We start from the raw sequence: 57,671 nt of genomic DNA on the forward strand, positions 1-57,671 counted from the left end.
GCGTTCGGTCTGGAGCTCCGCGATCGCCGCGACCGGCATGCCGCCGATCGGGGTGGCCAGCAGGTTCGGCAGCCGGCGCACGTCGTTCGACGCTACGGCGCGGAGGACGGTCAGGAGTTCGCGCGCGTCTTCCGAGTCGAAGATGTTCCCGGTCCGGGTGAACACGGCCGGAATATGCAGCGCGTGCAGCTCCGCCGCAAGCAGCTCCGCTTCGTAGCCGCGAAGGACGAGAATCGCGATGTCGCGCGGACGGATGCCGGATTCGCCGCGCCCCGGCAGAGCGAGCGAGGGGTCGCTGAGCAGCTCGAGCACGGCGCGGGCGGTCCGGCTGCGGCACTCCGCCTCGTTTGCATCGGGAAGGCGGATGATCCGCAGCGGGTGCGCTTCGGGCACTCCGTTCCGGAGCAGCGCCGGGGCCGGTTCCGGCGCGCGAACCTCCGGGAACGTGATGGACGGATCGGCGAACGGATCGGCGTGCCGGTGGAACAGCGTGTTGACGTCGGCGATCATGGCCGCGGCGGAACGGTAGTTGGCCGTCAGCGTATATTTTCTCCCTCCGGCGGCCTCGAGCTCGCGGACGGCGCGGCGGTAGACCGCGATGTCGCCGCCGCGGAACGCATAAATCGCCTGCCTCGGGTCGCCGACCATATAAAGCGTTCCCTCCGGCGGGCGGAAGATCGAGGTGAAGATTTCATACTGAACCGGATCGGTGTCCTGAAACTCGTCGACGATTCCGACCGGATAGCGTTGCCGCAGCACGGCGGGAAGCGGACTTGAAGCAGCGTGGAGCGCATGGTGCACTTCTTGAAGCAAGTCGTTGAAAGTCTGGAGGTTTTCCCGTTTGCGGCGCTGCTCGAAGCCGTGGCGGATGAAGGCGGCCGCCGCGAGTTTCAGCGCGTTGCCGTAGTCGCGGACCAGCTCCGCCAGCCGGTCCGCCAGCCGGAACGGTCCGGCGGCGAGGCGCGCTTTCACCTCCTCCGGCGTCGTTCCCTTCAGCCGTTTCTTCACTTTGGTTTCGAGAACCGACAGTCCGAGACCGGACAGGCATTTGAGGGCCTCCGCCGTATCGGGTTTCCGCAGCGCCGCCTCCGCCGCGGCGGGTGCGTCGGCCGCTGCAAAATTGCCGAGTTTGTTCAGATAAGGAGCCGCTTCGGCCAGTGCGCCCGCCAGATCGGCGTTTTGCAGCTCGGAAATGATCGATTCCGCCTCCCGCAGAATGAGTTCCGCTTCCTCTTCCGTTCCGGCGAGCGGGGTCCGGATCACGAGCTCCGGGTGTGCGGCTTTCAGTTTTGCCGGCCCGGTCAGGCTTTCCGGCGTGATCCCGGCCGCTTCGGCCATTGCGTTCCGGAGCTTCGGGCCGGGCGCGTAGAAGATGCGGCGGTAGAAGTCCATGCCGAGTTCCGCGATCATGCCGGAAGTGTCTTTCACGAGTTCGCTGCGGAAGAGGACGCCGCTCTCGAATGCGTTCTCGCCGAGCACCCGGGCGCAGAAGCCGTGGATGGTCGAGATCGCTGCATCGTCGAAGCTGCTCAGGGCGTTTTTCAGCAGCCCGGCGCACGCTTCGCGCGGCACGCCTGCTTCGGCCGCCCGCTCCAGAAGCAGCCGTTCGCGCTCCGAGGCCGGCTCCGCTCCGGTCGCGGCGTCGAGCATCGTGCCGAGCACCGCGCGGATGCGTTCCTTCAATTCGGCGGCGGCGGCCTCGGTGAAGGTCACGACCAGCAGCGAGCGGATCGGCAGCCGCCGCTCGAGCAGGAAACGGACCGCAAGATTCTGGATCGTATAGGTTTTTCCGGTTCCCGCGGCGGCTTCGATGAGGTTCCAGCCGTCGAGACGGTAATCGAGGTAATCGGGGCGCTCGTTCACGGTTCGACCTCCTTCAGTTCAAGCGAGCCGAGCAGAATCCGGGCGCACCGTTCGAGCGCCTCCGTGAAGCCGGGGTCGTCGAAGGAGTCGGGGCCGTAGCAGCGGCGGACGGCCGGGTCGTCGAGGTCGCCGGTGATGCCGCCGGCCTTGCAGGAGGAGGTGAACGCGCGCCGGGCAGCCTCGAGCCCGCGCTCGAAACAGGCCTGCGAGGCCTTTTCGAAAAACGGCAGCGGAGTCTGCTGCCCCTCCAGGAAAAGCGCAAGATAGGTATTCAGGACCGACTGCGCCTCTTCGCGGCTGACGGCATCCAGCCGATGTTCTTTCGGTTCTCCGCGTTCGAAGGTCAGAAGCCGGGTGGTCACCGGCTCCCGCTGCATCAGCGACAACAGCAGATGGCGGAGCCCGGCGCGGACCGTGTATTTGGGTTTGAGCCCCGAATAGAACAGCAGGTGCTGGCTGAGGCCGTCGGGCGCGGTTTCGATGGTTCCGGCAATGCGCAGCTGCCCCGATTCGAGGCTGACGGTCATCGGAACCCGGTTCCGCAGGGCGTCGCGCCACGATTGCGGCAGTTTCTGCACGGTCCCGTAAATTTCGTCGAACAGCAGCTCGCCGCCGTGACCGACCGGCAGGCGGTTGCCGCGCCGCAGCAGCCGGTACTGGGTGTCGCGGTCGAGTTCGTCGAGCGTAAAGGCGCCGATTTCGGTCTTGAGCAGGTACTGCTGCAGACGGTCGACGCTTTCCGGCGTCGGCTCGACGTCTCCCGAGTCCTCTTCGTCGTTGAACAGGAATATGTTGGCGCGGTTGTTCAGGAACCAGCGGCACGGATTGGTGAAAAAGCGTTCGAGCTCCTGCGGTGAAATCGCCGCAATTCCGGCCGGTTCGAGGTGCGGCACCGCCTCCGGTTCCGGCGGCCGGCCGCGACGCAGCGAGGCGAGCAGCGTCTCGGCCGCCTCAAAGTTCTCGCGGGAGCGGGAGCGCGCGTCGGGGTTCGGATTGTTGCGGTCGAAGTAGCTGAATTCGAACGGCTGCAGGCGGTGGCGCGTCTCCTCGAACGGAGCGCTTTTCTTCAGGTAGGCGATGAGTTCGCCGAGCGGGATCGCGGGCGGAAACTCGTCGTTCCCGCGCGCGGTCTGCCCCTGATAGAAGAGCAGCAGATTCCGGCGGGCCGACAGGATCGCCTCGAGGAACAGATAGCGGTCCTCGGCCTGGCGGGAACGGTCGCACGGGGCGATCTTCCGGCTGATCAGGTTGAAACCGAGCTTGAGGTCGCGGCGCGGGAACTCACCGTCGTTGAGACCGACGATCGCCACGACCTTCATCGGAATGCTCCGCATCGGCACGAGCGAGCAGAAGGTGATTTTTCCGCGCAGGAACGGGTCGTTCCGTCCCGCCGGGGAGAGCGCCGCGTCGACGGCGTCTTCGATGACGTCGACCGGTACGGGAGAATCGTAGGCGGCCGCCGCAGCCTGCCGCCCCGGTAGCTGCACGGCGCGGCGGAGTGCGGAGAATTCGTCGAACTCCTCGTCGGCGGGGAGAAAGAGCTCGTCGAGCGCCTTCAGCAGCAGCTCGCTCCACTCCTGCGGCGGCCGGCTCCCGGCGCAGTCGCGGCGGAGCGCGGAGATCCGCTCGACGGCAGAGACGAGCCTGCCGAGCAGGACGGAACTGCTTCCCTCCACCGCTTCGAGCGGCAGGAGCCCGTCCGAGTGAAGGTCCCCCGGCACCGTTTCGCGGGCGAAACCGAGCAGCAGCCGGTCGAGTCCCTGCCGCCATGAATACTCCTCGAAACCGACCGTGCAGTTTGCGAGCCGGTCGTTGCGGTCGACTCCCCAGCGGATGCCGGCGCGTTCGATCCAGTCGGCGACCGGGTCAAGGTCGGCCGCTTCGATTCCGAACCGGCTGCGGATGGCCGGAACATGGAGCAGGTCAAGCACTTTCGATGCTTCGAACCGGCTGTGGCGAAGCTTCAGCAGCTCGAAGAACGCGTCGGCGATCCGGCTCGTCCGGCGCAGGCTGCGGTCGGAGACGGCGTAGACGTTTTTGAGCGGTCCCTGGCCGAAGATCGAACGGATGTACGGCACGTAGGTGTTGATGTCGGGCGCCATGACGATGATGTCGCGCGGCTGAAGCTCCGGATCTTCCAGCAGTTCGAGCAGCTGGTCGTGAAGCACTTCGATTTCCCGGCGCGCGCTGTGGCAGTTGTGTACGCGGATGGTGCGGTCCTGCGGGGGGAAGTCGAAGCGGCGTCCGGTGATCTCGCCGTCCGGTTCCGGGCCGCGGCGGAACATGGCGTGGATGTCCTGCTGCAGCGCCGTGAGACGGGTCGGGTTCACATAATCGTCCGGACCGTCGCCGGAAGTTTCGAGGAACGGTTCGAAGAGTTCGCCGTCCTCCGGGTGGATCACCTCCGGCATTCCGGCCATATGGCGGAAGAATTCGCGCCCCTGCGCGCCGAAGGAGGCCAGCAGCGGGTTGCCGTCGTGGAACTGCTCGAGCGTCCCGCCGTCCCGCGCGACGAGGCGGGCCGCTTCGAAGTCGGAATATTGTTCGCTCCAATACTCCCGGCTCGGATTCAGGTAGAAGAAGTTGACGACGGTGAACTCCGAGAGTTTCAGGAAGAAGTCCAGGAAAAGCGGCGGCATCGTGCCTACCCCGAACACCGTGACCCGTTCCGGCAGCGCGCCGGGCGGAACCGCCCGCAGCCGGAAGAATTCGGAGAAATAGTGTTCCCGCCCCTTATGTCCGCCGCGCAGCTCCAGGTACAGCCGTTTCTGCCAGTCGGCATCATTCCATTCCGGCCGGTTTCCGGCGCGCCACTCCTCGAGCATTTTCGGGCGGTAGATCTGGTACTGGTCGAAGAGGTCGGCGATCCGGCAGCCGAGCTGCCAGCGCTTCAGTTCCGCCTGCGGTCCCGACAGGTAGGCGGCGAGCTCGGGGTAGCGCTCCGGCTCCCGTTCGAGAATCCGGCAGATTTTCCACGGCAGGAGTTCGGTCGAGAACCGCTCGAAGTCGGCCCGGAACTGAGGAAAGACCGCTTCGAGCGTCCGGTTGATGAAGTTGACCAGGAACGGCGTGTCGAAATTCGCGGCGATCCGGCCGGAGTCCCCGATGCGCAGCTTCAGCCACGCCGCCATGCCCTGCGTCTGCACCACCACTGTTTCGGGAGTGAAAACGTCGGCGGGCAGCGAGCCGCAGACGAGCGAGATGAACTTCTCCGCCAGCCGCTCGAGCTTGTTGCCCGTATAAAGGTAAAATTTCACAAAAACTCCCTCGCTGTTACCGGTGGGAATATACCGGAGCGCGGGCTCTTTTTCAATCCGGGTCGCCGGATTTTTGCAGAAAATCCCCGACGGCCCGCCATGCCGCGAGCTTCTCCTCGAACCGCAGCGCCGCCGCCGCCGGGCTGGTCGAGGGGAGCTGCACGATGGTGAGGCGCGCTTCCGCAAACAGCTCCGGCGCGCTGCGTTTGAGCTGCGCGTGGGATTTGGTGCCGTTGCAGCCGATGAAGCCGATGCTTGGGTGCTCGGCGAGCAGCCGGGCGACCGGATTCGGCTCGATGTCCCGGATATGGACGTCGAGGCTCCCCTTCCGCCGCCCGGCCCCGATCGTGTCCCAGAGCGCCACCCCGGCGGCCTTCAGGCATTCGAGCCGGTCGTCATAGGGGAGGGACGGATCGAAATCAAGCAGCTTCCCCATGATCGGCCAGAAGGCGTTGTGTTTGTAGGCGTAATACTGCTGCTGCCGCAGCGACTCCTCCCCCGGCAGCGAGCCGAGGATCAGCACCCGCGGTTTCTCGCCGACCATCGGCGGGAACGACCGTTTGAGCTCTTCCGCATTCATCGGAGCAGCTCCTTCGGCCGGGCGGCCGGTTGAGCGGTTCCGGCTTTTCCGCCGGGCTGCGGGGCGCGGACGAACTGTCTGGCGAAGGCGAACATCACAATTCTCCCGGATTCCGTTTGGATTTCTTTCTGTATTTAACATACATCGAACCGGATTTTTATGCAAATCCACACTTGTATCGCCGCGAGATCCGGTTATATTGCGGATGGGGCGTTTTTGCAAAAACACGATGAAAGGGGGACGGTATGGCTGCGTTTCTTCTGCGTTCACCGGGAGTCCTGACCGGCGGCGTGCTGTTCGGTGCGTTTGCCGCCGCCGCGATCGCGCCGCAGACCCGGCTCTTTTCCGGCGGTGCGTTTGCCGGGAAGTTCGGAGAACCGCTCTCCTTTGTGCCGGCGGGCGGGGCGGCGGGCCTGGCGGCCGCGCTGCTTCTCCGGACGGGGAAGGGAAGACGTTTTCCGCTTTCCTGGCTGGCGGCAGCCGTGTTTCCGGCCGTGACCGGCGGATGGTTCCTCGGCGGTCTGGCCGGATGGAGCCTGGTTTTCTGGAATCCGGGCCTTCTGTCTTTCGATTACCGTTCCAGTGAAGCCGTCTATGCCGGATGGGTGGCCGGGAGTCTTGCCGGTCAGCTTTGCGGCTGGGCTTTCGCCGTGTTCGGCACTCTCCTTTCGCCGGAGCCGGAGCCGGGACGTTCGTTCCTGTCGCTGGCGTTCCCGGCCCGGAGCTTCTGGACCGATCTGGCATGGGCGGCGGTTATCGGAGAAGGGCTCCTGCTGCTGACTTGTTTTCTGAGTCCCTGCTCTTCCGGGGCGCTCTGGCGTTTTCCGCACTGGCTTGTCGCCGGGCTCGGCATTCTGGCCGGTGTCTGGATATCAGCCGGCTGGATTGCCGCTTTGGTGTTTGCCTGGTTCGGGGTGACACGCGGCGAGGATGAGAAGCGATGCGGGCAAGTCAGGACTGTCGCGCTCATCCTGGGGATCGTTCTGATTCCGGGGGGGCTTCTGCCCGCCTTCTGAATATCCGGAATCTCGGGAGGCTGCCGTGAAGGATACCGGAATTCGTCTTATCGGCGGAGCCGCCTTGTTCGGAGCGGCGCTCGGGCAGGCGGCGGTCGGCGCGAATGTTTTGCCCGGGACATTGCCGGAAACCGGCTGGCCGTTGCTCCGCTTTGGTTTTTCCGGTTGTCGTCCTGCGCTTGTCTGCGTTTCTCCCGCTGTTGCTGCGTTAACCCCGATACGGCTCATTCAAGAGGTCGCGGCCAGGGTTAATGGCGCAGGCGGCGGAAGACGGCGGGGGCGCTGTGCATGAGGCGGGAAAAGACCCGGGAGAAGTGGTAACGGTCGGCAAAGCCGCAGAGTTCCGCGATCTCCTCGATCGAGCGGTTGCTGTAATGCAGCAGCCGGCAGGCGCGTTCGATGCGGAGCCGCCGGGAAAACTGCTGCGGGGATTCGCCGCACTCGTGGCGGAACAGCCGGACGAAACTCTCGCGGTTCAGCCCGGCGATTCGGGCGAGTTCGGCGTTGTCGGGCGGATCGGCGGGGCGTTCTTCGATGATCTTCCGGGCGCGGGCGATCCGCGGGTCCGATTCCGGCGCAAGGCGGAGCGCGCCCGGAGGTAGCCTGAGCAGCGCGGCCAGCAGCAGCGATTCGGCGATGAATGCGCGGCGGAACGCTGCTCCCGGTTCCGGCAGCAGCGCCCGGAACTCCTCCCAGCCCTCCCGCCATTCGCCGCAAAGCGGGATGCGGTGGATGCGCGGCTCCGGCATGCTCAGCCGGTCCGGCGGATTGAAGTGGATGTAATACTGGCTGAACGGCGCGGCGGCGCGCGTCGAGAAGACCAGATAGCCCGGAATGACCGTGACGGCTTCCGGCGTCAGCTCGATCCGTTCGGCGCCGCAGTCGAGCACGCCGCCCGGAACGGGATTCCAGTAATACCGCCAGAACGGCGTGTATAGATTCGGCTGCACCCACGGGAAAATATTTTCCAGATAATGCACCAGGTGGATCTTCAATTGCGGAAATGTCATGTCCATAAGCAGAAAAATTCCCCCTTCTGCAATAAACAGATACAAATCTTCTCTTAATATCCATTCCAAATCCGCAAAAATCAAGTATCGTATTGAAAAACAACAGGAGGAATCGATATGAGTATTTTTCATGTGACCGGTCTGCGTGCGGAGGGATTGATCGATCCGCTCGGCATCGACGTTCGGAATCCGGAACTTTCGTGGCGGCCGGGTACGGAGCAGAAGGCGTGGCGGGTCCGCGCGGCGGCCGTCGCGGCGGAGCTGGAGACAGGGCCGTATCTCTGGGATTCCGGCTGGGTCGAAGGTTCCCGCAGCCACCATCATCCGTACGGCGGCGCACCGCTGGAGAGCCGGGAGCGGGTCTTCTGGCAGGTCAGAATCCGGAACGGCCGGGATGAGCTCTCGGCTTGGAGCGAACCGGCGTTTTTCGAAGCCGGATTGCTGGAGGAGAAGGATTGGGTGTGCGTCTGGAACGGCATGCCGGGCGCCTGGTCCGGCTTCGCCCGCTATTTTCAGTCGAAATTCAACGCGCCGGAGCAGGTGAAGACCGCCCGGCTCTATATCTCCGGTCTCGGCTGGTTCGAGGCGTACCTGAACGGCCGCCGCCTCGGCGACGCGGTGCTCGATCCGGCGCCGACCGACTGCTCGAAGAGCGTGATCTACCGCGTCTTCGACCTGGCCGGCATGCTGGCGCCGGGCGAGAACGTCCTCGCCGTCCATGCCGGCGGCGGCTGGCATGTTTCGCCGATCGTGCGCTGTCAGGTCGAACTCGACGGCGAAGTCGTCGCGAAGACCCGGCCGTTCGGATTCCTCTGCGGTCCCTCCGCGATCACCCGGAACAGCATCTACGGCGGCGAGGAGTACGACGCGCGGCTCGAGCCGGATTCCGGCTGGATGCTGCCCGGCGGTCCGGCGCTTCCGCCCGGGCGGGGCAGCTGCCGTGTCGATCCTCCCGCCGGGAAGATGCGCGGCGCGATGGCCGAACCGATCCGCGAGCTTATGGAACTGCCGGTGCGGAGCTGGCAGGCGCTGCCGGACGGCCGCTTCGTTGCGGATTTCGGGCAGAATTTCGCCGGTTACTGCCGTCTGAAGGTCAAGGCTCCGGCCGGAACCCGGATCACGCTCCGTTTCGCCGAATACTGCAATGAGGACGGCAGCGTGAATCAGGACAATCTGCTCGGCGATCACGCCGTCGACGCCTACACTGCGTGCGGCGCGGAGGAAGGCGAGGCCTGGAAGCCGCGTTTCACCTATCACGGCTTCCGCTACGTCGAGGTTGCCGGGCTGCCCGCCGCGCCGGAGGCGGAGACGCTGACCGGCATTGCGGTCGGCACCGATTGCCGCCCGGTCGGTCGTTTCCGGACCGACAACGGGCTGCTGAACCGGATCGAGACGATGGTGCAGTGGACCGAGCGCAGCAACCTGCACGGCGTCCCCACCGACTGTCCGCAGCGGACCGAGCGCATGGGCTGGCTGAACGACATGATGGCCCGCTGTGAATGTGCGCTGTTCCATTTCGACGAGGCGAATCTGCTGCGCAAATGGCTGCGCGACATCGCCGAGGCGCAGGACCCCGAAACCGGTTTCGTCCCGATGACCGCGCCGTGTCACTGGACGCCGGACAAGGTCGACCCGGTCTGCTCGAGTTTCGTCGAGTCGGCCTGGAATCTGCATCTTTACTGCGGCGAGCGCATGCTGCTGCGCGAGCTGTTTCCGAACTTCCTCGCCTGGTGCCGCTGCATGGAGAACGCGGCGGAGAACCACATCCTGATCGACGGCGGCGAAATCGGCGACTGGGTTCCGCCGGTCGAGTTCTGTCCGCCCGGCCGGTGCCGCAGCGGCCTCGTGCCGCCGGAGCTCGTCTCGACGGCGCTCTACGGCTATGCGGTGTCGCTGACCGCGAAGATTGCGGCGTTCCTCGGGGAAGAGGAGAGTGAGGCGGCCCTGAAGCTGCAGTTCGCGGCGATCCGCGACGCGTTTCACCGCCGTTTTCACCGCGGGGAGGGGCGGTACGAATCCGGTTCGCAGGCCGCTTATTGCTATGCGCTTTACTGCGGCATGGTGCCGGAGGAGCTGCGAAAGTCCGCTTTCGCTCACCTCGTCGAACGCTTCGAGGCGGACGGCCGCAAGCTGACCACCGGCAACATCGGGACGAAATACCTGCTTGAGATCCTTTCGGAGTCCGGGCGCGCCGATTTGGTGTTCGGCATGGTGAATTCGACGGAGTATCCGGGCTGGGGATACATGCTGGCCAACGGTGCGACGACGCTCTGGGAGCGTTGGGAGAAGGCGACCGGCAGCGGCATGAACTCGCACAACCACCCGATGCTCGGTTCGGTCGGCGGCTGGTTCTACAAATACCTCGCCGGCATCCGTCCGCTGCCGGATTCGGACGGCTTCGACCGCTTTGGGCTCGCCCCCTGTTTCGTGGAGGGGCTGAACGAGGTGGAGGCGCAGTACGACTCCTTCGCCGGAACGATCCGTTCCCGCTGGAAGCGGGAAGGCGACCGCATCGTGTGGGAGTTCTCCGTCCCGCCGAACTCTTGTGCCGCCGTCCGGCAGTCGGACGGCACGGTGCGGCACTACGGAGCCGGAGAGCACACCCTGGTGATTTCGAGAGCATAATTGTTCCGGACTGCCGGAAAAAACAGCGAATCTTCTTGACACCCCCCTGCGGCAGGTTTATATTATATGATCTGTCGCAATGGATATTTTGATGGCGAAATTCGGGGAGACGAAAATGATTCGCTATTTTCAGAATCGGCGAGTTGTGCTCGGTGTCGCGTTTGCCATCGGGATCGTGGCGGTTTTTCTTTTTGTCCTGTTCAATTACAGCGTTTACCGCGACGTGGCGAACTGTTACGCCGTTCTGGCCCGTGAATTTGCCGCGGGCAATTACGCCGGGGCGTTTCATCCTTCGCTGCCGCCGCTGAATACGACGCTGGCCGGATTGCTGGCGGCGGCCGGAATAACGCCGCTGACGGCGCTTACGCTGGTGTCCGGCGCATTTTTCATTTTGACGATTTTTCCGCTTTACGGTTTTCTGCAGCGTTTTCTTTCGCCGCTGGCGGCGGCCTGGGGATGCGTCCTGTATGTGACTGCGCCGAAGGTGATCCGCTTCGGCGGGACCGGGCTGCTGGAGTCGGCACGGAATTTTTTCATCGTCAGCGCCCTGTATTTCTTTTCCGCTGCCGCGACGGAGCGGGGTGGAAAAGTGCGTTGCTGTTCGGCGTCTCGCTCGGCGGCATGTCGCTGGCCCGCGGGGAGGGGATCGCCCTGGCCGGGCTGCTTCTCGTGCTGTTCGTCGCGGAGCTCTGGCGGAAGCACCGCGCTTCGGGGAGGTGGCGGAAATCGCTCTTCCGCCTGACCGCGATTGCTGCATTTTCGTTTCTGGCCGTGATCGCGCCGCGGCTCTGGCAGAACTACTGCGCGGTCGGTTTTCCGAGCACGGATGACCGGCTGGTGATCGGTCTCCGCCAGCGCCTGGCGACGGGTACTCCGTACCGCGCGCCCGCCGGGAGCGCGGCTCCGCTGCGCGAACGGTTCGAGTATGCGGGCAAGGTCGCCGGGGATAACCTCCGCGGCGCATATGAACCCTATTTCGCTCTGGCCGTGCTCGGAATCATTCTGACTGCCGCCGGAGTCCGGCGCCGGACGCTTTTCGGCGCCGCCCTGCCGCCGGGGGGCTGGCGGGCCGAGTACGGCGTCCTCGCTGCGCTCATGGCCGGGGCGTTTCTGATCTTCTTCTTTTCGGTCAGCGCCTACCGGTACTACACCGTCAACCTCATCTATCTGATGATGTTCACCATGTATGCGCTGAGCTGGCTGCTGGAGCTTCTGAAAAGGCATCGGGCGGGATTTCTGGTTCCGGCCGGCGTCGCTCTTCTGATCTGCGGCAACTTCTGGAATGTCTGGACGTTTCTGGCGGAGGAGGAGCCGCGCCGGGAGTACGAGCTCGGCAGCTGGCTGCGTTCGCAGAGCGGGCTTTTCGCCCCGGACGGACGCAGGCCGGTCGCGTTTTCCGGCGATGTCGTCGTCTGGTACTTCACCGGGTTCGACCGAATCAACGAAATTGAGAAACCCAAGCCGGATTTCTTCAACCGGCGCGATTACGATCTGATTATTCTGGATGCGGAGGACGGGCGGCTTGACCGGGTCCTTTCCACGCCGGATTTTGAGGAAGTTCCGGGGCCGCATCCGGATATCGCGCGGATTTTTCGGAACAGAAACAGGAGTTTTCATGAGTGACAGCAGTTCTTCGCTCACGGTGGTGATTCCGTGCTACAACGAGGCCGACAACATTCCCCGGGTGATCCCGGAGGTGCTGGCGTTCTGTCGGGAGCATGGCTGGCGGCTGATTCTGGTGAATGACGGTTCAAAGGACAATTCGGCCGGGCTGCTTGCCCCATATGCCTCGGAGTCGTGCCGGATTCTCACGCACCGCAGCAACCGCGGCTATGGCGCCGCGCTCAAAAGCGGCCTCGCCGCCGTGGAGACGGAGTATGCCGTCACGATCGATTCCGATGGCCAGCACGACCTGAAGGATGTCGGCCGGCTGCTGGAGCTTGCCGTGGCGAAAAACGCGGATATGGTGGTCGGCTGCCGTCCGGTGAGCGATTCCAGCCGCTACCGCCGTTGCGGAAAGTGGATTATTCGCACCTTTGCGGCCTTCCTGATCGGGCGGAAATTCCGGGATCTGAATTCCGGCATGAAGCTCTACCGCACTGATACGGTTCGAGACTATCTGCAGCTCTGCCCGGACGGAATGTCGTTCAGCGACATCATTCTGCTTCTGATCGCGAGCGACCGCCATCTGGTGCTGGAGGAGTCGATTACGATTCACCCGAGAACGGCGGGACACAGCACGATCGGGCTTCATACCGCCAAGGAGACGCTGTTTGAAATTCTGAATATCGCGATGCTGATCCATCCGCAGCTGGTGTTTTCCCGCATCGGAACGGTTTTTCTGCTGGCGGGAGTCGCCTGGGGAATCCGGAGTTACTGCTACACCCGCAATCTGTCGACCGGCTCCGGCATGCTGCTGGTGACCGGGTGTCTGATTTTTATGATGGGGCTTCTGGGGGAACAGGTCGCGCAGGTCCGCCGGATGCTGGCGAAGCAGAGATGAGCGAATGAAAATTTCTGTTCTGATGCCCGCTTTCAATGCGGAAATGTTTTTGCGGGAGGCGGTCGATTCGATTCTGAATCAGACCTTCGGCGACTTTGAATTCGTGATTGTCGATGACTGTTCGACCGATGCAACCCGGCAGATTCTCGAAGAATATGCCGGCCGGGACTCCCGGGTGAAACTATTCCGGAATGAGGTGAACCGGGGAATTGCCGCAACCCGGAACCGGCTGATGGCGGAAGCCTCTCCGGAGAGCGACTACTTTGCTCTGATGGACGCCGACGACATCGCGCTCCCGGAGCGGTTCGAAAAGCAGCTGGAGTACCTTGAGGCGCACCCCGAACTCGCGGCGGCGGGCAGTTCGATCTGGATCATCGATGAAGAGAGCCGCCGGATCGGCCGGCGCGACTATCCGTCCGATCCGCGCCGGATTACGGCGGCGATGATCCGGTTCAACCCGATTTCGCAGTCGAGCGTGATGATCCGCCGCTCGGCGGTCAAGGCGACCGGCCTGTACAATCCGAAGTACCGTGCGGCGAGCGATTATGATTACTGGCTCAGGATGCAGAGCCGCTGTTCGATGGCGAATTTGCCGGAGCCGCTGATGCTGTACCGCATCAGCACGACGCAATGCAAAAGGACAAACCTGAAGCGGACGATTCTCGTTACGCTCGAGCTTCAGCGCCGTTATCTGTTCTCCCGGCGTTTTTTCTCGCCGTCGGCGGTTGTATCGCACCTGGCGAAGTATCCGCTGCTTCTGCTGCCGTCCGGGCTGATTTTCCGGCTGTTTCAGCGTCTGGCCTATAAACCGGCGGATTCCCCGCGGAAATGAACCGCGATTACAAAAGCTTTTTCGGCGGTTCCGCCGCCGCGCTGGGAGGCGTCGTCGTTATCGGCGGCTGCAACTATCTGACACGCCGGATTCTGGCCGGATCGCTTTCTCTGGACCATTACGGCTTTTTTTACGGCATGTTTTCTTTCGTCGTTTTTGCGGTTTTCGTCGCCCGGCTCGGGACTACGGAGGCGACGGCTTACCTCCTGCCGCGGGCGATGGCGGAAAATAAGGAATGCGAAGCCCGTTCCCTGTTCAGCTGGATCGGCCGCTTCACGCTGGCCGCGACCTTTTGCCTGGTTTTGGCGGGGGCTCTGTTTTCGCCGTGGATCGCCCGGCATCTGCTCGATTATCCGCCCGGAACCTTCTACTGGTGCCTGTTTCTGCCGTACGCGGTCATTACGGGAATCGACATGTTCACGATCGGCTGTTTGAACGGCATGCGTGAATTTCTGGTCAACAACCTGATTCAGAGCGGGAAGGCGGTGCTGCTTTTTCTGGCGGTCTGGCTGACTGCCGGAAGCTGGGGAATCCTCTCTCCGATCCTGTTCTACAATTTGCTGTTCCTGATTTCGGCGCTGTCCGGTTTGCTGCATCTGCGGCGCAGGCGGGGATGGTCGCTGACCGTTCCGCCTGGGCCGGGAATGGCCGGGCGGGTTTTCCCGGTATCCGTATGGCTGGCGATGTTCGCGTTCGGAGATACGGTCGTCACGCACCTGAGCACGGTCAGCCTGGCCGTATTCTCGTCGCTGGAGGAGGTGGCGCTCTACAATATCGCGATGCCGGTCGCGCAGATCGTGAAGTCGCTGGTCGCGCTGTCGGTCGTGTTCGCTCCGGTGGCCACCGGGATGTTTGTGCGGGGGCAGTACCGCGATGTGCGGCGGCTCTGTCTGCTCGTCACCGGCCTGGAATTGCTGGCTTTCCCGTTTCTGGCACTGGTGCTTTGGCTGTTCGGCGATCAGATCATCACGCTCATGTTCGGCAGCCGCTTCATTCCGGCCCGGAATGCGATGGCCGTCATCACTTCGGCAATGATATTCTGGGCGATCGCCCAGTTCAATATGACGGCGCTCAACGCGATGGGCAAGCAGCACTGGTCGGCGTGGATCACGCTGGCGGGTGCGTTGGCGGCCATATCCGGATTCTGCCTCTTCCTGCCGCGCGGCGGAGCTCTGGCCGCAGCCGTTGTTTCGGGCGGCGCCTGTGTCCTGTGGGCGGCGGTAAGCGGAGTCGTTCTCTTCCGTCACCTGGCCGGGAAGATCCGTCAGGCCTGAGGCGCGCTGCGGCGCAGCGCTTCGGTGAGGGCGATTTCAAGGACTTTGACGGTCCACTCCACGTCGGCTCCGGCGCGGTGGGCGTTCATCCCCTTTTCGGACGGCAGCTGAAAATAGGCGCGCAGGCTCTGGAGGCTGTACGAGGGCAGCCCTGGATGAGTTTTGCGCAGCAGGCGCAGCGAGTCGAGCGTCTTGCCGCTCCAGAGCGGCAGCCCGGTCCGGGCAAGGCTCTCCTGAAGAAAGCCGAGGTCGAAAAGCGCGTTGTGCGCGACGAGCGTGCTCTCCTCGGCCAGCTTCAGGAAACCGCGGACCGCTTCCTTGAAGCGCGGCGCGGTGCTGACCATCTCGTCTGAAATATGGTGCACCGCAGTCGCGGCGGCCGGAATCGGCCGCCCGGGGTGGATCAGCGTCTGAAACCGCTGAAGCGTCCCGTCGGCTTCCACCCGGATCGCGGCAAGTTCCACGATCCGGTCGTTGGCGGGGCTCATTCCGGTGGTTTCGACGTCGAATACCGTGAACGGCCCGAGTTCGTGCCAGATCAATTGCTGTACCCGTTCGGATGCTTGAGCTGCCACTTCCACGCCGATTCGATGATCTGCTCGGCGGATTCGTATTTCGGCTGCCACTTCAGCATCGATTTGATGCGGTCGCTGCAGGCGATGAGTTTGGCCGGGTCTCCGGGACGGCGCGGGGCGATCTCGAAGTTGACTTTCTTTCCGGTCACCTTTTCGGCCGCGTCGATGATCTCCTTCACCGAGAGACCGTTGCCGGTTCCGAGGTTGTAGTGGCCGCTCTCCGGGGCCGAGAGCGCGAGTTCGTGCGCCTGGGCGAGGTCGAGGATATGGATGTAATCGCGGATGCAGGTGCCGTCCGCCGTCTCGTAGTCGTCGCCGTAGACCATGAGTTTCTCGCGCTTGCCGCGGATCGTCTGCAGGATGATCGGGATCAGGTGGCTTTCGGGACGGTGGTCCTCGCCGTATTTCTCCGACGCGCCGGCCGCGTTGAAGTAGCGCAGCGCGGCGTACTTCATGCCGTGGATTTCGCTGTACCATTTCAGGACCTTCTCGAAACAGAGCTTCGATTCGCCGTACGGATTGATCGGAATCTGCCGGTCGTTTTCGCGGATCGGAATCGACTCCGGCTGGCCGAAGGTCGCCGCGGTGCTCGAGAACACGAAATTCTTGACTCCGCCTTCGACCGCCGCGTCGGCGAGGTTGATGCCGGAGGCGAGGTTGTTGCGGAAGTATTTGGACGGATTCTGCATTGATTCGCCGACCAGGCTGAAAGCCGCGAAGTGCATGACCGCGTCGAATTCGCCTTCGCGGCAGACCTTCTTGATGAGCTCGCGGTCGGCCAGGTTGCCGAGGATGAATTTCGCGCGCGGATCGACCGCCTCGCGGTGGCCCGTGATGAGCGCGTCGAAAATCGTGACTTCATAACCGCGGTCGAGCAGATATTCGGAGCAGGCGCTGCCGATGTAACCCGCGCCGCCGGTGACCAGAACCTTTTTCATGATCTCGCCTTTCTGAATGGAATGATGTAAGAAAAAGCTCAGTCTTAAAAATACAGCAAAACAGCCGGAATTTCAAGTCGTTCGGGTGAAAAGGAGCGAAAGTGTCCGGTTTGTCCGCCCGGAAATCCGGTCCGGACAGCGGCTGTGCTGCCGGATTCGCCGTTTTTTTCGTTTTTTTGTTGCTGCCGCCCTTGACAAAGCGGTGCGGATCGGCCATAATATATACGTATAAGCAAAAGAGAGGCCCATGACCCAGAAGGAAATCGCAAAACTGCTGAACGTGTCGCAGCCGACCGTTTCGATGGCCCTGAATGGGTCGGAACGGATCAGCCGGGAGCTGCGTGACGCGGTGCGGAAACTCGCCGACCGTTCGGGCTACCGGCCGAACCTGGCCGGGCAGCTGCTGCGGCAGGGGCGCAGCAATGTGGTCGGCGCGGTGTTTCCTTCGCTGACCAACAATTTTTTTGCGGAACTGTTTCAGGAGCTTCAGAATCAGTTGATTCCGCACGGTTATCTGCTCTATCTGGTTCAGCCCGGCGCGGATGGGGAGCTTCCGGCAGCCGCGGAGTGTCTGCGGCGGATGCAGGCCGCCGGCGTTATTGCGATCGGGAGCGCCGCGGAGTCGCTGCTCCGATTGAAGGAGGACGGAATCGCGCTCGTGCTCTATGGCGGCGACTCCCGGCTGGAACTCGGCGTGAGTCAGGTGCTGCCGGACCGCTACGCTGCCGGGCGGGAGGCCGTCCGCCACCTGCTTGCCGCCGGGCGGCGGCGGATCGCGTTTCTCGGCATGAAGAATCCGCAGGAGCCCCGCTGCCGGGCCTATCTCGACGTTCTTGCGGAGGCCGGGCTTGAGCCGTTGACGCTCCGGGCCGGGGAGGACGGCGATTCGCCTGAAGCCGGCTGCCGGCTCATGCGGGAGCTGCTGTTCTCCCGCCCCGATACGGATGCGGTCTTCATGCACAACGACGAGCTGGCGGTCGGGGCGCTCCGGGCTGCGCTGCAGCTGGGGCGGAAGGTGCCGGAGGAGCTGGCGGTTTTCGGGTTCGACAGCATCGGGACCGGCCGTTATCTGAGTCCCGCGCTGACTTCGGTCGAACAGCCGCGGCGGGAGATCGCCGCCGCTCTGGTGGCGGAACTGCTCGCCACGCTGGCCGATCCGGCGCACTGCCGCTTTGTCCCGGTCGCCTGCCGTCTGGTGATCCGGGAGTCGGCATGATTTTTTTGAACTTTTATCTATACGTATCAGCAAAAAAGAATGAGGGAGCGGCATGGGCATTCACGCGAATTACGAATGGAGGAAGATTTCCCCGGACGGCGTCAGTTGTTTTTTCGGCTATTACGACCGCAACCCGTGGAATCTGGCGCAGTCGCTGCACCTTGCGATGCGGATTCCGCAGGAGGAGCGCCTGCCGTTCCCCGGCGAGACGGCTGAAATCGGCGTGATCGGCGAAGACGGCTACGAGCCGCTCGTGACGACGCGCGCCTGGTGCCATCAGCAGGGATGCATGGAGCTTTTTCTGCCGCGCCGCCCGGACTGCTTCATCTACAACGACTACGACCTGGACGACCGGAAGCTGGTCGCCCGGATCTTCCGTCTCGGCTCCGGCGTGGTCGGCCGTTATGAACTGCCGATCTATGCGATCACGCCGGACGGCCGTTACGGCGTGTCGCTGAATTTCAACCGGATTCCGCGCCGGGGCTACAGCTATGCCGATGCGGCGCTTCCGGAGGAGCCGCACCCGGCCGATCCCGATGCCGACGGTCTCCGGCTCATCGATCTCGACAGCGGGGAGGAGAAGCTCATCGTCAGCTACCGGACCATGATCGAGCGTCATCCGTACGCTTACAGCATCGGGAACCGGCACATCTGGCTGAATCACGCGATTTTCAACTGCGATTCGAGCCGGGTGCTCTGGCTTTTCCGCCAGTGCGACGATCCGCACGACATGCGCAAAGGGTGGATGACCTTCCTGTATACGAGCTCGCTTTCCGGCGGGGACGCGGCGTGCATCCTGCCCGAAGTCTACTGGAAGGGCCGGATTTCGCACCAGATCTGGGGACGGACGCCGCATGAGATCCTGGTCGATGCGAACTGGTCCGGCGACGGCAGCGGCGCAGTCGTATTCGACGAAAGCCGCTGCCCGTTCCATGCGGAGCGGCTGTCGCGCGGACACGGCAGGGCCTCCCACATGGTCTGTTCGCCGGACGGGCGGTATATCCTCTCCGACAGCTATCCGCAGGACGGCCTTCAGACGCTGATCCTGATCGATGCGGAGAGCGGCCGCTTCGAAACGCTCGGAACCTTCCGCCACCGGCAGCCGGAAAGCGCGCCGGACGATGTCCGCTGCGACCTGCATCCGCGCTGGAGTCCGGACGGACGGGTCGTCACGGTCGACTCGATCCACGACGGCCGCCGCGGCATCTGGCTTCTCGAACTCGCTCCGGCTCTGGAGAAGCTCTCCGGACAGTGAAAAATCGCATTTTTTCAGGCGGCGGACTTGAAAAATCGCAAACTTGGGGTATTTTAGTTTACTCATGCTCAGTAAGATTATGCATTCATTTACAATAGGCTTTAAAACCAAGTAGAGAGAACAGAAAAATGGCTCACACCAAATCCGCCGTCAAGCGTCTGCGCACCAGTCAGCAGGCCAATCTCCGCAACCGTATGCGCACCAGTGAACTCAAGACGATCGAAAAGAAGCTGCGCGCCGCCGTCGCCGAAGGCAATGCCGCCGCCGCCGCCGAGCTCGGCAAGACCTTTGCGAGCCGTCTCGACAAGGCCGCGAAGGTCGGCACGATCCACGCGAACCGCGTCGCGAACAAGAAGTCGCAGCTCGACAAGCTCCTGAACTCGCTGGCCAAATAAGCGCGGTTTCCGGGAGGAAGGGCGTTCCGCTCCGACAAGGGCAGCGGGACGCCTTTTCGTTTTCAGGGAGGTTTTCCGGCCATGATGTATCAGGTTTTTCTCTCGATTCTCGAAACGTTCATCGTCTTCGGCTTCGGCGCGCTGGCCTGGAAGCTCAGGATGATCGAAACCGGTGATCTGGACAAGCTGTCGCGGCTCACGCTCGACATGTTCTTTCCGATGCTGACCTTTTCGACCATCACGCGCACGTTCGACCCGAACCGGCTGACCGAGCTCTGGGTCATGCCGCTGCTCGGCATTGCGCTCATGCTGTTCGGCGCCGGCGCCGGCTGGGTGTTCAAGCGGCTCATGAAGTCGAAGGGACACGGGCGCGAGGGGACGTTCCATCACATCTGCGCCATCAACAACTATGTGTTCCTGCCGATCATCGTGCTGCAGAACATCTACGGCGAACGGCACGTCGCGCTGCTGCTCCTGATGAATGTCGGCTCGACCATCGGCTTCTGGACGATCGGGGTACTGACGCTGACCGGAGGCGGTTCGCTCTCCAAAACCATGAAGAGCATTTTTTCGATCAACGTCGCGGCGGTGGCCGCGGCGCTCCTTGTGTCGTTCCTGCACATTCCGCTGCCGGAGGCGCTGAATTACACATTCCAGTATCTCGGCAACATCACCGTGCCGCTGATGCTCGTCGTCATCGGCGTGGCGCTGGTCGGCTGCTTCCGGGGAATGCTCGAGAACTGGTACGACATGCTGCTGCTGTCGGTTGTGCGCCTGGTGCTGATCCCGGTTGCGCTGCTTCTGCTGCTCCGGCTCCTGCCGCTGCCGGAGGAGGCGTATCAGGTCGCGGCGGTCGTTGCATTGATGCCGGCTGCGTCGAGCTCGGTGCTGATCGCCAAGCGCTACGGCGGCGACCCGGATTTCGCCGGGCGGGCGATCATCCTGACCACACTTTTCTCGCTCGGAACGATCCCGCTCCTGATGGCGCTGTTTCTGCCGGCGTGAATTCCGCCGACGGGTGAGCGAAGGAGTGCCGGAAGAGGCGCTTTCCCCTCTTCGGCACTTGCGGGATTGCAGCTTACAGCGTGACCCCGTCCTTGAAAATCGCGATTTCGCGGTAGCCGTGGGTTTCGTTGCGCGCTTCAACCTCGCCTGAGGCGAGACGGACCACGTAATCGAACAGTTCCAGGCCGAGTTCATCGAGGGTTCCGTGCCCCTTGACCAGACGGCCCGCGTCGAAATCGATCCAGTTCGGCTTGCGCTCGGCCAGCTCCGTGTTGGTCGAGATCTTGACGGTCGGGACCGGTCCGCCGAACGGCGTGCCGCGCCCGGTGCTGAACAGCACGAGCTGCGCGCCGGCCGCCGCGAGAACCGTCACGGCGACCATGTCGTTGCCGGGGCCGGTCAGCAGATTCAGCCCCGGCGTGTGGAGCGCTTCGCCGTAATCGAGCACGTCCGTGACCTGCGACGTGCCGCCTTTCTGGGTGCAGCCGAGCGATTTTTCCTCCAGCGTCGAGATGCCGCCCGCCTTGTTGCCGGGGGAGGGGTTCTCGTAGACGACCTGATTGTGCCGGATGAAGTAGTCCTTGAAACCGTTCACCATCGCCGCCGCGCGGCGGAAGGTCTCCTCATCCCGGCAGCGGTTGAAGAGCAGCGTTTCGGCGCCGAACATTTCGGGGACTTCGGTCAGCACGGTCGTGCCGCCCGCCGCGACGAGCAGGTCCGAGAAACGGCCGATGAGCGGGTTCGCCGTGATGCCGGAGAGCCCGTCCGAGCCGCCGCACTTGAGCCCGACCTTCAGCTCCGAAACCGGAACCGCTTCGCGCCGGAAGCGCTTCGCGTTTTCCGCGAGTTCGGATAAATGCGCGAGCCCCTGTTCATATTCGCTGCCGTCGTCCTGCGCTTTGAGGAAACGGACGCGGGTTTCGTCATAGCTGCCGAGCCGTTCGCGGAAGCTTTCGAGCGTGTTGTTCTCGCACCCGAGCGCGACTACCAGCACGCCGCCCGCGTTCGGATGCTTCACGAGCGCGGCCAGCAGATTCGCGGTCGTTTCATGGTCGCCGCCGAGCTGCGAGCAGCCGTACGGGTGCGGGAAGGCGCAGCAGCGCGTTCCGTTCTGCCGCTCGAAATCTCGCGCGAGGTTTTCGGCGAGCTTGTTCACGCAGCCGACCGTCGGGATGATCCAGAGGTCGTTGCGGATTCCGACCGTGCCGTCGGCGCGGCGGTAGCCGAAGAAGGTGCGCCCTTTTTCCGCCTCCGGCAGAGGCGAGGGCGGCAGCGGGCGGTAGGCGTATTCGAGTTCGCCCGAGAGGTTCGTCCTGAGGTTATGGGTGTGAACGAAGCTCCCGGGAGGAATGTCGGCTGTCGCGTGCCCGATCGGCATGTCGTATTTGACGACCGCTTCGCCTGCCCGGATCGGACGGAGGGCGAATTTGTGTCCGCGCCCGACCGGTTCCCGGAGCGTGACCGCCGCGCCGTCGACGGCCGGACTCTCCCCGGCGGCGAGGTCGGCAAGCGCGACGGCGACGTTGTCGGTCCGCCCGATCTTCAGATAGCGCGGGAGTTCGCTCATGTCACGCCTCCAGCAGCTGTTTGACCGCGGCGGCTGCGCCGTTGTTCCGGATCGCGGCGAGATCGGCCGCGACCGCGTCCGGGAGTCCCGGAACCGCATTCAGGTCCTGTCCCCAGAAATCGGTCCGCGCGAGGATGCTCCGGACGAATTTCGCATAATCCCCGTCCGCATCGAGTACCTTGTAGCACTCGTTGATGAATTTGATTTTATCCGCATCGTCGCTGATCGGATAGGCGCCTTTGTCGCGCTGCCCCGCCCATTTGCCGTCGGCGCCTTCGGTCCCGCGGTAGAAAGCGAGCAGCGCCGCGAGCGAGAAGGTCAGCACCTTCGGCAGCTTGCCGGCGGCTGCGCGATAGTCGAGCAGCGACGGCAGCACGCGGACCTGCCACTTCGAGATCGAGTTCAGCGAGATCGAGATCAGCTGGTGGTTGGCGAACGGGTTCAGGAAGCGGTCGATGATCGACTCCGCGAAGGCCCTCTTTTCATCGTCCGGCAGCTGCACGGTCGGGAAAACTTCTTCGAAGAGCGCGGTGCGGAGGTAGCGTCCGAAAAGCGGGTCGGCGGTCATCCGGTCCACGAAGTCGAAGCCGGCCAGGTAGGCGGCGAGCACGCTCGACGTGTGGCCGCCGTTCAGGAACCGGACCTTGCGGCTGCGGTACGGCGTCTGGTTCGCGGTCCAGACGAGGTTCAGCCCCGCCTCGGCGAACGGGATGGCGGAGCGGTATTTCTCGTCACCCTCGATCACGAAGAGGTGGAAAATTTCGCCGCAGTCGAGCAGCTTGTCCTCGTAGCCGAGCTTTTTGCAGTACGCTTCGGCTTCGGCGCGCGGATAGCCGGCGACGATCCGGTCGACGAGCGTGTTCAGGAAAGCGCAGTCGTTTTCGACATAGGCGGTGAAGCCGTCGCCGAGTTTCCAGTCCGCCGCATAGCGGAGGATGCACTCTTTCAGCTTCTGGCCGTTCCGGTCGATGAGTTCGCACGGAACGAAGACAAGCCCCTTCCGCCCCGCTTTGAAGCGCTCGTAAAGCAGGCTGGTCACCTTCGCCGGAAAGGTGCTCTGAGCTTCGCCCGGCGTGTAGAGCTCCGGCCTGTATTCGATTCCGGCTTCGGTCGTGTTCGAAAAGACGAGCTCGAGTGTCGGCAGGCAGGCGCATTCGACGACTTTGTTCCACTCGGTCGCGGTCTTGAGGCACCCCTTGACGCAGGTGATGACCCGTTTGTATTCGGCCGGGCTGCCGTTTTCCATGCCGCGCAGGATCAGCGTGTAGAGCCCGTCCTGCTCGTTGATCAGGTCCGCAGTGCCCTGCGGCAGCGGCTGGACGAGCTGGACCATGCCGTTGAATTTGCCTGCCTCATTCGATTTGTCGATCATCCAGTCGATGAATGCGCGAAGGAAGTTGCCTTCGCCGAACTGCATGACCCTGACCGGATATTCCTGCCGGGGGCCGATTTCAAGTCCCGGCACATGCAGAGCCGGCAGCAGCGAACGGTTCAATCTGTCCATGATATGTCTCCTTTGTGCCATCGATGGCATTGCTTTTTCTATAAAATAGCACACGGTCCGGGGGAATGCAAATTTCCGGATCGCCGGAACAAGTTATTCCATGAAGAGGTTGCGGCTCGTGAAGCACGGTTCGCTCGTGATGCGGATTCCGAGCCGGCGCAGCGCGAGTTCGTCACCCGGGGTCGGCAGGTGGCTGATGTGCATCTCGCACCCGGCCAGCCGGGAGAGCTTCTTCATGGCGAGCTGGGCGGCCGGATTGTTCGGCACGCTGACCGAAAGCGCGGTCAGCGTCTCGCCGAGATCGAGGCTGAGCCCCTTGTTCTTGTAGATTTTCTTCTTGAGCTGGCTTACTGAGTCGATGACCTGCGGAGAGAGCAGATAGAGATCGTCCGGCAGTTTGGCTAGGACCTTGATCGCGTTCAGGATGCAGCTCGACGCCGCGTGCAGCAGCGGTGAATTCTTGCCGGTCACGATCGTGCCGTCCGGAAGCTCGAGCGCCGCGCCGCAGAAGACGTTCCCGCTGCCCTTGCCGGGCTGCTGCTCGGCCTCTTCGGCGGCGGCCCGCGCCGGAGCGACGACCTTGCGGTCGAATTCGGTGATGCCGAGGTCGTCCATCAGGAGCTTGACCCGGTCGGCGGCGATCTTGTCGGCGTTTCCGAGTGCATGGGCGCACATGTACTGAAAATAGCGGCGGATGATCTCCTGCGTCGAGGCCTGGCAGCAGACCTTGTCGTCGGTGATGGCGAAGCCGACCCGGTTCACGCCCATGTCGGTCGGCGACTTGTAGAGCTGCTCCGGCGGCATGATGCGCGCGCAGATGCGCTTCACGACCGGGAAGATTTCAAGGTCGCGGTTGTAGTTGATTACGGTCTCATTGTAGGCTTCGAGGTGGAAGGAATCGACCATATTGATGTCGCCGAGGTCGGCGGTCGCGGCTTCGTAGGCGATGTTGACCGGGTGTTTCAGCGGCAGGTTCCAGACCGGAAAGGTTTCGAACTTCGCGTAGCCGGCCTTCACACCGCGCTGGAACTCATGGTAGACCTGCGAAAGGCAGGTCGCCATTTTCCCGGAGTTCGCGCCGGGGCCGGTGACCACCACGATCGGCCTGTCGGTCTCGATATAATCGTTCGCGCCGTATCCCTGCGGGCTCACGATCGTGTCGAGATCGGTCGGATATCCTTCGATCGGGTGGTGGGTGTAGACGCGGATGCCGCGACGGGACAGCTTGTTGATGAAGCCTTTGACCGCAGGCTGCTCCTGGTAGCGGGTGACGACCACGGCCTTCACGTCGAGTCCCCAGTCACGCAGGTCGTCGATCGTGCGCATCGTGTCGGTGTCGTAGGCGAGCCCGAAGTCGGCGCGCATCTTCTTCTGCTCGATGTCGCCGGCGTAGATGCAGATCACGATGTCGATCTTGTCCTTCATGCGCTGCAGGAGTTTGATCTTGGTATCCGGATCGAACCCCGGCAGGACGCGCGCGGCATGGAAGTCGCAGAGGAGTTTGCCGCCGAATTCGAGGTAAAGCTTGTCGTCGAACTTACCGGCCCGCTCGAGGATGGCCTGGGATTGTTCACTTAAATACTTTTCACTGTCGAATCCGGTTTTCATAAAACTCCTTTACAGCCAACTGCTTCTGTCTTTTTGTCGTCAAGGGAGCCGCCGCCTGAGGCAAACACCGGAATGTAATATACCACTTCGCAAAATGTAAAGCAAGGCTCCGGCCGGGGAATCTTCCGCAAAAAATCATATGGCTTCACCGTTCGTGTCGGAATGCGCCCGAAGGGAAACGTAAAAGGCGGGTTCGCGTTTTACGGAAATTTCATAATTTGGAAACCCGGGTAAAATAGTTACAAAAAATACACGCTTCCGGGTTGAAAAAAACAGAAAACAGGTGTAATCTACACGCATGATTACAATATTGCTTAAAGAAACCTAACCAAAAGCGAGAGTGCCGTTGTAAAATGAAAAAATTGTTTGTGACGATTTTGCTGGCGCTCGTGGCTGCATCGTTTTTCACGATGTACACCAGCCGCGATCAGAGTTCGGATGTCCCGGTAATCACCTGGCGTACCGACGCAAATCCGCAGCGCGAGGAGCAGATCATGCTGTTCCGCGAATGGCTGGTTGCCAATGGGCATGTGCGGAAGGATAAAAACGGCAATGTCGTCAATTACACCCAGAAGGAGGCCGACGCGCTGAACAAGGCGTACGGTACGGCCGGCAAGCCGCTCGACCCGTCCAGTCCGCACTACGTGAAGGCCGGTACGCCGAAGCCGAACGGCGACGTCGCGCTCGAAACCGCGAATAACCAGAGCACGCTCATCCAGGCGGTTTCCGGCATGGCCGGCGATATTTTCGACACCTTCGACGTCCTGGGCTACCAGCAGCTCGGCGTCGCGCTCGACATCACCGAAGACGCCGAAAAGAATGGATACGGCCTCGATACGACCTATCCCGGCATGGCCGGGCTGCTGACCGGCATGGACGGGAGGCAGTATGCGTATCCCTGCAACGGCGCGAGCGTTTCGATGTGGATCAACCTTTCGACGCTCGAGAAATACGGTTTCAAGCGGCCGCCGCTCGAGTGGACGCCGGAAGAGTTCGAAGCGATGGGCAAGGAGTACGTCAAGCGGGCCAACGAAGGGCTGCCGCGGCAGGAATACTTTTTCATCCAGGCGCTGGACAGCGGCTGGGGCGTCAATATGGCGATGTGCATCGCGCGCAGCAAGGGGTGGGACATCTACAATGAAACCCTGACCCGCAGCGTTGCGGACAACGAGCCGCTGAAGCATGCGATCAAGCTCTTCCATAAATGGACCTATGTCGACCGCATCGCTCCGACTGCGGCGGACGTCGCTTCGATGAATACCGACGCCGGCTACGGCGGCGCCGACTTCTCGAATTTCATCTCCGGCAAGTACGCGATGATCGTCATGGGCCGCTACTGCCTGATCCGCTTCCGTGAAGTTCAGCAGCAGAAGGATATGACGATTCAGTTCGCGGTGAGCCAGCTGCCGATGTACGACTATAAGAACCACCCGATTACGGTCCGCGCGGCGATGCCGTACCGCGGCAGCAAGCATCCGGAGCTCGCGAAGCTCTTCCTGCAGTTCCTCGCCAGCAAGCCGTACAACCAGTACATCGTCGACGGCGCGGACGGCCTGCCGCCGAACCCCGAGATCGTCGAGCAGGAGATGAAGGACATCCGGATTCAGCGTCCGAACGAACGCGACTGCAGCGAACTTGAATCCTCCTGGGCCCGCACGATCGCGCTGCCCTCCTTCTACAGCCCGTATGTGAAGGCCGGTTCGACGAACTGGCTGCAGAACGGCATCAACCGCTTCTTCAACAACCGCAGTTCGCTCGACGATGCGCTGAAGTACATCCAGGATCGCTACAATCAGGAGATCGAAATCTCCAAGAACGCGAATCCGGCCATGATGGAAGCCTGGAAGAAGGACTGGGCCCTTCAGGAAAAGATCGACGCCTGCAAGAAGGAAGGAAAGAAGATCCCCGTCGAATGGATCAAGAATCCTTTCTATGTCAAGTATTATCGTGATAGGGGAATGCTGGATGAAACCGGAACGGCTGGAGGAGTCAAGTAAAAAATGGCTATGACAAAGAAAGATATCAAGGAACTTGCGATCGGAGTCGGTTTCCTGCTTCCGAATATTCTCGGTTTTCTCGCCTTCACGGTGATTCCGCTGGTGATGAGCATCTATATGGCCTTCACCGACTGGAATCTGGAAATGCACAACTATTTCCGTTCCGAGCCGATCACCTTCGTCTGGTTTGAAAACTTCACCCGGCTCTTTTCCGACCCGGACTTCCCGCAGTATTTCGGCAACACCTTCTTCATGATGATCGGCATTCCGTTCGGCGTGGCCGGCAGTCTGGTCGCCGCGCTCCTGCTGAACATGGAATTCGTGAAGGGCGACGGCAAGAAGAAGCTCATGATCACGATGATCCTGACCGCCGTCATGGTCGCCTGCTTCGGACTGCTCGCCGTGCTCGGTCTCGGCGGCACCGGTATGACGATCCTGATGGTTTCGCTGCTCGGCGGCGTTTTCATCATCGGCTCGATCGGCGGCAAGACCGTCTACCGCACGCTGTTTTACTTCCCGTACTTCACGGCGGGCGTAGCGACCTTCATCCTCTGGAAAAAGCTTTACAATCCGCTGAACGGCCCGATCAACAATGCGCTGCGCCCGCTGCTTGACGCACTGACTCCGGTGGCCGTCATGATCAGTCCGGCCTGCCAGACGATCGGCATCGTGATCCTCGTGCTGGTCGGCCTTCTCTATCTCCACATGGTGCGCCGCAAGCTGCGGCTCTGGCGGGACGGCGAGTCCGGCACCGTCAGCTGCTATCTGGCGATGATTCTGCTTTCGCTGCCGCTGATTTTCTGCTGGAGCTGGGTCTCGCCGACCTGGATGCACGTGGTGATGAATACGCCGGAGATGAAGGAGATTGCGAATGCATCGCAGGAGTTGTCGTTCCTGAGCCGCGACGCGAAATGGACGCTGCTGCTGATGCTGGTCTTCCTCGGCATCGGGTGGGGGCGTTTCCTCTACACGGTTTACATTGCGAAGCGCAAATACAAGTGCATCGCCGACCGGGGGATCGGCGACTCGGCGATCGTCGACGGTTCGGCGATGGTGCTGAATATGGCGCTGGTCGGCCTCTGCTGCGTCTTCTGGCTGCTGCCGGAAATGGCCGCCGCCGAGGAGGGGCTTCAGCCGCCGCAGTGGATCTCGGATTACTACTGGGCCAAGCCTTCGCTGCTGATCATGGGCTTCTGGGGGGCGATCGGTTCGAACAACATGCTGCTTTACCTCGCCGGTCTCTCCGGCGTGCCGCAGGAGCTTTATGAAGCGGCGGACATCGACGGCGCGAGTCCGTGGCAGCGTTTCTGGAACATCACCTGGCCGCAGCTGGCCAACGTGACCTTCTTCATCATGGTCATGGCGGTGATCGGCGGCCTGCAGGGCGGCTTCGACATGGCGCGCGTGATGACGGAGGGCGGGCCGGCCGGTTCGACCACGACGCTGGCCTACTACATCTACACGCAGGGCTTCAATACCGGCCGCCTCGGCTATGCGTCGGCAGTTTCCTGGCTGCTGTTCGTGATGGTCTTTGTGGTGACCATGTTCAACTGGAAGTTCGGCAACCGTTATACGAACGAGTAAGGAAGGCTACTCTATCATGCAGGAAAAAAATAAATTCTGGGGCGGTTTCGCCAAACTGGTTTCGTTGAATGTCGTTTTGACTCTGATGGCGGTGCTGCTGGTACTGCCGTTCACCTGGATGGTTCTCGCGAGTCTGAAGGTGCTGGACGAGATCGGCTACGATTCGTGGCTGCCGGAGGTCTGTCAGTGGCACAACTACCACGACGTGTTCACCATGAAGGGCATCTTCTTCGGCCGCTGGTACTGGAACACGGTGTTCACCTCGTGCTGGATCACCTTCCTTCAGGTGTTCACCAGCAGTCTGGCCGCCTTCAGTTTCTCCCGGCTCCGCTGGAAGGGGCGCGATCAGGTCTTCTTCCTTTATCTGGCCACGATGATGCTGCCGGGCCTCGTGATGATGATTCCGAACTATCAGAACATGATTCTGCTCGGTCTGGTCGACTCCTATACGGGGCTGATCCTGCCGGCCGCGTTCTCGGCCTTCGGCACCTTCCTGATGCGCCAGTTCATGATGAACATTCCGAAGTCGCTCGACGAGGCGGCGGAGATCGACGGCGCGACGAAGTGGCAGCTTTACTGGGATGTCGTGCTTCCGCTGGCGCGTCCGGCGCTGGTCACGCTGACCATCTTCACCTTCATCGGCAGCTACAACAACCTGTTCTGGCCGCTGGTGCTGATGAAGACGCCGGACAAATACACGCTGCCGATCGGCATGCTGGCCTTCCAGTCTTCGCAGGGGCAGCAGACCAACCTGCTGATGGCCGCGGTCGCCATGAGCGTGATCCCGATGATCATCATCTTCGTGCTGATGCAGAAGCAGCTGGTCAAGGGCATCATGCTGGGCGGCGTCAAGGGCTGAAAAGGGACGCTTTCCGAAAGCGGGGGAATGCTCCTCCGCTTTTTTTGTGCCGTTTTTCGGGAGAGAATGGGTTGCGGATTTGCAAAAGCGGATTCCGGGCGTTATGGTTATGCCGTATCATGTCATGGCCGGTTCGGGAAAAGGGGGGACGATGCGCATTCGAATGGGAATTCTGGCTGCCTGCTTTTGCTGGCTTGGCGCTCTTTCCGCGGCAGCGGAATTGAGCCGTTATGTGCCGGAAGAGGCTTTTCTTGCGGTGAAGGCCGACGGCCCGCGCATCTGGCGGCTGCCGCAGGCGCGGCGGCTGCTCGGCCTGGTCGAGGCGGCGAATCCGAAAGTGGAGCAGGTCCTGATGGGGGATTTCGCTTCGGCCGCAACTGCGGATTACCTGGCTTTTGCGGTTTCCGGCGAGGTGCGGATTTTGATCCGTCCGGCGGATGGGGAACCGGAAAAGCTGTTCCGGAGCAGGTGCGAGTGGATCCGGTCGAATTACGGCGACCGGATCAGGGACGAGGGCGAGGCGCCGTTTCCGTATATCGGCGTGGACGGCGGGAGGCTGATGCTTGCCGGCGATCATCTGGAGTGGGTATTCCGGGAGTTCCCGGAAGATGCCGAACCGGCACTGCCGGTGAAGGATTCGCCGCTCGGAAAACGGCTCGCCGCCGGAGCCGAACCGCTGAAACTGATCGTGACCGACCGGGTCAGGAGTGCGGCCGGGGATAAGTTGCGTCTGCCGCCGTTCCTGGCCCAGGTAAAGCAGCTTGAGTTTGTACTCGATGACTCCGGGAAAGTGCCGGTTCTCCGGCTTTCGGGCCTCTATCCGGATGAAGCCGGGGCGCGCGCCGCGAAAGGGGCGCTTGCCGGCATGTCAGCTCTGGCCCGGCAGAAGGTGTCCGGTGCGGAGCTGGAGCTGTTGAACGCGCTGGCGGTTGAAACGGCGGGGAGGGAACTGACGGTGTCCGCGGCAGTCGCGGAGTCCCTGGTCGGGAAGATCGAAGAGCGGGTCATGATGGCTCCGGCGGAGGATAAGCTTCGGCAGATCGGGGTGGCGATTGCACTTTTCGTCAGCGAGGAGAAGCGCATGCCGGACTCCTTCGACGAACTTTACCGGAAGAATTTCCTGACACGGGCCGACGTGTTCCGCCTTCCGGGCGACGGCGGTTCGCGGCCGCCGGCGGACGGGCAGCCGGTCGGGGAGGAGAATTGCAGCTTCTATTACTGGGGGCGCGGAATTCCGGCCGGGACGGCGGTGCCGTCCCGGATTCCGGTCGCCGCCATGAAGAGACGGCTGGCTCCGAAAGGGCGGTTCGCGGTTCTTTTCCTCGACGGACATGTCGAGGTGAGGCAGACGGACAGCCCGGACGAAGCGGGGCTGATTCGCGGGCTGCTGAAGGACGAGGCATTCGACGGGCGGCGGGAGATCGAATCGCTTCTGCTGAAGAACCGTATGGAAGAATGACATTTGAATCACAAGGAGGAGGTTTTCATGAGATCGAAGCTGTTGGCGGTACTGGCCGCCGGATTGGCGGCCGTGTCGCTTCGTGCGGCGGATGTGGATATGGTCATCGCGGTGAACGGAGCGGCGCTGAATGCGCATCCGCAGGTAATGCAGCTTCGGGAGAAGTTCGACCGGGAGGCGAAGAGTTCCGGCGGAAAATCGTTCGCCGAGCAGCTCGGCGCGCTGAAGCTGACGGAGGAGATGCTCGAAAACCGGCTGACCGCTTATATCAGTCTCGATACCCGCGAGGGAGCGGTCGTGATCGACACGAAAGAGGGGAAAGCGCCGGAACTCTTTGAAAAGCTTCGGGATATCCTGAATTTCCGGGACGGCGGCACGAAGACCGAGGTTGCCGGCTGTCCGGTCTACACCGGCGTCACGGCCGACGGGAGCAGGGGGACGATCCTCCTGAAGTCGCCGTCGCAGATCCAGATTCAGGCCGGTGAATCGCTGCCGCTGCCGCTGAATTTCGGCAGGATCAGCAAGAACCTGATGCTGGAGGCGAAGAGCGGCCGGCTGGTCAACATCGCCCTGGTGCCGACGGAGGAGATGCTCGCCGCTCCGGATGCGATGCCCCAGATGAAGTCACTCCGCATGATCACGCTCGGGCTTACCGATACGAAGCCCGAAGCGGCGATCGTCTTCGAGGGGCTGTTCAAAAACGACGAGGCGGCCATGGAGGTGAAGGGGCTGGTGGATGTCGTGCTGTTCGGTTTCGAGCAGAACCAGGCGCTTGACAACCGTTTCTTCCGGAAGATCGAGAGCAATGTCGCGGGCGGCAAACTCACCTATCGCCGGGTCGTCGATGACGGATTGCTCGAAGCGATCCTCCAGACCGTGGGCGGCCGGTTCGGCCGGCTGCCGAAGGCGGCGGGCCCGGCGGCGGTTCCCGAAACGCAGGGCGAATAGCTCCGGGGCGCGATGAGACGGTCTGGCGGCTGGAAGCAGGCGGCGGAAGGAGCCGGATATCTGCATGCGGGAATCCGGGCCTTTTACCGCGATCCCGGGTTGTGGGGATATGCGCTCATTCCGATGGGTATCCTGTTCGCGTTTTACGCGCTGATGATGCTCCTGCTGTTCTGGTTCGCGGCGCCGTGGGCGGCGGGGCTGCTGCCGGACCCGGCGCAGTGGAGCGCCTGGTTCCGCTGGCTGCTCTATGCTGCGAGGGTGCTGATTTACGTGTCGGTATTCGGCATGGCGGTACTGACGGGGGCGTTTTTCCTCTGTTCGTTGTATGAGGCGTTCGGCGCGTTTTTTTTCGACAGTCTCGTTCAGAAGTTCGAGCGGGAGCGGTACGGGGTTGAAGCCGCTCCGGTGCCGTTCCGGGAGAATCTGCGTTATCTGCTGCAGTCGGCAGGGTTCTCCTTCGTGACGATGATCTGGAGCTTTCTGCTGTTCTGGCCCGGAATTTTCATCCCGGTGGCCGGGATTCTGCCGGCGGTGCTGGTGGTCGGCTACCGTTTCGGGCTCACGTACGTTTTCTCCAGTGCGTTTGCGGACCGTGTTGACGTGCGCGAGGTCAGGCGTCTGGCGGCCCGGAACCGGGCGCTCATGCTCGGCTTCGGCGCGGCCGGCTACCTCTGGCTTCTGATTCCGTTTTCCGCGGTGTTTCTGCTGCCGGGATTCGCGCTTGGCGGCGCGATGATCTACCGGGAGCGTCTGATATGTTCCACCAAACAGGGAGGTGTGTCTTGAAAAAATGGAGACGATGGATGGTGTGGGCGGCGGCATTGGCCGTGCTGCCGCTGCGGGCGGCGCAGCCGGAACTGCTCTACGCGGTGAATTTTGACGATCCGGACGTCCGGGCGGCGGTCGACAAGTGTCCGTTCGCGAAGGTCGAGAAGGATTTCGAAGGGACTTCCGTCCTGACCGTGACGGTCCCGCCCGACAAGATGTCGGACGGGAACCCGGTTGCGGTGGTCATTCCGATCGACATCGAGAAGATCGGCGCGGCCGGCGGGAATCTTTACGGAGAGGGCGATCTGAAGTTCACCGGCGTCACCAGGCCGATGTACAGCTGGAACGGCGTGAAATTCATGCTGGTGTTCAAGAGCGAAGGGAAAGAGCAGTATCCGGACTTCAACCCCGGCTGGCAGACCAATTGCGGGACGAAGGACTGGTACCGCGCCAGCTCGAGCACCGTGATCCCGAAGGATGTGAAGAAAGCGTACCTGAATCTCGGACTCCAGCAGTCGTCGGGTACGGTTTCGTACCGCAACATCCGGTTTTACCGCGGCGATGCGTCTCCGGAGTCGACGCTCGCGAAGCAGCCGGTTCCGCAGGCGAAGTACACGGTCGATCTGCCGGTCCATCGCGGGGTCATGTCGCCGAACCGGTTTGACGAAAAGGATTTCGCGGACCTTGCGAAGTGGAATGCAAACCTGATCCGCTGGCAGTTGAACCGGCCGCTGGACCGGCCGTACACGCTCGACGAGTACAAGGCGATCACCGCGAAGAAGATCGACGAACTCGGCAAAGTGCTCGACGCGGCGCGGAAACACGGAATCAAGGTCGTGATCGACCTGCATCCGTTCGAGGGCGGCAAGCTGATTTTAAGCACGCCGGAGGGACGGCAGTACCTGGTCGACGTCTGGAAGGAGATCGCAACCCGGTACAAGGGGCATCCGGCCATTTTCGGCTACGATATCCTGAACGAGCCCCATTCGCGAAATCTGCGTCCCGGCGACCCGACATGGCCGGAGCTGGCGGAGCGGACGATCAAGGCGATCCGGGCGATCGACCCGGTAACTCCGATCATCGTCGAGCCGGACCAGATGGCGCACTACGAACTGCTCGAGTACCTGCCGGTCTTCGAGGAGCCGAACATCATTTACAGCATCCACTTCTATGCGCCGGGGCAGCTGACCCACCAGCTCGATCCGAAGGTGAAGCCGATTCTCGGCTATCCGGATGAAACGCGCGGCTGGAACAGGGAGTACCTGCGGAAGAATCTGGAGAAGGCGCGTGAATTCCAGCAGAAGACCGGGGCGCGGATCTACGTCGGCGAATTCAGCTGCATCCGCTGGGCGCCGGGCGCGGACCGGTATGTCAAAGACCTGATCGATCTGTTCGAAGAGTACGGCTGGGATTGGAGCTATCACGCCTTTCGCGAATGGCAGGGTTGGAGCGCCGAGCACAGCGACGATCCGGCCGTCATGGACCCGGTGCCGACCACCGGCCGCAAGGAGGTTCTGCTGAAAGCCTTCGAAAAGAACGGAAAATAAGAATATGTGCTTGCGGGGAGCGCAGGTGCTGTCAGCACTCCCCGCCGCAGGCGACTCAAGCCGGAAGAGGGATTATGGTTCGATCATCTCCGGCAATTCGAAGGTGAGGAGGGCGATTTCGCCCGGAGCCAGGCTGATCCCGGCATCGGCGGAATACCGGAACCGGCGCGGATGCGAAGCTGACTCCAGCTGCGACAGTTCGGCAACGGACGCAAATTCCGGCGCTCCCTGCCGGAGCCAGGATTCGTAGGCGCTCCCGTTTTCCGGCATGACCTGTTCGCAGACGGCGCCGCTTTTCAGGCCGTCGATCCGGATTTCGAAGGTCTCATTCTCCTTTTCCGGGTCGAGATAGTTCCAGAGGAGGAGCCGCACCGTCTTTTGCTCCCGGGCGGCCAGGGCGCCGAGGCACTTCGCGGGGCGGCTCCACACTGCGGACAGTTCCTCTCCTGATACGGCGCGGAGAAAGCGGAACGCATGGAACGACGCCTTCGGAATGCCGTTGACGTTCAGCAGCCCGTAGCCGCCGTGGAACGGGGCGGAATGGAAACCGCACTCCTCATAAATGTCGGAACCGTTCCAGAATAAACTGCCCGTGCAGACGGAGCGGAGTTCGGCCATGGTTTTGACAATGAATGCCGCGTTCGCGCATTCGTCGTGATTGAATGCGAGCGGGCCGGCAGAGGAGTTCCACTCTCCGAGGAACAGCGGAACCGGTTCCGGCAGCAGCTTCATGGTCTGCCGCACCCGCGTGAGGAGCCGCGGCAAAAGATCGGCGCTCTGCAGCCTGACTTCTCCTTCGGCTCCGTCCAGGAAGGCGATGTCGCTCGGATAGGCGTGCGTGGAGACAAAATCGCACCGGCACCCCGGCGACGGGTCTTCCGGCGATGGTGCGGAGACATGGCGGCAGAAGTCGGCAATCCACGCGGTTTTGCTGGTCGCCGGCCCGCCGACGCGAAACCGGGAATCCTGACGCTTGATTGCAGCGCGGGAAAGGTCGTACAGCTTGAAATACTCCTCTTGCGTGCCGGTCCAGAAAGGGAGGTCCGGTTCGTTCCAGACCTCGAAATACCACCTGCAAAGCTCTTCGCGGCTGAACCGTTCGATGAGAACATGCAGGAATTGTTCCACGAGTTCCTCCCAGCGCCGCCAATCGCGCGGCGGAGCCGAGCGGAAACGGTAATGACAGACCGATTCCTCCGTCCGGGCCAGTGCGCCCGGCATGCCCGACAGTTCGAGAAAGGGGATCTGCCCGTTGTCCAGGATGCGCTCGAGAACCGTCAGGGGCTTTTCGAAGTGGAAAGAGCCGTCCGGCGCAACCGCTTCGAGCTGGTCATTGAAGATTCCGTGACAGCGCACATAGCGCATGCCGAGCTCTTCCCGCAGCCGCCGGAAGTGGCGGGGCAGATCCTCCCGCAGCCAGAGGGCCGCATGACAGCTGTTGATGCCGAACGAGCCGATGTTGCGTACATTTTCTCCGGTGGCGCTGCCGATCGACAGACCGATTTTTTCCTGATTTTTCATGATTGCTCCTGAAGGTGTCGGGGCGCGCGGACGAATCTCACGCGACGCTCCGGAAAACAGTTCAAACGGAACCTACCAACGATAGTAGCGGTACGGGTCGTCTTCCTCCTCCGGCGTTTGAAGATAATAACTGTTCAGCCACGGACCGTCTGCAAATAATCGCGGGCTTCCGGCCATGCCTCCGTCCCGGAAGATGTTTTTCACGCGAACCGCGATCACATTTCGTCCCGGCAGGAGCTCCGACCGCCGGATGGCGAAGTCGCGCGGACGACACCAGTAATCCATCGGAGCGTTGGCTTTGGTCACTTCCCCGAGAAATTTCCCGTTGAGCCAGATCTGCGATTCGTCATCTACCGGCCCGAGCGAGAGTGTGAGTTCTTCCGGCAGCAGCGGTGAGGGTTCGAATTCGAGCCGATACCAGCCGTATCCGAGGTCGTCGTAGTAGTGCGGCAGCGTGACCTGCTGCCAGCCCGAGTCGTCGAAATCGGGTTTCCAGGCATTCTCCGTTGCATTCACGATCTTTTCCTCCGGCATCATGCACCAGTTGCGGGAGAGGTCCTGCCGGAGCAGCGGCGCCGGAGTCGTGAAGAAGTTCCGCAGCGGCGTCGTCATCTCCGCCCCGTCGGTTGCGAGAAAACGCGAGAGCAGGAACACATTGCGGCGGTAGCTGCTCCGCAGCGCCGGCTCCTTCGTGTAATCAAAATTCCACGGTGCAGCCTGGAGAATCGTCACCGTCCCCCGCCCGACCCGGTAACGCCGGAACCAGGAATTCTTCCCCTCCTTTGATGGTGGCAACGGCGCGAGCTTCGGAAAACGCCGCCAGTAAGTGTCAGCGTGAGAGATCCCCGCAACACCCAGCGTCTTCCACTGATCCGGTTCGTAGTACGGAATCGCATCCACGGCTTCCCCTGCGTTCATGCCCAGTGCGGCGAGAGTTTGGTTGTCCGCGCCCAGCGCGAGAACCCGCAAGCCTGCGTTGATCCGGCGGCGCAGATCGGCGGGAGGCGTTGCTTCCGGACCGAGCACGAGCAGCGTTTCTTCCGGTTCCGCCGCGGGTGGCAACTGCCGGTTCACGGCGACGCCGAGCCGGGTCAGCAGTTCGACCCCGGCATCGTTCCCCGCGTAATAGAGCGTCCTGCCCGGAGCAGGCGCGGGAGCTCTCTGTATGTAATCGGCGATCCGGCGCAGCAGCGCTGCCGCCGCGGGATCGTTCTCCGTCCGCCCGGAGAGATCCATCTGGCAGAACAGTATGCGCTGTCCCGCTTCCTGATGCTCGAGCAGCGGCGTGTATTGCAGGTCAAAGCCGCAGTCCACGAGCGGCAGCCAGTTGCCCCGGGAGGGTTTTTCAATCAGCACCGAAGCCACGGCGTTGCGGTTCCCGCGCCGCCACACCCGCGGCAGGTCGAAGCCGTTCCAGACCGACCGCGGAAACGCACTGTCGAAGGCGTTCGCGGGAGAGGAACCCGGCGTGAGCGTTGCGTCTCCGCGCCAGTTCGCCAGAAGCTCCTGCGGAAAACCCGCCATGACCGGATGCTCCGGCGTTCTGACAAATCCCTCGCGGGCGCCCCATTCGGTCACCCGGAACCCGAAACGGTTGTTCAATGCGTTCGAGCTCTGTTCGAATACAACGATCCCCCGGAGTTTCGCGAGCGTTTCCGGCGGCAGCGCCCACGACGGCTTCGCATCAAACGCCTCGCGGCCGATCAGGAGTGCGTCTCCATCGGCGAGTTCACCCGGATTCGTCACCGGCGTGAATTCCACACCGGCGGCGCGGAGCGCCGAGGCGCTCATCCCCTTCGGGTCGAAAAGCCGGAGTTGCGCCCGGGCCTCCGCGGCGTTTCCCCCGGGCGGCAGATGCAGCAGGATTCGTTCGACCCGTTCCCTGCCGTCCGCGGAAATCCGCGCCTCGAGCCGGCATGTGCCGGAAGCGCTTTCCGGCATGATGCCTTCGAGCGGAATTGCGACGGTTTCGCCGGGATCCACCCGAACCGTCTCCCGGGACGACCATTCGCCGTCACCGATTCGCCAGAGGTACGCGACATCGCGGGCAGAATGGTGGTCATTGATGATGATCAACTGTTTATGAATCGGTTCGCCGGGTTTGTAAATATGGGTCTTATCCGTGAAGACCGGAGCGCCGCCGAGAAACGCGAGCAGTGGCTGGTTGTCGCGCAGCAGCACTTCTCCGGTCGGGGTCGGACGGAAATTCTTCTTCTCGGGATCGTTCAGATAATTACGGTTTGCAGTGAAGTGGTCCGGGACGATTCCGGGCTGATGCAGATTCTGCCGCGCTGCCGGATTCGGCCGTTTCGCCGTCGGACGGATCCGCTGCCAGAAATCGACCTGATCCCACGGCAGTACGGCGGAGATTCCCCAGCCGCGCATGGCGCGCCAGTTGTCCTGCATATACCACGCTTGTACTCCGCTGTAAAGATCGGTAAGAGCCTGGATGCGGGAGGTCAATTCCCAGCCTCCGAAATTTTCGCCGCTCGCGAGCAGCTTCCGTTCGCGTTCCAGCAGCGCGAGCTTGGCATCGTCGAGCCGGTACGCGGCATCCCCGAGACAGGCGGCGGCAAACTCGGACGCCCACGCCCAGGTTCGAACCGGCGTCGTCCAGATGAAGGCCGGTCCCCGGTAATGCAGCCAGCTCGCGAGGTGCGGCATGCCCCACTCCACGAAGAAGAGCGGTTTGCTCCCCTCCGCTGCCCAGTGTTCGAGCCAGTCGCTGCGCTCCTGGCGCGGACTCCAGTTCAGATAGATGTTGACCGTGTGCATGTTCCCGAAGTTGCCCGACTCGTGATGGTAGACGGGGCGCGACGGGTCGAATTCCGTTGCCACGGCCTCCGCGAGTCGCCCCTGCTTCCGGATCGCGAGGAACGAACCGGTCGCTCCTTCCTGTTTGGCCGGGTCGAGCAGCCCGTCCATCCGGTCCGGATTCTGATCGCCGCCGTAGCCCAGCGCGTTGTGGTTCATGGTGTACAGGATTGCCGCCGGACGATTCTGCACCTGCCGCACCAGATAGTGTGTCAGGGTGCGGTAGCGGGCCGCCGTTTCCGGATCGTCCAGCTTCATGCCGAAGTCGCCGATGTGGGGAAGGCTGAGCGCGTACAGCGTTCCGCTCTCGTCGGCGGCGTCGAGCACCCCCCGCAGATAACCGACCTGGCCGGGGGTGAATCCGTAGTTGCCGGTGATGAAGAAGTTGAAGCCGAACTCTTTCATCCGGTGCATCGACCGTAACGCGCTTTCGCGGGCGGCCTGGTCGGCGTATTCGGTCGGGTTGGTCAGCAGCGCGGCCCGCAGGTGGACCTTGTGGCCGTTCAGCCGGAAATCCCGCCCGTCGATCCAGAACTCCCGGAATCCAAACGAAATCGGCAGGCTTTGCGAGAGAAGCCGGCCATTTGCGGCGTTTTTCAGCGTGACGGTTGCCTCGTAAACATTTTGCGGATGTTCCGGGTCCCACAGTTCCGCATCGCTCCACGGCGCAGAGAAACGCAACGGGCCTCCGGCGGCCGGAACCGTCATCGGCTCAGACGAAAAATGCTTCACGCTGCTGCCGTTTTTCCGTATCTCGGCTTCCAGAAGCACCCCGTGCGTCCGAACATCGGCAAGAGTCACGAAAAAGGCGATTTCGCCGCGGCGTACCGAGGTCTCCACCCGGATGTCCACAATGCGGTCCTGCATCGGGGCGGAGGTCAGAAACACATCTCCGGTCAGCCCCTTCAGATTGATTGCGCTGCTGCCCGCCACGAGCCGGTCGGGAGCCATGAACCGCTCCGCTCCGGCTTCCACGGGCTTGGCAGAAACGAAGACGGCCAGCTCCTGCGGTTTGCCGAATTTCACCAGAGGGGTAAGCTCTACGGGTCCGCCGGGAAACCAGGCTTCCCCGGCCGGGCGGCCGTCGAGAAATACGCGGGCATGGGTCTGGAGCAGCGTAAAATCCACCTCAATTCTGCGGCCGCGCCATGTTTCCGGCACCGTCACGGTGCGGCGATACCATGCCTGATCAAGTTTGTCGGCGGTTTCCGTCTGCGAATGCGCATATCCCGGCGGCAGATGAATATCCTGCGCCGGGACTGCATGGGGGAGCCCCTGCGGATTGGGCCAGATGCCCGGTACCTTGAACCAGCCCCATTCGCCCTGCGGCACTGCGGCAGTTCCGGCATTGTCTGCGGGAAGAAAATTCCAGTAACCGTTAAGACAGATTTTTCCGTTGGTTGAAGAACTTCGAGACCAGGCGCCATCCAGCGACCAGGAAACTTCAGCTCCGGAGGGAGGGCGCCACGCCTGCTCCATGTTCCGCACTTCGTCGGAATGGACCAGACGGATATCGGCGAACTGCAACACGCATTCTCCCTTTTGCTGCGTTCCCGGCATGACTCCGAAATTCAGGGTGGAAACGCGCGTGCGGTCGTAATCGCCATCGAACAACGGCAGCGGAATCAGGACTGTCTGGAATTCGCCGGTGATTTCAGAAAGCAGCCCTGAAGCCAGCAATCGGACCTGACCGGAGCTTTTTCTGTCCGCATCGCCGAGCTGGAACCAGAAGTCGGCAAGCTCTCCCGACACTTTGCGAAACTTGAGCGAGAGTGCATTATAAGGGCGCAGGTCGTCGCCGCCCGGTTGCCAGTTGTGCCAGTTCCAGCCTCCGCCGGCCCAGTAGTTGGTCCAGCCGGCCCGGAACTCCAACCCCTTGCGATTCTGGAGCACAGGTAGGGAGGTGATCGCCAGCGAAGTGGTCTCCTTTGGATCGGACCAGCCGGAGCCGTGGAGCCGGCTGATTCCGTCGAAAATGATTCCGGGCTCAATGCCGCTGACTGCCGCAATGGAAAAGACGGATAAGAAAACGGCTTGAAAAAAAATCCGTATGTGACGCATGTGTTCTCCTGGGAAAAATCAAAGTGCAATCAGTTTATTGGGATCGTAAAAAGCGGCTCCGAACGTGACCATCCGGTATCGTTGTCCTTCCCCGACGTGAAGATCATAGAAGAGCAGGTTGATACGGTTGCCGTGCCGGTCGAAATCCACAACACTGTCATCCACATTGATTCCATTGGCGAAATCACCCTGCCACTCTGCGCCGCTGATTCCGAATCCGTAAGGCCAGCCGTGTTCCTCATTTTCGTTCGCCGTCTCCGAAACCAGGCCGCGCCGGGAGGGATGGGTGATGGAATGAACGCGGAACCACTTGAAATTACTGTCATAATACTGATTCGTGGCAAAGAAATTGGTTTCCCGCTCCGGATACTGATTCATGCCGTAGCAGGAAAAATTCAGTTCGCTGACGTTGTCCGGCACTTTGGGGACGACGCTTTTGCACCCGGTGTAGAACATGCTTTTCGAATTCCACAAGTCGGCGAGCGTCGGATAGCCGTCACCCGACCGGGGAGCGCCTTCCAGATAGATCGAGAGATTCTGAATCCACATCCGCTGGTAATCCCGGGCGGTATAGGTTCCGTTCCAGTCGTCCGCATAAAACTGATGGGCCGCGCCGATATTTTTGAGCGTTATTCTTACAGGTCGTCTTGTGGGCCGCCATGCGCGCCTGCTGCAGCGCGGGCAACAGCAGCCCCGCCAGAATTACGATGATCGCAATAACGATCAGCAATTCAATCAGCGTAAAAGGACGAAATCGAAACAAGCCGGTGGACACAGGGGCAAACCGATATCGAAGAGTCATGACGATATTCCTCCATGTTGGACTCCTGATGTTTCAGTCGGTACTCCGAATCGCTCACTTCCCGTTATCGCGGAAGTGGAAAAGAGGAAAGGTCAATCTTTGCCGTCGAACTGAATCCGGCTGATCTCCACCGCACCCCTGCCGTCGGCACTGCCGGGTACGAGACCGATATTCAACGAACAGACGGTCTTGAAGTCAGCTCCGCCCGTCAGCAGTTTCAGAGGAATCGATACCGTCATGAATTCGGCCGGAAGCTCTTTTACTATTTCGGCTCCGACCAGCTTGACCTGCGGGCTGGTTTTATTCGCGGCATCGGCAAGCTGTACCCACACGTCCTTCAGCTGTTCTCCTTCCGCCTTGCGGATTGTGACCGTCAGGAAGTCAAAAGAGGTGATATCGCTGCCCGGCCCCTGCCAGTTCGTCCAGTTCCAGCCGCCGCCGGCCCAGTAGTTTTTCCACCCGCCTTCAAACCGCAGAATTTTTGCTCCGCCGGTTTGGGCCGCATCAATCAGGACGAATTTCGTGATATCCTTCGGGTCGGACCAGGAGGAGCCGCCCGCGTGCTTCTCCCCGTCGAATACAACCAGCGGCGCACCGGCTGCAAAAAGATTCATAACGCAGGCAGACAGCAGACAGGCAACCGGGAAAACATACTTTACCAACATGACTTCTCTCCTTGTGTGATGAAAATTCAGGGGGGATAGCTATTTCAGGAATTTCACGGAATCACGCGGAATCAATTGATTGTCCACAAGAATGCGCATCGGATGCTCCGTTTCGTCGTCCAGGAGCCGGGCGGCGATATCGATTGCGTTCGTCACAAGCTGGATATGGTTCTGCTTCAGCGTCGTATGCGCCGGCCAGAGGTAAGGGGAAATGCTCGGGTGTTCATAGGAAATCAGCGACAGGTCGTCAGGAATCCGCACACCCAGCCGGTGAAGCTCTCGAATGACTTTCAAAACGGCACTTTCAGAGGAAATGACAAGCGCGGTGAATTTCCGAGAGAGAACATGTTCCAGTACGTCGGAAATCGTGTTGCCGGTGATGTCGAAACTCCGTTCCGCTTCGCTGTCGACGCCGTGCTGTTCGAGCGATTCCAGAAAACCCAGGCGCCGTTCACTGTTGCCCCAGCCGCCGAGATGGTCCTGGAGCAAGCCGATTTTACGGTGACCGTTTTCGTACAGATGCTCGTACGCCAGCCGGATTCCCTGCCGATGGTTGACGCCGACGCTGGAAACGCCGTCGGCGATTTCATTGATCAGCACGAACCGCGTATGCTTCTGCCGGAGCAGCAGCTTCTTGCTTTCCTCAAAGTAAGGAATGGCGATGGCGGAGTGAATGAAATGCTCCTGCAATTTTTCGATCCGGCCGATGGAAATCAGCTCCAGGCCCAGATTCCGCGCGGAAAGCTGTTGGGCGACATAAGCGAGCATGGTGGCAAGGTAAAAGTCGCTGTGAATTTCATCGAGGCTCTCGATCACCAGTCCGATGCTGCGCTCTCCGGCGGTGATCCGCGGGGAATATTTTAGCTGATGGGCCGTATTCAGAATTTTTTCCCGCATTTTCCGGCTGACATTGGGATGATTTCTGAAAACACGCGATACCGTAGCGAGGGAAACTCCGGCCCGCTCCGCTATCTCGGTTATGTTTTTTTTATCCATGATCAAACTCCTTTCCGATGGCCATTCCACAAAGCAAAAGGATGTTTATGAAAAAACTTTCAATTCATACTTGGCCTGTCTTAATATATTATGTGATAATTTTCCATCGATGTCAAGTTTATTTGCGAGAAATATTGAAAAATTTTTCAATTTCTGCGGCGGCCGGGTTCCGAAATCGGGAGCAGCTCTGCAACTCCGCCGGGATCGGGGGGATTCGAAAACGGGTTCGGCGTCAGGGGCGGAGGGGGAGCCGGTATGCCCTGCCGGGCATATCGGACGCGAGAATCAGCAGAAGCCGTTCAAGTCCGTGTGCGAGCGCTTCGTCCGCTGGAATCGGTTCCGCCGGGAAATCGTCGAAGGAGAGAGGCGGCTCCAGAAGCCGTTTCCGGGCGGGCACGCCCGGCGTGCCCGCCTGTAACGCGGATATGTCAGGCTGCTGAGTGTTCGAGTTGCCGCGGGAATAGCAGGAGCGGAACCCCGAAAAAACTTTATTTGCGCTGAAGTTTCTTCGGAGTTCCGCTCCTGTTTGAATTCAATCACGCAGGACCTGCCGCTTACTGCCGCCTCCGTGCCGATCCGCCCGATGCGGGGAAGATGGTCTGGTCATACCCTCATCATGCTGCCGGGTCTGCTGAACGTATGCTTTGTCCGTGATTACTTTTTGTCATCTGTATTGTCCACGATCTCCTGGAAGACCTGTCCGTTGTCGGAGGTGTCCACGGTACGCGCGGCCAGATCCTTGAAGAGGCGTATGATATCGACCGTTCCGCCGATCGAGAACCACACCGTGGAAATAACTCCGACAATACCGGGCACGAGCAGATAGGCAATGTAGTAGTAGTTGCTCCACCACTCATTCGGCCACGGCGAAATGGCGTTCCAGATTACGACCGCGATAAACGTCAGTCCCAGCTGGTAGATGAAACTATAAGTGAATACGCTCCAGGCAATGACCTTGTCGCCGCGCGTGTAGTCCGGCGTGATGCTCAGCAGCTTGGCGAAAATATTGCGGAGAGTCCAGCTCTGGCGTTCCACGATGTGGCCGTCACTGTATTCGCCGCGATGCAGAAGCTTGTCCAGATTATACGGCTTGTAGGTGAGGTACGAGCCGATGATATAACTGCCGATCGCCAGCATCATCGAAATGAAGAAGATTTCGTAGCTGTTGATCGGAAACTTCACTGCATCCATCTGCCACTCGATCCAGGGATTGAAAGGATCGCTGACGGCTCGCAGGAAGTTGTCCAGCGACTCGACCCAGCCCTTGTCCGCCAGGAACGGATAGATGTGCAGCGCCCAGTTGCGCTGGAAAATCAGTCCGAGCAGCGACGTGCCGCTGCCGAAGATCAGGGCGCACCACGCACCGGTCAGGTTGCCGAAACGGGTGTACAGACCGAACACCATGATCGGACCGGCTCCGCCCAGCCAGAAGGCGCACATGATCGTCGTGAACATGTTGATATAATCCATCTGAGAGAAGAACAGGGCTACGACCAGGAAGAAGAGCGATACCCCCACCGTGCACCAGCGCAGCAGGATCATGTGCGTTTTGGGGTCAAGCGGTTTTTTGAGAAAAGGCAGGACCATATCCTGAATGATGCATCCGGCGGCGTTGAAGATTCGGCTGTCGTCGGTGGAAACCAGCAGCATCACCATCAGTACGCAGAACAGCCCCATCACGCCGACCGGAAGGATTTTTCCCATCATCGTCGGCATCATCATCTGGTTGTAGAGCGAACGGAATTTCTGGAAGGAGTGGCGTCCCTCGGGCGTGTCGCCTAATTCATTGCGCACGATATTAAGATACCGGGTATCGAGGTTGTCGTTCTGCGACAGCAGGATGTTGCTGTCGTGGGTGTCGTGCGCCTTGTCCGGGATCGCCCGCACCGTTTCGATGACCTTGGAACGGACTTCCGGATCCGTGATCGCCTCGCCGGCGACCCGCTCGGACAGGATCTTGCGCATTTCGTTATTGGTCACGCCGAACCGGTCTTTGTTGAACGCGAATTCCGGGCTGTTCATAAAGACCACGGTGATGATGCCGATCAGGATCATCATGATCATGGAGAATCCATTGCGGAAACTGCCGAGAATACCCGCCATTTTCTGTTCATGCGGGGTTCGGCCGGAGTTGCTCGTATCGTTGCCGATCCAGCTTGCGCGGTTGATGACGGATGAAATCAGATTGACGATCAGGGCAAATAAATTGAAATCGCGGAGCTTGGCGATGTCATAGGGATTGAGGAAGCTTTCGCCGTCGACACGGTCGAGAAGAATCGGCGCAAGATCCACGTCCCAGGAGAATTTCAGGATCACGAAGCCGATGATGACAACGAAGATCGGGTAGCTCATCAACCCCTGGATCGAGTCGGTCACCAGCAGGGAGACGCGGCCGCCCGGCCAGATCACGAGTGTCGCCAGCGTCAGGCACATTACCACGATAATGGCGTAACACGGCAGGTTGATTCCGCAGATCATCACCTCATGCGGCAGGCCGAGGAAGTAGATGAAGAAGTTGGTTGCGATGGCGGGCCCGATCGCGTTGGTCACCATCTCCGCCGTCGTGCTGACGAAAGCGGTGATGAAGCGGAAACTCCTGCTGCCGTAACGCAATTCGATGAACTGCCCTTTGGAAAGACACTTGGTTTCGCGCCAGCGGTAGGTGCAGAAACCGGTCAGCGCCAGTACGATACCGATCGGCGCGGTAATATTTGCCCAGAATGCCACGCCGAATCCGGTCTGGTAATATTGTTCCGCATTGGCAACGAGGGTAATGACGGAAAGTCCGGCCATCAGGTCGCCTACCGAGATCACATAACGGCCGGCTACGCGGCCGGCCGCCAGATAATCCACCACTCCTTTGACGTATCGTTTGGAGAAGAAAGCGATCCAAACGACAAATGCAATCGGCAGGATAACGATCAGCCAATCAATCCACGACATAATTTTATGTCCCCCCAATTCTTTCTTGGTTTACTGTTTATTGTATTTCGTAAAATAAAAAAACGGAATAATATACCATGAGATTTCCAAAAGTAAAGACCAAATTGGTCCGGTAGGCTTAAATAAATGCCATAAATTTCCCGAAGGACCTATAAAACTATTGATAATACATGATAGTTGATTATATAAAATCTCTTTGGAAAGTTTTTTTCTTATCTTCGAATCTTCTCGCATGGCATTGATCGGTGACGAATATCGGAGTAATGGATTGCAATTTTGCTTCGATGCGTTCGATGGCTGCCTATGTCAACGTGATCCGGCAGTTTTCAGGCGCCGGCTGTGCCGCTGATCTTCCTGCGCGGAGAGGCAGATCGCGGCAAAGTTGAAAATTTTGCCCTGAGCGGTCCCGGATGAACCTGGCTGTAAACGGAGTTTTCCCGACCTGCATACGGTGTGCTTTCATCATTCCAGCAGGCACGGGAGGTTCTTTCCGTCAGAGCGGGTTTCGCGTATGGCGGTGTGCGGTTCCGGATAGCGGGGTCAGCGGACGGCGGTGAGCCGGTATGCCCTGCCGGGTACGTCGGACGCGAGAATCAGCAGAAGCCGTTCAAGTCCGTGTGCGGGCGTTCCGTCCGGCGGAATCGGCTCCTCCGGGAAATCGTCGAAGGAGAGCGGCAGCTCCAGAAGCCGTTTCAGGGCCTCCGAGCGCGCCCAGAACATGCTGCCGTGCGGAAAATCGACAACCGGAAATTGCCGGATATCCAGATCCGTGTACCGGTTGAGCAGCCGTTCCGCTTCATCGTAATTGCAGCTCCAGCCGGTCGCCGGGTCCGGCGTCACATCGGCGGGCGGCGCGGGATAAACGAACTTGCCGTCCCGGGAGAGCAGCTCCCGGATGCCTGCAACCCGTTCGGGGCTCCCGAGCAGAGAATCAAGGGTGCTGCCGAGCCAGCCGGAGAGGCGCCGGTCGTGCGGACTCTTCTTGCTGTGGATATGGCAGATGAAATCGTATTCCAGCAGCCTTCGCCCGAACCGGACGATGAACGGGGCCAGGTCCCGGCCGCGGTTCGGAACCGTCTCCACCGCTGTCGGAAGGCCCGGAAACGCGGCGGCCAGCCGGGCCGCCGTCGTTTTCCGGACGGAGTCGGAACTGACCGACACGAACAGGTCGAAGCTTCCGGGAATATTCCTCAGCCTGCCGATGAAGCCGTCGAGCATCTCCGGGTAGAACAAATGCAGATGCACCGCCGTGCGCCGGGCGGCCGTTTCCCGGTCCGGAACCGTATGCAGCTCCGTGACTCCGAGGCGCGCAAACGACTCGCGCCGCACCTCGCTGAGTTGTGCGGGCGGCAGCGCGATCCGGCCGAAGCCGGAGGCGTTTCCGCCGCTGCGGATGCAGTGCCAGAGCGGATTGATCGTTGTCTGCACGATCTCCGGATGGGCGGCGAGGTAGCGGGCGGTATCGAAGAATATGCAGGGATTGCGCAGTTCCGCCGCGCCGCGCCGGACATAATGGGTAATCGGGTGGGTCGCCAGGCGGCCGAATTTGGAAATGACCGGGAGACGCTTTTGGCCGAGCCGGTACAGACGGCTGCGCCTGACCGGAAGGAACGCATCCGGGTTTTCATTCCAATACCAGAGCGGACAGAAAAGCTCGCGCTTTCTCAGGGCGCGGATGACGTAAAAATCGTACAGCAGCCGGGCGGCTTTCCCTCCGCCGCCCGCAAGAATCCATGATTCCAGATTGCGTGTTTTCGAAGACGTCACTTGATCTTTCCGCATTGCTCCTGGGAAATCATGTGTTTTTCAAGTACCAGTTCCCGGGCATTCCGGGCGATCTGTTCCCGCTTTCCGCGGTCGCGGATCAGGTCCGCCAGGGCTGCATACCACGCTTCCGGATCGTCGCCGTCGACAACGACAGCCGTGACGCCGTTCTCGACGAGCTTGCCGTAAACGACTTTGCTGCACACCGTCGGCAGACCGCAGATGCTGTTTTCAAGGAACTTCAGGGGACTCTTGAAAGCGTTCATCGGCTTCTGCGAAGAGAGGGGAGCCACTGCGATATTCATCCATTCCGACACGCTGCGCAGCCAGGAGATGAATGCGTAATATTCCGAATTCGGAACCGGCAGTGTAATCCACTCTTCACAGCCTGTTTTCTGGCGTGTTCCGCCGATCATGAAGAACTGAACCGGAAATTCCTTCTTCAGGCGGGCCACGACCGGATTGATCAGCGCCAGGTCATCATCGTGCGTCCGCGAACCGAAATAGATCACATTGACTTCACGGCGTTTATTCTGGATAATCTCCAGCGTTTCGATATCCAGAGGGGCTTTGATCCCATCGATCCACGCCTGCCGGTTCAGCGCATTCGGCTTGACTGAAATATTCGAGGCATAAGGCGCGATCGCCTCCGCCAGCTCCGGTACCGAAACAACGACTCCCGCCGCATGCCGCATCAGCCGTTTCAGGACAGGCAAATACAGCACATGTTCCTGCGTCAGCAGCGGATTATCGTCAAGTTCAATATAAAACGGCAGCTTCAGAAGGGCGCATTTCAGCAGAAAAGACGATACCAGTTCCTCAGGAATCGCGTCGCGGCAGATGACCAGCGCATCATACCGGTCGAAGGCGGTTCGATCCAATGCCAGTGCATTGAGCACATCGACTCTGGCTCCCGTTTCCTCGTATGCTTTGCGCCAGTCGAGCAGACGGACACAGCTGCTGGCAAAGAAACCGTTGCGGGAAGGACGTGGAATCAGCCCGAGACGCGGCGCGGTTTCAAGCAGTTCGCCGAACGTTTTTCCCGGTACCGGTTTCCCCGCATGATCGGGCTGAAGCAGCCCGGAATAGATGTCCATGTACATGGAAGCCATCCGTTCGATGGTATTGTTCCTGCCGAAGCCGGACTGCCATTCGGCAATCGCCTCAAGCCGTTGCAGATAGCCCGGCTTGTCGGCTTTGATGTCCAAAAGCTGCCGATACAGAATCTGGGGATCACGGTCAAGCAGCCAGCCTCCGCGGCATTCCCGCTGCAGTCGTCGGCCGACCGCTCCAAGGTCGAATGCCGCCACGGGAAGGCCTGCGCTCCAGCTCTCCGTCAGCGTGTGGCACCAGGTTTCCGGCCAGATTGAAAAAATAACGGAAATGACCGGATTGATACGGGCGACACGTGCGGCAAACTGATCCCGCTCGTATCCGCCGTGGATGATGATTGATTTTGCAAATCGTTTGGACCGGAGTTCATTGACGGCTTCGCCGAGAATATGGAACTCCAGGCGATTTTCCACATCAAGCTCCTTCAGCCGCAGGATGATGGCCGCACCTTTCTCCCGGGAGATGTTGCCGGGGACGAGGATACGGAGGCGCTCGCCGCTTTCCGGGAAACGGTCTTCCGGCTGAAGGAATTTTGTGAAGTTCCGGCCGTGCGGAATCACATGAAAATCTTCCGGCCGCCGGCTGATTTCGGAAAAGTTCTCGAGCAGCAGATCGCGGGCGAAGGACTCTGTCGTTACGAAGCGGTCGCAATATGGGAACACCGCCGTGTTGAACGTGTTTTTCCAGCGTTTCGAAAATGCCTCGTTCAATTCGGGCAGGAAAGCCGCAGGCAGCTTGCCCAGACCGATGTTTGCCCGGTTGTTGGTGATTCCGTGCGGCCAGAAGGTTCCATCCCGGTCCACCAGCTTCACGCTGGGGCAAATGGTGTAAAAATCATGGAAGGAAAACACCACCGGGATGGCGAGGCGCTTCGCCAGCGGAAACAGCCCGATGCTGTTGAAGCCGATGTGACGGACGTGAATCAGCTCAATTTTGTATTCGAGCAGGATCGATTCGGCAATCCGGTCGTATTCGCCGGAGCGCAGCGAAAAGAAATTCACCGGGTTTTCCAGGCGGTACTCCTCCAGCAGCTTTTCCGAGCGCCGGCAGTCGAACAACTGCAGAGTGCGATCCTGGCAGAACAGGAGAAACGGTTCGTAGTGCTCCCGGATCGCCGACATCAGATCGCGGTTGGTCTGCGGCGTTCCGCCGGTACGGACACAGATGACGTAGAGCACCCGCGGCTTTGCCGTACGCCGGGCGTACATCCACTGTTCCAGCTTTGCCGCCTGCTCGCGGATCGGCTGGAATGCGCTTTCCAGCAGAGAACGGTTCAGCTGCGGAAGTTCCGGATAGCGGGAGTGAAGAATTTCCCGGGCTTTCTGGACCCGTTCTTCTTTTTGTGGACCGAACGACTGGGCGTTGACGTGATAGACCAGAACGGCATCGGCGATGGAATGCGTCCAGCCGCGATAAAATGCCCGCATGCAGAAATCGTTCTCTTCACCGTAGCCGAGTCCGAACGTCTCGGCGTCGAACATTCCGACGTCGTCCAGAAGCGCACGTTTGATATACATGCAGAAACCGTGTCCATTATGGATTTCCGGGCCCCAGTTCCGCGCATGCTGGAAATACATCCGGGAAATCTGAGGCAGAGTCTGATGCGGCGGAAGCGGATTTTCTCCTTTGATCGGGACGGAAAAAGCGTTCGAATTATTTGAAACCGCCGACACGGTTCCGATGGCATCAGAACGATAAGCCGCCAATTTCAGCAGCGTGCTCCAGCGGTGGGAAACAACCGTGTCGCTGTTGAGGATAATGACATCGCAGCCAGCGGCAAGTTCAAAACCGCGGTTGACGGTTCGGACAAAACCGAGATTGGTTTCATTCCGACAGGTTTCGAGCCGGGGCGCAAACCGTTCCTTCAGTTGTCCGAACAGCTCCCCGATACGCGGATCCGGGCTGCAGTCATCAATCAGGAGAAGCCTCACCTCTTTCGGAGTGTATTCCAGAAGAGAAGTCACGCAGTCCAGCAGAACGGAAAAACCGTTGTATACCGGAACGACCACGGCGATTTTCGGCTCTGCGGCAACTGCGGCCGAATGTGTGTAATTCACTCCGGAGGGATGTTTCTCCTCCGGAATCGGCAGGCATACCGGCAGCTCGCTTTTCTTCTTCCGCATCAGGGGCTGCCGGGATTCGTACCGGCCGCGGGTAATGAAATGAAGCAGCGGATTCTGCCCGGAATCGCGGACATCATCATTATTCCGCAAATAGAATAAAACATCGAAATCCGGTGAAGGATTGCGTCCTTCCAGCCAGCCGTTCCGGCAGAAATGCACGATGGGCGAAAACAGGAACCTGCCTCTCAGATCCCTGTTGTTCTGCAGATAGAAAATCTCGTCGAACATTCCGCTGCGGCGGATGGTCTGAATTTCGCGCAGCAGGTGCAGCCCCCGGCGCGGGTGAAGGAGACCGCATTTTCCCACCGACAGCAACAGCCCGCCGAATCGCCCCAGACGGACAAAGAAGCTTTTTTCTCTGATTTGAAGCTGAAGATATTCTTGATGTTTTTGCAGAAAACGGAGCTTTTGTTCCATTTCTGCCGTATTCTGCCGCAAAGAGGCTGCATTCCGCACCAGCATTTCCCGCACAGCGGAAAACTGTTCCGATACGAATTGCTCCGTCAAGATACTTTCATCCGTTTTGTTCATAATGCTATCTGTTTTTTCTGTCGATTTCGGAATTTGCGCCAGACAATCCGCAGCTTTCTCGGGAAATATGTAATGCACTGGCCGGCCCGATAACTACGGGAGTTCCGGATTTGCATCAACTGCTCCGTCAAAAGCCGCAGCTCCACGCATTTGTCGTCAATGATCCGCCGATTCTGCGCCAGCCATCCGTCCCGTTTGGCAATTGCCGCCTGATGCCGCAGCAAAGCTTCATCCCGTTTCGCGATTACGGCCTTATGCTTCACGAGGGCGGCGTCCCGTTTATCAATTGCCGCCCTGTGCTTTTCCAGTGAAATGGATAATTCCTCAATACGTCGTTTCTGTTTTTCCAGTGCCTCATCGCGCCATATGACGGCTGTGCGGCATTTTTCGATCTCCATTTTTCCTGCCGCAATCTCGGCGTTCCGTTTGTCTATCACACTGTTGCGTTCTTCCAGCAAGCGGTGCATGCATTCCGTTTTTTGAACCAGCGCTTCTCGTTCGAGCTTCAGCTTCTCAAGCGATGCATCGCGGCGTGAGACGGTATCGCGGAGTGCCGCCAGCAGCTCCTTCTGCTGCCGGTATTCCGTTTCGCGCCGGTCGATCACACTCTTTTGTTCCGCCAGCAACTGCTGCAGGTGTTCCGTTTTGCGGACTGTCGTTTCACGTTCGAGCTTCAGCTTCTCAAGCGATGCATCGCGGCGTGAGACGGTATCGCGGAGTGCCGCCAGCAGCTCCTTCTGCTGCCGGTATTCCGTTTCGCGCCGGTCGATCACACTCTTTTGTTCCGCCAGCAGCTGCTGCAGGTGTTCCGTTTTGCGGACTGTCGTTTCACGTTCGAGTTTCAGTTTTTCAAGCGATGCATCGCGGCGTGCGACGGTATCGCGGAGTGCCGCCAGCAGCTCCTTCTGCCGTACGCATTCGGCACGCCATTTCTCCAGTGCCTGCTTCGTTTCGTTGAACTGAAGTAATGCCTGATCGCGGCGGACAATCGTTTCCCGATGTTTTTTCAGCGCAGCCTGCAGCTCGCGTATCGTCTCCGCGCTTTTTTCACATTCTGCCTGGAGTTTTCCGGAAAACTCTTTCTGGACATCATACCGGAGCGTCTGCATCTGCGCCTGGAATTCCTGCGTTGGTCTCCCCAGGATTCCGGCCAGGAAGCGGGAAAGTTCCTCGTTCGAATTTTCCCGGATGCAAAGAAGGCTGTCCCGGTTCGGCGCGATCGTGGAATATTCAATATCCATGAATCGGTTTACAATTTCGCTTCTGCGGTCGCTCAGCACGGTTGAAGCGGGGTTCAGATTTCCGACGAAACAGAGGCCCGAAGGACCGATGTTGAGATTGTATATCTTTAGATCCGGGCGGAACTCTTTCAGGCAGAGGACGAATTTATAAACATCGCCCGTCCAGAATCGTGTCTGCCGTTCGCGTTTTACCGATAATGCGTCTGCCGGAACCGTATCGTGGATCAGGACGATCGTGTGCGGCCCGGCCCAGCGCTCAACATGGATGAAATCATCCAGGACGGATTCAAACAGATGCATTCCGTCGATGAATGCAAGATCGATCACTCCATTGCCCAAAACATCTTCTTTTTTTCTGGCGGCAAAAAAATCATCGCTTTTTTCAGGAAAAACGGTTGTATTTGCCGTCAGCTCATGTCGGATTTCAGGTTCCGGATCGATGCCGATCGTTTGCGTTTCCGGTTCTGCCAGGCAGAGGGATTCGCCGTATTGCACGCCGATTTCGAGATAATGAGCCGGTCGAAGCAGCAGATGAAGCTCCCGCAGCAGATAGTAATATTCCGGAATCGCCCGCATGGTTTACTTTTCCTCCATTCGTCCCAGTCTGGTCATTTTTATCTCATGCATGGGAATTCCGGCCAGACCGACCGCAACGGAAGAGGCATGAGATTCGAATAGAAGCGCCTCATACATCCACTCATGCTGAACATTTTCCTTCTGTGTTCCCTCGGCGGCGGAAAGCAGGACGGAATAGTGTCCTTTCGGCAACAGCGGCATGACAAATGTGAAATCCGCGGAAAACATTTCACCGGCCCTGATTGTCAGCGGATTATCCAGATAAGTGAGGCAGGTGTTGTCGCCGAACAATTTCTGGCCGAGCTTGTCGTTGACATAAAAACCGACAATCGGGGAGTGAATATCCTGCTTCGCCAGGCATTCTACGTGCAATTTCACGATTTCCCCGCCGACAATCCAATTTACCGGCTTATTCTTTTCGTCGGTGAAACAGACGTTTTTGATTTTGATCCCTCCGGCACCGAAGCTTCTGGAGTCCTCCTTGAAGGTGAATACCTCCAAATCATTGCGCAGATTCGTCCGGTTCAGGAAATCGGTTCTCATATCCCGCCATTTGGCCGGACCGCCCGGAACCGGCTTTGCCGCCGGCGCTTTCCGGGTCCCGTCGATTTTCTGATTTTCCGCATACAGCTCTTTCAGGTAAAGGTCCGCCACTTGCTTGGGTTCCCCGCTCGTGACCATTCGCCCCTTTTTCAGGTAGATGGCATGGGAGCACAGGCTTTTCACGGAAGAGATATTGTGGCTGACGAACAGTACAGTGTGGTCTTCCATGAATTTACGGAGATAGCGCATGCATTTTTGCTGAAAAGCCGTATCTCCGACCGACAGGGCTTCGTCGATAATGAGAATATCCGGGGCGGTCACGATCTGCACTGCGAACGCCAGGCGCATCCTCATGCCGCTGGAATAAGTTTTTACCGGCTGGTCGATAAAGTCGCCGATGTCGGCAAAGTCGATGATTTCGTCATACTTCGCCAGTATTTCCCGGCGTTTCAGGCCGAGAATCGTTCCATTGAGGAATACGTTTTCCCGGCCGGTGAATTCCGGATTGAATCCGCTGCCCAATTCCAGAAGCGCGCCGATTCTTCCCCGGCGTTCGACTTCGCCGGTCGTGGGCTGAAGTGTGCCTGCGATGATCTGGAGCAGTGTGCTTTTGCCCGCCCCGTTCCGTCCGAGAATGCCGATGCACTCTCCGCGGCCGACCTCGAATGAGATGTCGCGCAGCGCCCAGAATTCCCGGAAAAAATTCCGGTGTCCCATGCAGAGCGTCTGATAGAGACGGTGGACCGGTTTCTGGTAGATCTCGTAACACTTCGATATGTGAGAAACCCGTAATACGGCTCCTTCAGATGACATCGGCAAACCCCTTTTTGGTTTTGATAAACCAGACCAGCCCCAGGTGGGCACACAGAGCGCAGGCTGCGATCGTGGTCAGCATAATCGTCCAGTTTGGCGTCATGCCATACCAGAATACCTTGCGGGTTTCTTCAATAATATATGCCAGCGGATTGAAGCGGATGATGAAACGGAAGCCCGGCGGAACGGCATTGATCGGATAAAAAATCGGCGTAATGAAAAAAAGAACGCGGATGATTACAGCCACGCATTGCTGGATATCTCTGATATATACTCCGATTGACGCCATGAACAATCCTACTCCCAGCGACAGAAGTACAACTGCCAGAATGGGCAGCGGCAAAAGCAGCATTGTCCAGTAAACCGTCCCTTTTGCCAGCACGACGGCGATAAACAGCAGGACGAACCAGGCCAAGCCGAGCACAAGGCTGGAAAACACGCGGGCTATCGGCAGAATTTCCAGCGGAAAAACGACTTTTTTCACATAATTCTGTTGTTTGGTGATCTCTCCGCAGCATGTACCGAGACTTTCACTGAAAATATTGAATGTGGCCAGGCCGCAGAGCATGATGATGGCGTAAGCGCTGCGCGAATTTTCTTCTCCGCCCCAGCGGGATTGGAAAATCACGGTGAAGACAAACGTATACACGGCAAGCATCAGCAGCGGCAGAATGAAACTCCAGAGGATTCCGAAAAGAGATCCGCGGTATTTGGCGTGAATGTTGCGCCGGACCAGTTGCTCAAGCAGATCCCGGTTTTTCCAGATGATCCGGATACCCAGTGCAGGATCGAATAAAGGTTTTATTTTGCTCCAGAAAGATCTGTTCATTGCCATATTGTTCCGGCTTCGGCACATGTGGACCGAAGCCGCTGTTTCCTGTGATTACCGAATAAAAACAGCTCGCAAGCCGGCAGGAAACCGCAATATCCAATTCAATATCCAGAAGTCCCGCTATTCTTTTTACTATACACTCTCCGCTTTCCATTTTCAATATGCAGCCGCCAATTAAAATCCCGTATTTGAAAAAAATGCCGCTTCCTGTCGAACCGGTCTTGCCGGAATGGTCTTGCCGTGCTATTTTAACTGTTTGAAAAAACACATTCAGCCGAATGGCGCGAAGGCGTGTTCCGGAGTTTCATGAAAACCGGCTGCGGCCGTTGTCCGGCTGAAATCATCAGGGATTGAAAGCAATGAATGTCATCGACATTGCGGTTGCCGTCCGGCCGGCGGCGCCCGGCGGCGCAGGCCGTTTTTTCGGGCCGCGGAACAGGGCGAAGTCCGCTGGGACGGGCCTCGGCGCCGGTCTCGGGCATAGGCAGGCGAATCCCGTGCGCGGCGCCTTCCGTGAATTTTCGGCCGAAAAAATCCGGGAATCCGCATGACGATCGATATTCTTCTGGCAACCTTCAATTCGGAGCGGTTTCTGGCGGATCAGCTGGATTCCATTCTGGCGCAGGAGGATCGCGACTGGCGGCTCCTGATCCGGGACGGAGGCTCCTCGGACGGGACCGTTCCGATTCTGGAGGAGTACCGCCGGCGGAATCCGGACCGGATTTTCCTGCTGCCGGGCGGACGGGCTTCGGCCAAAGAGAATTTCGCGGCGCTTATGGCGGCTGCCGATGCGGAGCTGATCATGTTCTGCGACCACGACGACCGGTGGCTGCCGGTCAAGGTGGGGCACAGCCGCGCCGCATTCGAAAAACGGGCGGCGAAGCTGCCGGCCGGAACTCCGCTGCTCCTGTTCACCGATCTGCTGGTCGCCGATGAGACGCTGGAAAACGTTTCCGGGTCGTTTTTCCGGCACGAGCACATTGATCCCCTGCGCCTGGAGCTGCGGGAGCTTCTGCTGCAGAATGCCGCGTCCGGCTGCACGATGCTGTTCAACCGTCCGCTGCGGGAGCTGGCGCAGCCGGTTCCGCCGGAGGCGTTCATGCACGATCACTGGCTGATGCTGACGGCCGCCTGTTTCGGGGAGATCGAACCGCTGTCGGAGCCGACGCTGCTTTACCGCCAGCACGGCGGCAATGTATTCGGCGCTTCCGGGTACGGGGCTGCCTATTTCTGCCGCAAGCTGTCGCTGGGCGTGAGGGAGATCAGGGAGCGCCTGTTCCGGCAGTGCCGCCAGGCGGGGGCGTTCCGGGACCGCTTTCACGACCGGCTCGCGCCGGAAACGCTGGCGCTGCTGGAGGACTTCGCCCGGCTTCCCGAGGCGGGATTTCTGGAGCGCCGCCGGATTCTCTGCCGGCACCGGATCTTCAAGAGCGGCTGCCTGCGCAATTTCGGCATGTTCCTGATCGTCTGACGGATCGGCAGCCGTGCCGCTCCCGCCGGGCCGGAACCGATTTTCTCCCTGAAAAAAAACAGGTCGGAGCTTGAGAAAAGCGCTTCGAGAGAGTATAATATCTGCATGTGATTATGCTTTCAGGAAAAGGAGTTTTTCAATGCCCTCGGATTTCGTACACCTGCACCTCCACACCCATTACAGTCTGCTCGACGGCGCCTGCACCGTCAAGGGGCTGGTCCAGCTCGCCAAGGAAAACGACATGACGGCCATGGCCATCACCGACCACGGCTATATGGGCGGCGTCGAGGAGTTTCATCAGGTCCTCTCCGGCGCGGGAATCAACCCGATCGTCGGCGTCGAAGCGTATGTCGCCCCCGGCGACCGGCGCGATTTCGATTCGAACAAGCCGTTCAACCGCGGCGGCTTTCACCTGATTCTGCTCAGCGAGAACGAGCAGGGCTACCGGAACCTCTGCAAGATGATGTCCGCCGCCAACAAGGACGGCTTCCATTACAAGCCGAGGATCGACAAGGAGCTGCTCAGGCAGTACCACGAGGGGCTGATCTGCTCGAGCGCCTGCATCGGCAGCGAAATTTCGCAGTATTATCTGCAGGGCGACGAAAAGCGGGCCGAACAGGCGCTGCACGAATATCTCGACATCTTCGGCCCCGACAACTTCTTCATCGAGCTGATGG

Annotated in this window: 41 protein-coding genes (2 of these 41 cut by a window edge); 19 read left to right on the forward strand and 22 right to left on the reverse strand. The window is 60.3% G+C overall.

Annotation, left to right across the window (positions count from 1 at the left end; genetic code table 11):
- The 3 genes in view from FYJ85_RS24280 to FYJ85_RS07525 are tightly spaced (at most 52 nt apart) and all read right to left on the reverse strand, a layout consistent with a single transcriptional unit that may run on beyond the window.
- Window positions 1-1,863 carry the 5' portion of a UvrD-helicase domain-containing protein gene (locus FYJ85_RS24280; RefSeq protein ID WP_154417668.1) on the reverse strand. The gene continues 1,653 nt to the left of window position 1, outside the view, so the window shows 1,863 of its 3,516 coding nt (coding positions 1-1,863); its start codon is at window positions 1,861-1,863; the stop codon falls past the left edge of the window.
- Window positions 1,860-5,120, reverse strand: a complete 3,261-nt coding sequence (gene recC / locus FYJ85_RS07520; protein WP_158703854.1) for an exodeoxyribonuclease V subunit gamma — start codon at window positions 5,118-5,120, stop codon at window positions 1,860-1,862. The genes FYJ85_RS24280 and recC overlap by 4 nt, the downstream gene beginning before the upstream one ends.
- Window positions 5,121-5,172: 52 nt before the next feature.
- Complete coding sequence (locus FYJ85_RS07525) at window positions 5,173-5,700, reverse strand: DNA-deoxyinosine glycosylase (RefSeq protein ID WP_206213029.1); 528 nt, start codon at window positions 5,698-5,700, stop codon at window positions 5,173-5,175.
- Between the two features lie 245 nt (window positions 5,701-5,945).
- Here FYJ85_RS07525 and FYJ85_RS07530 point away from each other — a divergent pair, with 245 nt between their 5' ends.
- Complete coding sequence (locus FYJ85_RS07530; protein WP_154417672.1) at window positions 5,946-6,716, forward strand: hypothetical protein; 771 nt, start codon at window positions 5,946-5,948, stop codon at window positions 6,714-6,716.
- 248 nt (window positions 6,717-6,964) lie between these two features.
- Here FYJ85_RS07530 and FYJ85_RS07535 read toward each other — a convergent pair whose 3' ends face one another.
- Entirely contained in the window at window positions 6,965-7,732 is a 768-nt protein-coding gene (locus FYJ85_RS07535) for an AraC family transcriptional regulator (protein WP_158703853.1), read from the reverse strand.
- A gap of 111 nt (window positions 7,733-7,843) precedes the next feature.
- On the opposite strand from FYJ85_RS07535, the gene FYJ85_RS07540 reads away from it, so the two are divergent.
- The 5 genes from FYJ85_RS07540 to FYJ85_RS07560 all read left to right on the forward strand — a co-directional run bounded on the left by FYJ85_RS07540 (window position 7,844) and on the right by FYJ85_RS07560 (window position 14,960).
- Complete coding sequence (locus FYJ85_RS07540; RefSeq protein ID WP_154417674.1) at window positions 7,844-10,351, forward strand: alpha-L-rhamnosidase; 2,508 nt, start codon at window positions 7,844-7,846, stop codon at window positions 10,349-10,351.
- A gap of 594 nt (window positions 10,352-10,945) precedes the next feature.
- Window positions 10,946-11,974 (forward strand): hypothetical protein, encoded by a 1,029-nt coding sequence (locus FYJ85_RS23650; RefSeq protein WP_235903141.1) that lies wholly within the window; start codon window positions 10,946-10,948, stop codon window positions 11,972-11,974.
- Complete coding sequence (locus tag FYJ85_RS07550; protein ID WP_177994871.1) at window positions 11,967-12,854, forward strand: glycosyltransferase family 2 protein; 888 nt, start codon at window positions 11,967-11,969, stop codon at window positions 12,852-12,854. The genes FYJ85_RS23650 and FYJ85_RS07550 overlap by 8 nt, the downstream gene beginning before the upstream one ends.
- 4 nt (window positions 12,855-12,858) lie before the next feature.
- Window positions 12,859-13,686 carry a glycosyltransferase family 2 protein gene (locus FYJ85_RS07555; protein WP_154417680.1) on the forward strand — a complete coding sequence of 276 codons (828 nt, stop codon included), beginning with the start codon at window positions 12,859-12,861 and terminating at the stop codon, window positions 13,684-13,686.
- On the forward strand, window positions 13,683-14,960 hold the full coding sequence (locus tag FYJ85_RS07560) for a lipopolysaccharide biosynthesis protein (RefSeq protein ID WP_154417682.1): 1,278 nt from the start codon (window positions 13,683-13,685) through the stop codon (window positions 14,958-14,960). The genes FYJ85_RS07555 and FYJ85_RS07560 overlap by 4 nt, the downstream gene beginning before the upstream one ends.
- Here FYJ85_RS07560 and FYJ85_RS07565 read toward each other — a convergent pair.
- Both FYJ85_RS07565 and galE read right to left on the reverse strand, forming a co-directional pair.
- Window positions 14,951-15,535 (reverse strand): exonuclease domain-containing protein, encoded by a 585-nt coding sequence (locus FYJ85_RS07565; protein WP_154417684.1) that lies wholly within the window; start codon window positions 15,533-15,535, stop codon window positions 14,951-14,953. The two genes, FYJ85_RS07560 and FYJ85_RS07565, sit on opposite strands and share 10 nt — an antisense overlap.
- Window positions 15,499-16,473: a UDP-glucose 4-epimerase GalE gene (gene galE, locus FYJ85_RS07570; RefSeq protein WP_106052830.1), complete on the reverse strand. Its 975-nt coding sequence runs from the start codon at window positions 16,471-16,473 to the stop codon at window positions 15,499-15,501. The genes FYJ85_RS07565 and galE overlap by 37 nt, the downstream gene beginning before the upstream one ends.
- Before the next feature lie 247 nt (window positions 16,474-16,720).
- Between galE and FYJ85_RS07575 the strand changes: the two genes are divergently transcribed.
- The 4 genes from FYJ85_RS07575 to FYJ85_RS07590 all read left to right on the forward strand — a co-directional run bounded on the left by FYJ85_RS07575 (window position 16,721) and on the right by FYJ85_RS07590 (window position 20,344).
- A complete protein-coding gene (locus FYJ85_RS07575) occupies window positions 16,721-17,689 on the forward strand; it encodes a LacI family DNA-binding transcriptional regulator (RefSeq protein WP_154417686.1) in 969 nt (322 codons plus the stop codon).
- Between the two features lie 52 nt (window positions 17,690-17,741).
- On the forward strand, window positions 17,742-18,944 hold the full coding sequence (locus FYJ85_RS07580; RefSeq protein WP_154417688.1) for a TolB family protein: 1,203 nt from the start codon (window positions 17,742-17,744) through the stop codon (window positions 18,942-18,944).
- Window positions 18,945-19,072: 128 nt separating this feature from the next.
- Window positions 19,073-19,339: a 30S ribosomal protein S20 gene (rpsT, locus tag FYJ85_RS07585; protein WP_106052827.1), complete on the forward strand. Its 267-nt coding sequence runs from the start codon at window positions 19,073-19,075 to the stop codon at window positions 19,337-19,339.
- Between the two features lie 81 nt (window positions 19,340-19,420).
- Window positions 19,421-20,344: an AEC family transporter gene (locus FYJ85_RS07590; protein ID WP_106052826.1), complete on the forward strand. Its 924-nt coding sequence runs from the start codon at window positions 19,421-19,423 to the stop codon at window positions 20,342-20,344.
- Between the two features lie 73 nt (window positions 20,345-20,417).
- Here the strand turns inward: FYJ85_RS07590 and FYJ85_RS07595 are convergent, their stop codons facing one another.
- The 3 genes from FYJ85_RS07595 to FYJ85_RS07605 all read right to left on the reverse strand — a co-directional run bounded on the left by FYJ85_RS07595 (window position 20,418) and on the right by FYJ85_RS07605 (window position 25,023).
- Window positions 20,418-21,911 carry a UxaA family hydrolase gene (locus FYJ85_RS07595; RefSeq protein WP_106052825.1) on the reverse strand — a complete coding sequence of 498 codons (1,494 nt, stop codon included), beginning with the start codon at window positions 21,909-21,911 and terminating at the stop codon, window positions 20,418-20,420.
- 1 nt (window position 21,912) lies between these two features.
- Complete coding sequence (locus tag FYJ85_RS07600; RefSeq protein ID WP_206213031.1) at window positions 21,913-23,415, reverse strand: tagaturonate reductase; 1,503 nt, start codon at window positions 23,413-23,415, stop codon at window positions 21,913-21,915.
- Between the two features lie 93 nt (window positions 23,416-23,508).
- Window positions 23,509-25,023 carry a DUF1846 domain-containing protein gene (locus tag FYJ85_RS07605; RefSeq protein WP_106052823.1) on the reverse strand — a complete coding sequence of 505 codons (1,515 nt, stop codon included), beginning with the start codon at window positions 25,021-25,023 and terminating at the stop codon, window positions 23,509-23,511.
- 353 nt (window positions 25,024-25,376) lie between these two features.
- On the opposite strand from FYJ85_RS07605, the gene FYJ85_RS07610 reads away from it, so the two are divergent.
- The 7 genes from FYJ85_RS07610 (at window position 25,377) to FYJ85_RS07640 (ending at window position 34,185) form a co-directional block, all read left to right on the forward strand.
- Window positions 25,377-27,020 carry an ABC transporter substrate-binding protein gene (locus FYJ85_RS07610; protein ID WP_154417692.1) on the forward strand — a complete coding sequence of 548 codons (1,644 nt, stop codon included), beginning with the start codon at window positions 25,377-25,379 and terminating at the stop codon, window positions 27,018-27,020.
- A 3-nt stretch (window positions 27,021-27,023) separates the two neighbouring features.
- A complete protein-coding gene (locus tag FYJ85_RS07615; RefSeq protein ID WP_106052821.1) occupies window positions 27,024-28,604 on the forward strand; it encodes a carbohydrate ABC transporter permease in 1,581 nt (526 codons plus the stop codon).
- 16 nt (window positions 28,605-28,620) lie between these two features.
- On the forward strand, window positions 28,621-29,463 hold the full coding sequence (locus FYJ85_RS07620) for a carbohydrate ABC transporter permease (RefSeq protein ID WP_154417694.1): 843 nt from the start codon (window positions 28,621-28,623) through the stop codon (window positions 29,461-29,463).
- Between the two features lie 151 nt (window positions 29,464-29,614).
- Window positions 29,615-30,922, forward strand: coding sequence for a hypothetical protein (locus FYJ85_RS07625; RefSeq protein ID WP_154417696.1), 1,308 nt, complete (start codon window positions 29,615-29,617; stop codon window positions 30,920-30,922).
- Window positions 30,923-30,949: 27 nt separating this feature from the next.
- Window positions 30,950-31,870, forward strand: coding sequence for a hypothetical protein (locus tag FYJ85_RS07630; RefSeq protein WP_154417698.1), 921 nt, complete (start codon window positions 30,950-30,952; stop codon window positions 31,868-31,870).
- 12 nt (window positions 31,871-31,882) lie between these two features.
- The gene (locus FYJ85_RS07635; RefSeq protein WP_106052817.1) at window positions 31,883-32,656 is read left to right on the forward strand and encodes an EI24 domain-containing protein; all 774 of its coding nucleotides are present in this window, start codon (window positions 31,883-31,885) and stop codon (window positions 32,654-32,656) included.
- The gene (locus FYJ85_RS07640; RefSeq protein ID WP_206213032.1) at window positions 32,653-34,185 is read left to right on the forward strand and encodes a glycoside hydrolase family 5 protein; all 1,533 of its coding nucleotides are present in this window, start codon (window positions 32,653-32,655) and stop codon (window positions 34,183-34,185) included. Before FYJ85_RS07635 ends, FYJ85_RS07640 begins: the two co-directional genes overlap by 4 nt.
- 72 nt (window positions 34,186-34,257) lie before the next feature.
- Here FYJ85_RS07640 and FYJ85_RS07645 read toward each other — a convergent pair whose 3' ends face one another.
- The 13 genes from FYJ85_RS07645 to FYJ85_RS07700 form a co-directional block, all read right to left on the reverse strand.
- Window positions 34,258-35,706, reverse strand: a complete 1,449-nt coding sequence (locus FYJ85_RS07645; protein WP_154417702.1) for a GH39 family glycosyl hydrolase — start codon at window positions 35,704-35,706, stop codon at window positions 34,258-34,260.
- A gap of 72 nt (window positions 35,707-35,778) precedes the next feature.
- Entirely contained in the window at window positions 35,779-40,581 is a 4,803-nt protein-coding gene (locus FYJ85_RS07650) for a glycoside hydrolase family 2 protein (RefSeq protein ID WP_154417704.1), read from the reverse strand.
- A gap of 18 nt (window positions 40,582-40,599) precedes the next feature.
- Complete coding sequence (locus FYJ85_RS07655) at window positions 40,600-41,130, reverse strand: hypothetical protein (RefSeq protein WP_206213033.1); 531 nt, start codon at window positions 41,128-41,130, stop codon at window positions 40,600-40,602.
- Entirely contained in the window at window positions 41,078-41,383 is a 306-nt protein-coding gene (locus FYJ85_RS23025; RefSeq protein ID WP_206213034.1) for a prepilin-type N-terminal cleavage/methylation domain-containing protein, read from the reverse strand. The genes FYJ85_RS07655 and FYJ85_RS23025 overlap by 53 nt, the downstream gene beginning before the upstream one ends.
- 92 nt (window positions 41,384-41,475) lie before the next feature.
- Window positions 41,476-42,048 (reverse strand): hypothetical protein, encoded by a 573-nt coding sequence (locus FYJ85_RS07660; protein WP_154417706.1) that lies wholly within the window; start codon window positions 42,046-42,048, stop codon window positions 41,476-41,478.
- Between the two features lie 39 nt (window positions 42,049-42,087).
- The gene (locus FYJ85_RS07665; RefSeq protein WP_154417707.1) at window positions 42,088-43,044 is read right to left on the reverse strand and encodes a LacI family DNA-binding transcriptional regulator; all 957 of its coding nucleotides are present in this window, start codon (window positions 43,042-43,044) and stop codon (window positions 42,088-42,090) included.
- Between the two features lie 232 nt (window positions 43,045-43,276).
- A complete protein-coding gene (locus FYJ85_RS07670; RefSeq protein ID WP_154417708.1) occupies window positions 43,277-43,441 on the reverse strand; it encodes a hypothetical protein in 165 nt (54 codons plus the stop codon).
- Between the two features lie 257 nt (window positions 43,442-43,698).
- The gene (locus FYJ85_RS07675) at window positions 43,699-45,987 is read right to left on the reverse strand and encodes a sodium:solute symporter family transporter (protein ID WP_106052810.1); all 2,289 of its coding nucleotides are present in this window, start codon (window positions 45,985-45,987) and stop codon (window positions 43,699-43,701) included.
- A 540-nt stretch (window positions 45,988-46,527) separates the two neighbouring features.
- Window positions 46,528-47,754, reverse strand: coding sequence for a rhamnan synthesis F family protein (locus tag FYJ85_RS07680; RefSeq protein ID WP_206213035.1), 1,227 nt, complete (start codon window positions 47,752-47,754; stop codon window positions 46,528-46,530).
- Window positions 47,751-51,293: a glycosyltransferase gene (locus FYJ85_RS07685; protein WP_158703845.1), complete on the reverse strand. Its 3,543-nt coding sequence runs from the start codon at window positions 51,291-51,293 to the stop codon at window positions 47,751-47,753. Before FYJ85_RS07685 ends, FYJ85_RS07680 begins: the two co-directional genes overlap by 4 nt.
- Before the next feature lie 221 nt (window positions 51,294-51,514).
- Window positions 51,515-53,206 carry a class I SAM-dependent methyltransferase gene (locus tag FYJ85_RS07690; RefSeq protein WP_420856463.1) on the reverse strand — a complete coding sequence of 564 codons (1,692 nt, stop codon included), beginning with the start codon at window positions 53,204-53,206 and terminating at the stop codon, window positions 51,515-51,517.
- A 132-nt stretch (window positions 53,207-53,338) separates the two neighbouring features.
- A complete protein-coding gene (locus FYJ85_RS07695) occupies window positions 53,339-54,691 on the reverse strand; it encodes an ABC transporter ATP-binding protein (RefSeq protein ID WP_106052806.1) in 1,353 nt (450 codons plus the stop codon).
- Window positions 54,681-55,520 carry an ABC transporter permease gene (locus FYJ85_RS07700; protein WP_158703843.1) on the reverse strand — a complete coding sequence of 280 codons (840 nt, stop codon included), beginning with the start codon at window positions 55,518-55,520 and terminating at the stop codon, window positions 54,681-54,683. Before FYJ85_RS07700 ends, FYJ85_RS07695 begins: the two co-directional genes overlap by 11 nt.
- Before the next feature lie 550 nt (window positions 55,521-56,070).
- On the opposite strand from FYJ85_RS07700, the gene FYJ85_RS07705 reads away from it, so the two are divergent.
- Both FYJ85_RS07705 and dnaE read left to right on the forward strand, forming a co-directional pair.
- The gene (locus FYJ85_RS07705) at window positions 56,071-56,994 is read left to right on the forward strand and encodes a glycosyltransferase family 2 protein (protein WP_106052803.1); all 924 of its coding nucleotides are present in this window, start codon (window positions 56,071-56,073) and stop codon (window positions 56,992-56,994) included.
- A gap of 139 nt (window positions 56,995-57,133) precedes the next feature.
- Window positions 57,134-57,671 carry the 5' portion of a DNA polymerase III subunit alpha gene (gene dnaE, locus FYJ85_RS07710; RefSeq protein WP_106052802.1) on the forward strand. The gene runs 3,026 nt beyond the window's last position, so only the first 538 of its 3,564 coding nucleotides appear in the window; its start codon is at window positions 57,134-57,136; its stop codon lies beyond the right edge, outside the window.

This window comes from Victivallis lenta (assembly GCF_009695545.1).
Taxonomy (GTDB): Bacteria; Verrucomicrobiota; Lentisphaeria; order Victivallales; family Victivallaceae; genus Victivallis; species Victivallis lenta.

Coding starts and splice junctions, on each gene's coding strand:
- FYJ85_RS07665 (WP_154417707.1), bottom strand. CDS start 43,044: ATGGATAAAAAAAACATAACCGAGATAGCGGAGCGGGCCGGAGTTTCC.
- FYJ85_RS07660 (WP_154417706.1), bottom strand. CDS start 42,048: ATGTTGGTAAAGTATGTTTTCCCGGTTGCCTGTCTGCTGTCTGCCTGC.
- FYJ85_RS07580 (WP_154417688.1), top strand. CDS start 17,742: ATGGGCATTCACGCGAATTACGAATGGAGGAAGATTTCCCCGGACGGC.
- FYJ85_RS07535 (WP_158703853.1), bottom strand. CDS start 7,732: ATGGACATGACATTTCCGCAATTGAAGATCCACCTGGTGCATTATCTG.
- FYJ85_RS07595 (WP_106052825.1), bottom strand. CDS start 21,911: ATGAGCGAACTCCCGCGCTATCTGAAGATCGGGCGGACCGACAACGTC.
- FYJ85_RS07620 (WP_154417694.1), top strand. CDS start 28,621: ATGCAGGAAAAAAATAAATTCTGGGGCGGTTTCGCCAAACTGGTTTCG.
- FYJ85_RS07635 (WP_106052817.1), top strand. CDS start 31,883: ATGAGACGGTCTGGCGGCTGGAAGCAGGCGGCGGAAGGAGCCGGATAT.
- FYJ85_RS07625 (WP_154417696.1), top strand. CDS start 29,615: ATGCGCATTCGAATGGGAATTCTGGCTGCCTGCTTTTGCTGGCTTGGC.
- FYJ85_RS07540 (WP_154417674.1), top strand. CDS start 7,844: ATGAGTATTTTTCATGTGACCGGTCTGCGTGCGGAGGGATTGATCGAT.
- FYJ85_RS07610 (WP_154417692.1), top strand. CDS start 25,377: ATGAAAAAATTGTTTGTGACGATTTTGCTGGCGCTCGTGGCTGCATCG.
- FYJ85_RS07590 (WP_106052826.1), top strand. CDS start 19,421: ATGATGTATCAGGTTTTTCTCTCGATTCTCGAAACGTTCATCGTCTTC.
- FYJ85_RS07555 (WP_154417680.1), top strand. CDS start 12,859: ATGAAAATTTCTGTTCTGATGCCCGCTTTCAATGCGGAAATGTTTTTG.
- FYJ85_RS07605 (WP_106052823.1), bottom strand. CDS start 25,023: ATGAAAACCGGATTCGACAGTGAAAAGTATTTAAGTGAACAATCCCAG.
- FYJ85_RS07695 (WP_106052806.1), bottom strand. CDS start 54,691: ATGTCATCTGAAGGAGCCGTATTACGGGTTTCTCACATATCGAAGTGT.
- FYJ85_RS23025 (WP_206213034.1), bottom strand. CDS start 41,383: ATGACTCTTCGATATCGGTTTGCCCCTGTGTCCACCGGCTTGTTTCGA.
- FYJ85_RS07615 (WP_106052821.1), top strand. CDS start 27,024: ATGGCTATGACAAAGAAAGATATCAAGGAACTTGCGATCGGAGTCGGT.
- FYJ85_RS07525 (WP_206213029.1), bottom strand. CDS start 5,700: ATGAATGCGGAAGAGCTCAAACGGTCGTTCCCGCCGATGGTCGGCGAG.
- galE (WP_106052830.1), bottom strand. CDS start 16,473: ATGAAAAAGGTTCTGGTCACCGGCGGCGCGGGTTACATCGGCAGCGCC.
- FYJ85_RS07645 (WP_154417702.1), bottom strand. CDS start 35,706: ATGAAAAATCAGGAAAAAATCGGTCTGTCGATCGGCAGCGCCACCGGA.
- FYJ85_RS07560 (WP_154417682.1), top strand. CDS start 13,683: ATGAACCGCGATTACAAAAGCTTTTTCGGCGGTTCCGCCGCCGCGCTG.
- FYJ85_RS07530 (WP_154417672.1), top strand. CDS start 5,946: ATGGCTGCGTTTCTTCTGCGTTCACCGGGAGTCCTGACCGGCGGCGTG.
- FYJ85_RS07575 (WP_154417686.1), top strand. CDS start 16,721: ATGACCCAGAAGGAAATCGCAAAACTGCTGAACGTGTCGCAGCCGACC.
- FYJ85_RS07705 (WP_106052803.1), top strand. CDS start 56,071: ATGACGATCGATATTCTTCTGGCAACCTTCAATTCGGAGCGGTTTCTG.
- FYJ85_RS07700 (WP_158703843.1), bottom strand. CDS start 55,520: ATGAACAGATCTTTCTGGAGCAAAATAAAACCTTTATTCGATCCTGCA.
- FYJ85_RS07650 (WP_154417704.1), bottom strand. CDS start 40,581: ATGCGTCACATACGGATTTTTTTTCAAGCCGTTTTCTTATCCGTCTTT.
- FYJ85_RS07550 (WP_177994871.1), top strand. CDS start 11,967: ATGAGTGACAGCAGTTCTTCGCTCACGGTGGTGATTCCGTGCTACAAC.
- FYJ85_RS07655 (WP_206213033.1), bottom strand. CDS start 41,130: ATGTGGATTCAGAATCTCTCGATCTATCTGGAAGGCGCTCCCCGGTCG.
- FYJ85_RS07630 (WP_154417698.1), top strand. CDS start 30,950: ATGAGATCGAAGCTGTTGGCGGTACTGGCCGCCGGATTGGCGGCCGTG.
- FYJ85_RS07675 (WP_106052810.1), bottom strand. CDS start 45,987: ATGTCGTGGATTGATTGGCTGATCGTTATCCTGCCGATTGCATTTGTC.
- rpsT (WP_106052827.1), top strand. CDS start 19,073: ATGGCTCACACCAAATCCGCCGTCAAGCGTCTGCGCACCAGTCAGCAG.
- FYJ85_RS07600 (WP_206213031.1), bottom strand. CDS start 23,415: ATGGACAGATTGAACCGTTCGCTGCTGCCGGCTCTGCATGTGCCGGGA.